The 57,671-nt window shown below is 44.1% G+C and carries 49 protein-coding genes (2 of these 49 cut by a window edge); 43 read left to right on the top strand and 6 right to left on the bottom strand.

Translation table 11 applies throughout. From position 1 onward, the window contains the following. From DWX43_RS03240 to DWX43_RS03260, 5 genes are all read left to right on the top strand, one after another. Window positions 1-672, top strand: the 3' portion of a protein-coding gene (locus DWX43_RS03240) for a M56 family metallopeptidase (protein ID WP_118618732.1). The gene continues 924 nt to the left of window position 1, outside the view; the window shows 672 of its 1,596 coding nt (coding positions 925-1,596); its start codon lies beyond the left edge, outside the window; it ends in the stop codon at window positions 670-672. Between the two features lie 18 nt (window positions 673-690). Beyond that, complete coding sequence (locus DWX43_RS03245) at window positions 691-2,085, top strand: hypothetical protein (RefSeq protein ID WP_118618734.1); 1,395 nt, start codon at window positions 691-693, stop codon at window positions 2,083-2,085. A 54-nt stretch (window positions 2,086-2,139) separates the two neighbouring features. Then, on the top strand, window positions 2,140-2,625 hold the full coding sequence (locus tag DWX43_RS03250) for a GNAT family N-acetyltransferase (RefSeq protein ID WP_118618736.1): 486 nt from the start codon (window positions 2,140-2,142) through the stop codon (window positions 2,623-2,625). A 177-nt stretch (window positions 2,626-2,802) separates the two neighbouring features. Beyond that, on the top strand, window positions 2,803-4,641 hold the full coding sequence (locus DWX43_RS03255) for a glycerophosphodiester phosphodiesterase family protein (RefSeq protein WP_118618738.1): 1,839 nt from the start codon (window positions 2,803-2,805) through the stop codon (window positions 4,639-4,641). A gap of 235 nt (window positions 4,642-4,876) precedes the next feature. Then, window positions 4,877-6,016 carry a GGDEF domain-containing protein gene (locus DWX43_RS03260; protein WP_118618740.1) on the top strand — a complete coding sequence of 380 codons (1,140 nt, stop codon included), beginning with the start codon at window positions 4,877-4,879 and terminating at the stop codon, window positions 6,014-6,016. Between the two features lie 295 nt (window positions 6,017-6,311). Here DWX43_RS03260 and DWX43_RS03265 read toward each other — a convergent pair whose 3' ends face one another. Both DWX43_RS03265 and DWX43_RS03270 read right to left on the bottom strand, forming a co-directional pair. Next, complete coding sequence (locus DWX43_RS03265) at window positions 6,312-7,700, bottom strand: MATE family efflux transporter (protein ID WP_118618743.1); 1,389 nt, start codon at window positions 7,698-7,700, stop codon at window positions 6,312-6,314. A 58-nt stretch (window positions 7,701-7,758) separates the two neighbouring features. Further along, window positions 7,759-8,382 (bottom strand): TetR/AcrR family transcriptional regulator, encoded by a 624-nt coding sequence (locus DWX43_RS03270; RefSeq protein WP_118618745.1) that lies wholly within the window; start codon window positions 8,380-8,382, stop codon window positions 7,759-7,761. Window positions 8,383-8,821: 439 nt separating this feature from the next. Here DWX43_RS03270 and DWX43_RS27245 point away from each other — a divergent pair, with 439 nt between their 5' ends. From DWX43_RS27245 to DWX43_RS03325, 11 genes are all read left to right on the top strand, one after another. Beyond that, window positions 8,822-8,935: a hypothetical protein gene (locus DWX43_RS27245; RefSeq protein ID WP_243099243.1), complete on the top strand. Its 114-nt coding sequence runs from the start codon at window positions 8,822-8,824 to the stop codon at window positions 8,933-8,935. 37 nt (window positions 8,936-8,972) lie between these two features. Further along, window positions 8,973-9,947, top strand: coding sequence for an AraC family transcriptional regulator (locus tag DWX43_RS03280; protein WP_118618747.1), 975 nt, complete (start codon window positions 8,973-8,975; stop codon window positions 9,945-9,947). 129 nt (window positions 9,948-10,076) lie between these two features. Then, the gene (locus tag DWX43_RS03285) at window positions 10,077-10,679 is read left to right on the top strand and encodes an MptD family putative ECF transporter S component (protein WP_118618749.1); all 603 of its coding nucleotides are present in this window, start codon (window positions 10,077-10,079) and stop codon (window positions 10,677-10,679) included. Window positions 10,680-10,785: 106 nt separating this feature from the next. Then, window positions 10,786-11,559, top strand: a complete 774-nt coding sequence (locus DWX43_RS03290) for an energy-coupling factor transporter transmembrane component T (RefSeq protein ID WP_118618751.1) — start codon at window positions 10,786-10,788, stop codon at window positions 11,557-11,559. A 3-nt stretch (window positions 11,560-11,562) separates the two neighbouring features. Continuing rightward, complete coding sequence (locus DWX43_RS03295) at window positions 11,563-13,029, top strand: energy-coupling factor ABC transporter ATP-binding protein (protein WP_118618753.1); 1,467 nt, start codon at window positions 11,563-11,565, stop codon at window positions 13,027-13,029. Window positions 13,030-13,038: 9 nt separating this feature from the next. Then, on the top strand, window positions 13,039-14,823 hold the full coding sequence (locus DWX43_RS03300; protein WP_118618755.1) for an ABC transporter ATP-binding protein: 1,785 nt from the start codon (window positions 13,039-13,041) through the stop codon (window positions 14,821-14,823). Then, window positions 14,824-16,581, top strand: coding sequence for an ABC transporter ATP-binding protein (locus DWX43_RS03305; RefSeq protein ID WP_118618757.1), 1,758 nt, complete (start codon window positions 14,824-14,826; stop codon window positions 16,579-16,581). A gap of 90 nt (window positions 16,582-16,671) precedes the next feature. After that, the gene (locus DWX43_RS03310) at window positions 16,672-17,298 is read left to right on the top strand and encodes a TetR/AcrR family transcriptional regulator (protein WP_118618759.1); all 627 of its coding nucleotides are present in this window, start codon (window positions 16,672-16,674) and stop codon (window positions 17,296-17,298) included. A 95-nt stretch (window positions 17,299-17,393) separates the two neighbouring features. Then, entirely contained in the window at window positions 17,394-19,136 is a 1,743-nt protein-coding gene (locus DWX43_RS03315) for an ABC transporter ATP-binding protein (protein WP_118618761.1), read from the top strand. Continuing rightward, window positions 19,133-20,869 carry an ABC transporter ATP-binding protein gene (locus tag DWX43_RS03320; protein WP_118618763.1) on the top strand — a complete coding sequence of 579 codons (1,737 nt, stop codon included), beginning with the start codon at window positions 19,133-19,135 and terminating at the stop codon, window positions 20,867-20,869. The genes DWX43_RS03315 and DWX43_RS03320 overlap by 4 nt, the downstream gene beginning before the upstream one ends. A 471-nt stretch (window positions 20,870-21,340) precedes the next feature. After that, window positions 21,341-25,180 carry a bifunctional diguanylate cyclase/phosphodiesterase gene (locus DWX43_RS03325; RefSeq protein ID WP_243099238.1) on the top strand — a complete coding sequence of 1,280 codons (3,840 nt, stop codon included), beginning with the start codon at window positions 21,341-21,343 and terminating at the stop codon, window positions 25,178-25,180. A gap of 110 nt (window positions 25,181-25,290) precedes the next feature. On the opposite strand, the gene DWX43_RS03330 is transcribed toward DWX43_RS03325, so the two are convergent. Next, window positions 25,291-28,245, bottom strand: a complete 2,955-nt coding sequence (locus DWX43_RS03330; RefSeq protein ID WP_118618767.1) for an MBG domain-containing protein — start codon at window positions 28,243-28,245, stop codon at window positions 25,291-25,293. 201 nt (window positions 28,246-28,446) lie between these two features. Here DWX43_RS03330 and DWX43_RS03335 point away from each other — a divergent pair, with 201 nt between their 5' ends. The 7 genes from DWX43_RS03335 (at window position 28,447) to DWX43_RS03365 (ending at window position 35,891) form a co-directional block, all read left to right on the top strand. After that, complete coding sequence (locus DWX43_RS03335; protein WP_118618769.1) at window positions 28,447-29,058, top strand: recombinase family protein; 612 nt, start codon at window positions 28,447-28,449, stop codon at window positions 29,056-29,058. 170 nt (window positions 29,059-29,228) lie between these two features. Then, complete coding sequence (locus DWX43_RS03340; protein ID WP_118618771.1) at window positions 29,229-30,404, top strand: PucR family transcriptional regulator; 1,176 nt, start codon at window positions 29,229-29,231, stop codon at window positions 30,402-30,404. 73 nt (window positions 30,405-30,477) lie between these two features. Beyond that, window positions 30,478-31,188 carry a sulfite exporter TauE/SafE family protein gene (locus DWX43_RS03345; protein WP_118618773.1) on the top strand — a complete coding sequence of 237 codons (711 nt, stop codon included), beginning with the start codon at window positions 30,478-30,480 and terminating at the stop codon, window positions 31,186-31,188. A 201-nt stretch (window positions 31,189-31,389) separates the two neighbouring features. Further along, on the top strand, window positions 31,390-32,739 hold the full coding sequence (locus tag DWX43_RS03350; protein ID WP_118618775.1) for an aminotransferase class III-fold pyridoxal phosphate-dependent enzyme: 1,350 nt from the start codon (window positions 31,390-31,392) through the stop codon (window positions 32,737-32,739). Between the two features lie 16 nt (window positions 32,740-32,755). Further along, window positions 32,756-33,883: an iron-containing alcohol dehydrogenase family protein gene (locus DWX43_RS03355; protein ID WP_118618777.1), complete on the top strand. Its 1,128-nt coding sequence runs from the start codon at window positions 32,756-32,758 to the stop codon at window positions 33,881-33,883. Window positions 33,884-34,016: 133 nt separating this feature from the next. Continuing rightward, on the top strand, window positions 34,017-34,346 hold the full coding sequence (locus DWX43_RS03360; RefSeq protein WP_118618779.1) for a P-II family nitrogen regulator: 330 nt from the start codon (window positions 34,017-34,019) through the stop codon (window positions 34,344-34,346). Between the two features lie 24 nt (window positions 34,347-34,370). Then, complete coding sequence (locus tag DWX43_RS03365) at window positions 34,371-35,891, top strand: APC family permease (protein ID WP_118618781.1); 1,521 nt, start codon at window positions 34,371-34,373, stop codon at window positions 35,889-35,891. 500 nt (window positions 35,892-36,391) lie between these two features. Here the strand turns inward: DWX43_RS03365 and DWX43_RS03375 are convergent, their stop codons facing one another. Next, window positions 36,392-37,180, bottom strand: a complete 789-nt coding sequence (locus tag DWX43_RS03375; protein WP_118618785.1) for a DNA alkylation repair protein — start codon at window positions 37,178-37,180, stop codon at window positions 36,392-36,394. Between the two features lie 447 nt (window positions 37,181-37,627). Here DWX43_RS03375 and DWX43_RS03380 point away from each other — a divergent pair, with 447 nt between their 5' ends. The 18 genes from DWX43_RS03380 (at window position 37,628) to DWX43_RS03465 (ending at window position 54,839) form a co-directional block, all read left to right on the top strand. Beyond that, window positions 37,628-39,493, top strand: a complete 1,866-nt coding sequence (locus DWX43_RS03380) for a TIGR03960 family B12-binding radical SAM protein (protein ID WP_118618787.1) — start codon at window positions 37,628-37,630, stop codon at window positions 39,491-39,493. After that, entirely contained in the window at window positions 39,477-40,235 is a 759-nt protein-coding gene (locus tag DWX43_RS03385; protein ID WP_109730348.1) for a TIGR03936 family radical SAM-associated protein, read from the top strand. Before DWX43_RS03380 ends, DWX43_RS03385 begins: the two co-directional genes overlap by 17 nt. Beyond that, on the top strand, window positions 40,195-41,391 hold the full coding sequence (locus DWX43_RS03390) for a ribonuclease E/G (RefSeq protein WP_330582215.1): 1,197 nt from the start codon (window positions 40,195-40,197) through the stop codon (window positions 41,389-41,391). Before DWX43_RS03385 ends, DWX43_RS03390 begins: the two co-directional genes overlap by 41 nt. A gap of 236 nt (window positions 41,392-41,627) precedes the next feature. Further along, window positions 41,628-42,524, top strand: a complete 897-nt coding sequence (locus DWX43_RS03395; RefSeq protein WP_109730349.1) for a radical SAM protein — start codon at window positions 41,628-41,630, stop codon at window positions 42,522-42,524. A 37-nt stretch (window positions 42,525-42,561) separates the two neighbouring features. Further along, window positions 42,562-43,041, top strand: coding sequence for a Cys-tRNA(Pro) deacylase (ybaK, locus tag DWX43_RS03400; RefSeq protein ID WP_118618789.1), 480 nt, complete (start codon window positions 42,562-42,564; stop codon window positions 43,039-43,041). 224 nt (window positions 43,042-43,265) lie between these two features. After that, window positions 43,266-44,585, top strand: coding sequence for an aspartate kinase (locus DWX43_RS03405; protein WP_109730351.1), 1,320 nt, complete (start codon window positions 43,266-43,268; stop codon window positions 44,583-44,585). Window positions 44,586-44,605: 20 nt separating this feature from the next. Continuing rightward, window positions 44,606-45,019: a CBS domain-containing protein gene (locus tag DWX43_RS03410; RefSeq protein WP_109730352.1), complete on the top strand. Its 414-nt coding sequence runs from the start codon at window positions 44,606-44,608 to the stop codon at window positions 45,017-45,019. Window positions 45,020-45,031: 12 nt separating this feature from the next. After that, window positions 45,032-45,817, top strand: a complete 786-nt coding sequence (locus DWX43_RS03415) for an amidohydrolase family protein (protein WP_118618791.1) — start codon at window positions 45,032-45,034, stop codon at window positions 45,815-45,817. A gap of 102 nt (window positions 45,818-45,919) precedes the next feature. Then, the gene (gene rplU, locus DWX43_RS03420) at window positions 45,920-46,228 is read left to right on the top strand and encodes a 50S ribosomal protein L21 (RefSeq protein ID WP_109730354.1); all 309 of its coding nucleotides are present in this window, start codon (window positions 45,920-45,922) and stop codon (window positions 46,226-46,228) included. A 12-nt stretch (window positions 46,229-46,240) separates the two neighbouring features. Then, window positions 46,241-46,582 carry a ribosomal-processing cysteine protease Prp gene (locus tag DWX43_RS03425; RefSeq protein WP_109730355.1) on the top strand — a complete coding sequence of 114 codons (342 nt, stop codon included), beginning with the start codon at window positions 46,241-46,243 and terminating at the stop codon, window positions 46,580-46,582. Window positions 46,583-46,587: 5 nt separating this feature from the next. Beyond that, window positions 46,588-46,872 (top strand): 50S ribosomal protein L27, encoded by a 285-nt coding sequence (gene rpmA / locus DWX43_RS03430; RefSeq protein ID WP_109730356.1) that lies wholly within the window; start codon window positions 46,588-46,590, stop codon window positions 46,870-46,872. Window positions 46,873-47,113: 241 nt separating this feature from the next. Beyond that, window positions 47,114-48,397: a GTPase ObgE gene (obgE, locus tag DWX43_RS03435; protein ID WP_109730357.1), complete on the top strand. Its 1,284-nt coding sequence runs from the start codon at window positions 47,114-47,116 to the stop codon at window positions 48,395-48,397. A 16-nt stretch (window positions 48,398-48,413) separates the two neighbouring features. Beyond that, window positions 48,414-48,704, top strand: a complete 291-nt coding sequence (gene yhbY, locus DWX43_RS03440; RefSeq protein WP_109730358.1) for a ribosome assembly RNA-binding protein YhbY — start codon at window positions 48,414-48,416, stop codon at window positions 48,702-48,704. 9 nt (window positions 48,705-48,713) lie between these two features. Further along, window positions 48,714-49,319, top strand: a complete 606-nt coding sequence (gene nadD / locus DWX43_RS03445; protein ID WP_118618793.1) for a nicotinate-nucleotide adenylyltransferase — start codon at window positions 48,714-48,716, stop codon at window positions 49,317-49,319. A gap of 3 nt (window positions 49,320-49,322) precedes the next feature. Continuing rightward, window positions 49,323-49,892, top strand: a complete 570-nt coding sequence (yqeK, locus tag DWX43_RS03450; RefSeq protein WP_109730360.1) for a bis(5'-nucleosyl)-tetraphosphatase (symmetrical) YqeK — start codon at window positions 49,323-49,325, stop codon at window positions 49,890-49,892. Between the two features lie 22 nt (window positions 49,893-49,914). Continuing rightward, window positions 49,915-50,262 carry a ribosome silencing factor gene (gene rsfS, locus DWX43_RS03455; protein WP_109730361.1) on the top strand — a complete coding sequence of 116 codons (348 nt, stop codon included), beginning with the start codon at window positions 49,915-49,917 and terminating at the stop codon, window positions 50,260-50,262. A gap of 21 nt (window positions 50,263-50,283) precedes the next feature. Further along, window positions 50,284-51,759: an extracellular solute-binding protein gene (locus DWX43_RS03460; protein WP_182440606.1), complete on the top strand. Its 1,476-nt coding sequence runs from the start codon at window positions 50,284-50,286 to the stop codon at window positions 51,757-51,759. A gap of 89 nt (window positions 51,760-51,848) precedes the next feature. Next, window positions 51,849-54,839, top strand: coding sequence for an EAL domain-containing protein (locus DWX43_RS03465; RefSeq protein WP_118618794.1), 2,991 nt, complete (start codon window positions 51,849-51,851; stop codon window positions 54,837-54,839). Between the two features lie 118 nt (window positions 54,840-54,957). On the opposite strand, the gene lexA is transcribed toward DWX43_RS03465, so the two are convergent. Next, window positions 54,958-55,572 (bottom strand): transcriptional repressor LexA, encoded by a 615-nt coding sequence (gene lexA, locus DWX43_RS03470; protein ID WP_109730363.1) that lies wholly within the window; start codon window positions 55,570-55,572, stop codon window positions 54,958-54,960. Between the two features lie 225 nt (window positions 55,573-55,797). Here lexA and DWX43_RS03475 point away from each other — a divergent pair, with 225 nt between their 5' ends. Continuing rightward, window positions 55,798-56,163 (top strand): LysM peptidoglycan-binding domain-containing protein, encoded by a 366-nt coding sequence (locus DWX43_RS03475; protein ID WP_109730364.1) that lies wholly within the window; start codon window positions 55,798-55,800, stop codon window positions 56,161-56,163. Between the two features lie 222 nt (window positions 56,164-56,385). Then, window positions 56,386-57,453 carry a tyrosine-type recombinase/integrase gene (locus DWX43_RS03480; RefSeq protein ID WP_118618796.1) on the top strand — a complete coding sequence of 356 codons (1,068 nt, stop codon included), beginning with the start codon at window positions 56,386-56,388 and terminating at the stop codon, window positions 57,451-57,453. A gap of 8 nt (window positions 57,454-57,461) precedes the next feature. Here DWX43_RS03480 and DWX43_RS03485 read toward each other — a convergent pair whose 3' ends face one another. Then, window positions 57,462-57,671, bottom strand: the final stretch of a protein-coding gene (locus tag DWX43_RS03485) for a DUF4317 family protein (RefSeq protein WP_330582216.1). Its footprint extends 441 nt past the window's final position; the window shows 210 of its 651 coding nt (coding positions 442-651); the start codon falls outside the window, past its right edge — the gene reads right to left on this strand; its stop codon occupies window positions 57,462-57,464.

Below are 57,671 nucleotides of genomic sequence, written 5' to 3' on the forward strand. Positions count from 1 at the left end.
GCCCCTGCCGGGCGTGCTTCCGCAAGTGGGATGCAAACCATATCCAGAGAAACGGTGCAGGAAAGTGTTTTTGATGCGGAATATCCGCAGGAACCCTCCTATACAAAGACGCAGTATCAGAAGCTGCTAAAGAGGATCAAACTGAAAGGTTATGAAGAGATGTCCATCGCTGAATTTAACCGCAGGATAAATGCACTGCTGTCTGAGGAGAATGACGGGCAGCGAGAATTGTATGAACAGATTCTGGCTTTTCTGCCTGCTGACGATCCGGAAGCAGATTATCTCTGCAATACTGTTCAGGCATCCCTCGGAGAGTATTCGGCACGTATGGATGAGGTGTTTTCAGGGGAGCAGAACGACCCTGTGTTCTATGGTTCTGTCGAACTTGAACTGGAAGAAGATGTATTCGGTGACAGGGTCGTAACAGGCGGCAGACATGCAGACTATGAGTTTAGTTACCGCATCCTGCATCAGGATAAACTGACTGTAAAGGAAAGAGATGATTTCCTGCAGAACATCATGCATAGTATGCAGGATTACGCAGATGAAAATTACGAAGATCCCTTTACAGAAGAAGGCCTTCGGAAAATTTTGACTACAGCAGGTAAAAAATATGCCACAGATAAGATCTCTTTTACCGGTGGAAAAATAACGAATATTGAAAGCTATTAAAGCGGGGAGGATAACAATATGTTCCATAAGAAAAAGCAGACAACCGTTTTGTTATTGATTAGTGCGGCCATCGCTGCAATGTCAGGGTGTGCATCCTCACCTGCCAGGCCGGCACAGCCTGAGGCTGTTTCGGGTACAAGGTATCAGGCATACAGATGGGGAAAACCTGTAGAAAAGTATACGAAGGCCGATTATGATTTTCTCCTTTCCTTCCAGACGGAAGGATATGGGAAACTGCCGGTGGAAGAGTTCAACCATAAAGTGCTGAACTGGGAAGATGAGGAAGAGTACCACAAAACAGAAGATATATTAGCCCGTGTTTCTGCCACGCTTTCAGAAGAAGATGAAAATGCGGACTTTATATTGGTTACACTGGGAAATACATGGAATGAATGTGAAAAAAAGCACTTCAATACATGTGAAAGAGAGAAGGCTCCCTGGCACAGCAGTCAGGCTTTATATGAGACCTACGGAGATGTCTTTGGGGATAAAGTGCTGCTGACGGGTGCATATGCAGACTTCAGCTTTGACTACAATCTGGACACGGACCAGAAGCTGACCGTCAGAGAGCGCGATGATTTACTGGACAGTATCGGCAATAAGCTGGAAGAATATATGATGAAGCAGCAGGCGGGTGAACTGAAAGAGGAAGAGAAGATGGAAAAAACTCTTTCTTCACATTTAACAGAACTGCTGAAATCTCTGGACGGGGGAATCACATGGGGCGGAAATGCTGATCTCGACTATTACTGGGATACCCCTTATGATTTCAGGCAGGATAACGGCAGTGAGGCTACAGATGTCTCCTCAGAAGATAGTTTTTCTTATACAAAGAAGCAGTACAATCTGGTGATGGAAAGATTCAAACCGCAGAATTATGAACAAATGTCTGTTTCCGAATATAACCGAACTATATACAATGCTTTTATTGATGATACTGGCGATGAGGAGGGGACAGGGTATGCCTATGAGATGGTTATGGCTTCGCTGTCTGAGAATGACAAAAACTGGACATACCTTCACGATACGGTACAGAGGGCTTTGGATGAATACCATACGAGGATGACCGAAGTTTATACCGGTGAAAAGACAGACTTTTGCTGCACAGGGGATATCTACGTTCCACTGATAGAAGATGTTTACGGGGACAAAGTAGAGGTCGGCAGTGTCGATGGACAATATGAATTCACATACCGCATCACAGATGCCGCTAAACTTACCGTGCAGGAAAGGGAGGAGTTCATAAATAAGGTGAACCAGAAGGTGAAAGAATTAGCAGAAAAAGAGGCCGGAAAAGGTACTTTGGATGAAGCAGGATTTAAAAAACTGCTGGAGTCGGCTGGGGAAGAAGCAAGTACTCGATATATCGAATTCACGGGATGCAGTCTGGGGTACTTTGAAGTGTATCGGTAATCATTTATTAGAGAACGATGGTAGTAAAGGAAGGATAGAACTGACGGAGGTAATATGTTTATAAGAAAAGCGGCATTAAGCGACTTAGATGCAATAGCAGCGGTTGAAGCAGCGTGCTTTCCGAAAGCTGAAGCGGCTGACAGGGAGGCATTCAAAAACAGGCTGATGACATATCCAGATCATTTCTGGTTATTGGAGGATGATGGGAGAATCATCGCTTTTGTGAACGGAATGGTATCGGACAAACCGGTTTTGCGTGATGAGATGTATGAAAATGCATCTATGCATAATGAGTATGGGGACTGGCAGATGATTTTCGGTGTGGATACGATTCCAGAATACCAGAGGCAGGGATGTGCAGAAAAATTAATCAGAGAGGTAATAGAAGACGCTAAGAAACAGGGACGGCTGGGGGTAGTACTAACTTGTAAGGAGAAACTGCTTCATTATTATGAAAAGTTTGGATTTGTGAATGAAGGAGTGTCTGATTCAGTACACGGTGGTGCCGTATGGTATGATATGCGGCTGGAATTAAAATAATAGATATAAAAGGAAACTGGCAGGGCGAAGTGATTTATCCTGCCAGTTTCCTTTTGTAAGCTTATAAAATCTTTAGAAAATATTAAATATATATATAATTGACTCATAGATAGGCAAAGATTATAATGAGTCATACTAATTAACGATAAAGAACAGATCAGGAAAGGAGATGATAAAGTGGACAGAAGAAAAGCATTTACTTTGGGGAAGAGCTGTCTTGCAGTATTGAAGGTAGAAGCGTTTTTTAAGCCTGCCTCTGTTTTGGTAATAGGGCCGCTTTTAAATTGGATTTTTAATGTCTGGGTCTTGGGGGATACGCCGGTATTTAATGAGGAGATGTTCCTCAGCGTCCTCTCACCTGTCAGACTGATACTTACTATTGTACTTTTTCTGGCGGCCGCGCTGTGGTGCTGTTATGAGATCAGCTGCCTCCTCCATACACTGTATTGGTGCAGGAAAGGGGAACGGCCCGGTCTTATAGACATTTTAAGGAGTTCCGCAGAGACACTGAAGGGGCTGAAGCATATTTCCATCCTTTTGGCAGGAGTCTATTTTGTATTATTCCTTCCGCTGGTACATGCGGGATACCTGAATTCTCTGGTCAGCCGGATTGATATCCCGAGATTTGTGGTGAATGAACTTAAGAAGACCACTCTGGGCAGTATGGGTATTCTGGCTGGACGGGCCGGATATATTATACTCTTTCTTGCATTGGCCCTGGTACCACCGGCCATGTTTTTAAAGCGTACGAATTTCCTGAAAGCGGTACAACAGAATTTTTACTGGTTCCGCCTCATGCAGTGGAAGGATAAGATAAAGCTTTGGGGAGCCTTTTTCCTGTGGATTGCCGTAGAAGGTGGTATTGTGTACCTGCTGCAGGGAAGACTGATTCAAAGTCAGGATTTCAATATATCGGTGCTGAAATATTTGGTTCATTCAGGGTCATTTCGTACAGGATTCTTGTATTGGATACTTCTTGTACTGATTCAGTGTGTGGCAATGGCACTGATTTATCAATTTATGTTTGACATTCTGGATAAATACGAGGAGCTCCCTGAACTTCCGGGAATCAAGAATACGAAGGCCTTGGGGCGTACTGTTGCAGCCGCTGCGGGCGGCAGGAGAGCTCTTATCAGAACAGGGAAAAAGTTCTGGAATTCCAGAAAGCACAAAAAAGTCTGGGCAGGTTTTGCCATCCTGTTAATTGCGGCAGTTATTAACGGATATTTTAATGAAGCACCTCTGGTTCATAAGCCTCTGGCAATCGGCCACAGAGGGTGTATCTACGAACCGGAAAATACCATTGCCGCAGTGGAAAAAGCTGTCAGTCTTGGGGCCGACTACGCAGAAATAGATGTAAAGCTTTCAAAAGACGGGGTTCCTGTTGTTGTTCATGATGAAAGCCTAAAGAGGCTTGCAGGCATTTCGGGTAAGGTAGAAAGCATGACGGCTGCCGAGCTGAAGGAACTGACAATCACTTCCAATGGAAAACAGGGGAAAATCCCTACGTTTGAGGAGATGATTCAGGCAGTTCAGGGAATGAAGAACAGGGCAGGACTGCTGGTGGAGTTAAAGCCAACTTCAGACACGAAAGAGGAGCTTGTCAGAAAAGTGATTGAAGTAGTAGAAAAAAACAGCGCACAAAAGCAGTGTATATTTATGTCGATTGATTACAAAAGTGTTTCCCTGTTGAAAGAACAGCGCCCGGACTGGTGGGTAGGTTATTGCATTTTCGGTAGTGCAGGGAAGATTGAGGATGCTGTCTGGGATTATAATATTGATTTCCTCGCAGTGGAGGAGGGCGTTGCGAGCAACAGGTTTATGGAACGTGCTCGAAACAGCCTGATTCCTGTGTATATCTGGACATCCAATAATTATGATGATATGGCAAATTACCTTCAGATGGGCGCATCCGGAATCACCACGGATATGCCCGACCTGGCCAGGGCGGAGATTGATAAATATCTGGAAAAAGGAAGGAAATATTATGTGTATGAGGGGGAACCCGTCAGGTGATTACCGTCCTAAATAAAAGATAAGCTGGTCACGCAGAAAAATTAATATAGATATGATTCAATGCCCTGGTCATTTATGGCCGGGGCTTTTAGGTATTTATTTTGGGTGAAAAACAACGTTGTTATGGACGCTCAGGCTGAAATATAGTAAACTGGATTTATCAAAATTTTTAAATATAAAATAAAAAGCCGGTATAAAGGCCGCCCAGTATGAAAACATAAAGGAATCGAATCGTATGAATATAGAATTTTTGAAAAAATTGAGTTTTAATAATCAATTTGAACATGAATCCGAGAGGGAAATCGTGTTAAAGCGTGCAGCTGCTGACAGTTTGGCCAGTGGAAAAAGAGCAGTTCCAACGATCATGTTTTTTGAAATCATGATGCTGGGGATGTGGTTCCTGCGGGGAGGCTTTTTTAGCAGTATGGAGTATATTGCATATTTCATAGCATATACCTCCCTATTATTATGTAGTATAGCAGCATATATCATCTTAATAGCCGTAAGCAGGGACATTGATCATAAATATCATATCGTGGAAGCCCTAAGTGTAGTGTATGATGGCTTTTTGATTGTGTGGTCCGTCTATATTACGGCTGTTGATACATATTACAATGGAAGCTTTTCCGGAATTATTTTTATTACAATTCTGGTAATTGTGCCGATTGTTTCGTTTGTGAAACCAGTTTTCTATATGATTTTTCATGTGGCCGGCTGCGGGCTGATTCTTATTATCATAAGTCTATATACAAAAGAAGACGTTCTGGCAAATATTATTAATTTTTCAGTTTTTGCTATTATTTCCTTAATTTCGAGCCTTACATATTATGGAGTCAGGATTAACTCTTATAAAAGACAGGTTTTGCTTGAAGAAGCGGCCGAAAGAGACGCTCTGTCCGGACTCTATAACAGACAAAAGCTGGGGCAGATGTCGCCTATGATATGGCAGTGCTGTATTGAAAAGAAGATACCGCTGACTTGTGTTTTGTGTGATATTGACGATTTTAAACAGATAAATGATAACTATGGACACCTTGTGGGCGATGAATGGATTCAAACTGTGGCGAATGTCATGAAGCAGTCTTTCCAAAACGATTTGTGCTTTCGGTATGGGGGTGAGGAATTCATTGTGATTCTCCCAGGGAGAGAACTGGAGGCCGCCGTTCATTTAGTGGAGACGATACAGACAGGACTTAAGACGATTCAGGAAAAACCGGGCGGCATAGATGTTACATTAAGTTTCGGGATTTATGAGGGGCAGCCTTCGGTGGAAGGTGACAACATTGAGAAATTCTTTTCAAAAGCGGATGCCCTCATGTATCAGGCAAAACGAAATGGTAAGAACCAGTATTGTTCAGAGTGTGAAAAGGATTGAGGCCTGTGTCGTTATAACCACTGTTATATATAAAAGATGGCTGCATTATGCATGAATTTACGCAGGCTGAAATCAGACAGTTGGCTACAGATGAAATATTTTATTGGGAGTCTGTTTATAAAAGTACGCCAAAAAATCGGAAGTCATCTACAAGCAACAGGATTTCTTCCGATTTTTTTCACATATAGTGTGCGGGGATTGCTTAATTATTTATTTTAATAATTTCGCGACACCCTCTTTTGCTGTTAATATAGTTATGTTCAGAGAAACGGATTAAGAAAACTGCTTGCAGGGCTTAATTACGCCGTATAGCCTGCATTTTTCTATTTTGCGTACTGGTTCCTATTTTCCGGAAAGTTGAAATTATCAGACAAAGAGAAAGGATCAGAACCAGTAGATCCGTAATCACAGGCGCAAAGAATACGCCGTTTATCGCCGCCTTTGCCGGATACAGTTTGGGCAGCAGGAAGATGAGGGGGATAAAGAAGGCAATCTGGCGGAGTATCGTCAGTAAAGCAGCTTTGCCGCCCTGTCCCAGTGACTGGAATAAGGTTATGGTCATGATCATGAGGCCCAGTGTGATGTAGCTGGAGAAAAAAATCCGGAGGTTGCTTACACCAGTATTTACAAGGGCAGGGTTATCTGCTATCAGCATGGATAACATAGCTTTTGGTGCCAACATGACAGGCAGGTAAAAGATAAGGGATAAGGCTGTCGCACCGGTAACGAACACCCGCATCAGAGTTTTTACACGGCTGTAGTCCTTTGCTCCATAATTTGTGCCGGCTGCCGGCTGGAAGCCCTGGCTCATGCCCCATAGTGGTATAAAAGCAAATGCCTGAAGGCTCAGTGCCGCACTTAGGACTGTCTGCCATTCGCTGCCGCCATATTTTTGTGCTGCACTGTACATAACGGTCTGCTGGACGAGCTGCATTACCTGCATCAGCATTGCTGATACACCAACACCCAACACCTCCGGCAGAAGTTCCCAGTCAAGGTTTAGGCGGTTAATCCGGACATTCTTACTTTTTTTGGTAAAGTACCATAATGTGACACATGCCTGAGTGAACTGAGAAAGGATTGTGGCATATGCAGCACCTTCCACTGATTTCAGGAGCCACAGGAACAAAGGATCGAGAATAATATTTAAGGCAGCGCCAAGTCCCATAATCAACATAGCCTTTTTAAGCAGTCCTTCTCCCCGCATGACCATATTGGCTGATTGGGCGAAGTTAACGAAGAGTGAACCGATAAAGATAATGCGCAGATAGCGCACGCCAAGCTCCATGATTTCATTTTTTGCACCAGCCAGTGTCAGAAGCTGCCTGGTAAAAATCATACCTAATACGGTTACTGCCAGTGACAGGACAATAATGCATACGGATAGGTTCCCCATGATACGGTCAACGGTATCCTGGTCATTTTTACCGACTGCCCGGGATAGAACAGATGCAGATCCGACACCGATCAAAGTGGATATTCCGCTGTTAATCAGTGTAAAAGGATAAGAAACCTTCACAGCTGTCATAGCTGCCGATCCAATCATATTCCCGACGTAGACGGCATCCATAAAATTATATAGGCCAATGACCACCATTCCTATGATGGCGGGCAGGCTTAGAGACACCATCAATCGCCACGGATTTTCTGTCAGTAACTGTGTTCTTGTGTCTTGGGCACTCATACAATAATCCTCCTTCTTGAGTTAGTGAAAACTAACTTTGCGTTAAAAAAATACAGTCTTAAGGTAACGGTGAAAAAAGATCCTTCCAGCCGCAGCAGAAAAAGCGTTTGAGCTGAAGAAAATATGTTTTTGCTTCTTCCCGGTCCATGTCACGGACTACAATTTCAAACACACCCATCCAGTAAGCACTGGAGAGTGTCTGTAAAAGGCTTAACGACAGACGGCCAGACTCAAGAGCATCGTTGTGGATTGCCTGTATATAGTGCTGTGTCTGTGCTGCTTCGAGTTCTGCAATGCGGTGTATGAAATTGCTGAAGGCTGAACTTTCTGCCTTACTGGATAAAAGCTTGAAGGCTTCAAAATGGTCAAAAATATTGTCAAGAATCCGGTCCATCATACCCATTTTGTAGCTGATCATATCATCAAAGGGCATTTCACTGTTATTTTGGTTGAATATTTCAATTTCTTCTTCACACATTTTCAAAAAGTCATCGCAGGCGCCATCGACAATGGCGGAAAAAAGACCGGCCTTGTCTCCAAACCGCACATAGATTGAGCTGGTGCTTGTATTTGCAGCTTCGGAAATTCTACGCAGAGAAGCGTCTGCGTAACCTTTTTTTAAAAATTCCTTTGCAGCACAACACAGAAGCTGCTCGGTTACACCTTCAATTTGATTTGCCATTTTTATAAGCCTCCAATCTGTAACGATGTTATATAACACTGTTACAGATTATAAAACTACTAATTTGGATTGTCAAGAGTTTTTGGAATTTTCTAATGAAAATTATTCTCAGTTGGTTTGAAAATCTTCAGTAGATACTGTGATTAAAATTCTTTATAATTACATAGAAGATTTGAGGAAGTCAGTAATACAGACACATAATCCGATAGATATGATATACTGTAATTTTCTTATCCAGATTGCCAATATTCTGGAACACAACGATTTTCTGACCTCCCAATTGCAGCGCCTCAGGGAATTTCTGGAGGAAAGGGGATTTAGCGCAATCGTCGCTGGAATTTCGGAAGAAAACGCAGTTACTTATCTCTAAGAGTCCGTAAGGCCTTATTATAAAGACTATATTGCAAATGCAAGAGAGTCCGGCTACCGCTCACTTTACATCACATTTTATGACAATAGCGCCCGCTGTTGTTTTGAGGTGCAAGTGCGCATAAAAGGAATGGATGATTATGCTGAAATTGGACCGGCGAACCTGCTTGCAAGCAAAATCTGATGATGCTAAATGTTTAGATGAAAAAAGAGGTGGAAAAATGACACAAAGGGATAACATGCTGAATGAACTTTATTCTGAATTAATAATGAACTCTCCACAGACATTTACAATGGAGATGCCTGCAGATGTTGGAAATGGGCGTATTTTTCAAACAACTACGAAACGTGGGGTCATCTTATCGGATTGGCAGATGAATTATTTTTCTGATATAAATGTTCAAGGGATTAACAGTGACGAATACGTCCAGATCATGTTCTGTTTAAATGAAGGTGTATCGTGGGGTGTTATGAATGAATGCAATTCAGTGAATATTCAAAAGGGGGAGTCTTGTATTTATAAAGGACACGGAAAAACAGAATGTGTTTGTTATATAAAAGACCGGGATTTTTCGTTTAAATGTATGAAAATCCCAATGTCATATTTTTCTATGCTGTTAACAGAATACTTTGAGGTTCAGGAAATACAAGCGTATAAAGAAAAACTTTTAGGGGGAATTTCGAAAGTCAATATTACCCCGTCAATGGAAAGAATTTTGGCGGAAACAAAAGAATTTATGCACTTTAGAGGCGGATTGGGGTATCTATATCTTGAGGCAAAGGTATTAGAGCTTTTGGCTGTATATTTAAGTGAAATATTGGAATTGGATATTTTAATAAGAAATGATATTCCGATATCCAAAACTGAAAGAATCTCTGTCATGGAAGCTAAACGTATTATAGATTCCCAACTGGCATATGCTCCTTCGTGCGAAGATTTAGCGAAACAAGTGCAATTAAGTATAAGTAAATTAACAAAAGGATTCTCTAATATAGTCGGTATGCCGATTCATACCTATATCATTGACCAGAGGCTAACTCGCGGTGCGCAGCTTCTGATTGAGAGTAACTTAAATATCAGTGAGATTGCAGCCATGATAGGCTATTCTAAACCAAGTAATTTTTCAGCTGCTTTTAAAAAGAAATACGGCGTGGTACCAAAATTATACAAAGAAATGCAACGTTTCAATCTATAAAATACTGATTTTGGGTTTAGAAATATTGATTTTGGGTTGAAATTAGAAATTGCTATCTGTTATTATAATCACGAGTTAGTGAGAGCTAACTCAATGCGACTTCAGAATAACATAAGGAGGAAGATTTTTATGTCAAAGAAATTAACTGCAAAAGATTTTATTCTAACTGGAGCTTTGACGGCACTTATGTGGATCATTTGTATGATTATTAGTACAATCATGAGTGTGGCCGGCCCTGTAACAAATGTATTTTACCCGGCAGTAGTGGCCATTCCTAATGGAATTGTAATGATGTTATTGCTTGCCAAAGTTCCAAAAAAAGGAGTGTTCACAATATGCGGAGCTATTCAGGCGATTCTTTTCCTGTTGGTGGGTGCTTTCTGGTTTATTCCGATTGCATTGGTCGTGGGAGGTATTATCTGTGATTTCCTGGTTATGGGAAGAAAAAATATCACTATTAAGTCTATGGTTACATCATATGTGATTTTCAGCGGTGTTTTTGCATTTGGAGCTATTTGTCCGATTAAATTTTTGCAAAGTGCTTTTGTTGGAGCAATGGAGAAAAACAATATTGCTCAGGAATACATAGATGGTATGTTAACAATCACTTCTGTACCAATGCTGGTTGTGATTGTCGCAGCAGGCTTGGTGGGTGGCTTACTGGGTGGCTATATCGGACAGAAAATGTTGAAGAAGCATTTTATTAAGGCTGGACTTGTTTTGGTAAAATAAGATTAAAAAGACACAAATATGTAATATGAATAAGGTTCCAATATGAGTACCTAAATATAAGGACGGGGCTACGTTGGCGTAGTCCCGTTCATTTTCGGAGGAATACATGAAGGAAGATAATATTAAGCAAATAATTAAAACACAACAATATCATGGAACGGCAAGGCTTGATCCGCGATGTAAGGCTTTGTTATTGATTCTTCTTGGATTTACAAGCTATTTCTTGGGAGGTGATATTGTAAGTTTGGCTTTACTTGTTGTCTTTGCATTGTTTATTAGCCTTGGAAATGGGTCTATGTGGGCATTAAAAATGCTGTTGATTTATGTGATTATTGCATATCTTAACGCTCTGCTTCGATATGTACAGGTTCCTGTGTTAAGCGTAATTATGAGTGTTTTTGGTGTTACATTATTGAAACTTATTCCAATTGTTATGTTAGGGTTATGGATTTTGAGAACGACATATATGGATGACCTTATGGTTTCCCTGCAAAGAATTCATCTTCCACAAGCAGTAACAATTCCCCTTGTGGTAATGTTCCGTTATATTCCAACTCTTCGGATAGAGTATGGAATGATCCGTGATACTATGAAAATCAGAGGAATCTGTGATACGGCGTGGAAAAAGATAACACATCCAATCGCCACAATAGAATATATTTTGATTCCATTATTGATGCGATGCTTAAAAGTAACGGATGAGCTGGCAGCATCAGGAACTACGCGTGGATTGGAACTGGAGGCAAAAAGATATGCCCTGAACCGTATCTATTTCTCGTGGCAGGAATATGCAGTAATAATTTTATGTACTGCCTTTTTAGGTTTTCTTCTGTTTCTGGATCATACGTCCATTGGTGAGATTATTTTATGGAGGGTATAGTTGATGATAGAATTTCAGGATTTTTCATTCAGATATGAAGAAAGTTCAGAATATATATTGAAGAATATCAAGATGACCGTTCAGAATGGGGAATTCATTCTTCTGACTGGCAGGAGCGGTTGCGGGAAAACGACATTAATTCGGTCGTTGAATGGTTTAATACCACATTTTTATCCAGGAAAAATCAAAGGAAACCTTCTGTTGGATGGAGAATCTGTTTTAAAAATGGAACCTGCCCAACTGGCAGGAAAAGTAGGAACAGTATTTCAAGACCCACGCTCACAGTTTTTTATGACCGATACTACAAGGGAGTTGGCTTTCGGTTGTGAGAATATGGGGTATCCAAGAGAGGAAACTATATCCCGGATAACAAGAGCTGTGAGGGATTTGGTGTTGGAGAAATTTCTAAATAGAAGTATTTTTACATTATCCAGTGGCGAAAAACAGCAGGTTGCAATCGGTTCCGTTTATGCACTTGCGCCTAAAGTCTATATATTTGATGAACCTTCTGCAAATTTAGATTATGAATCTACAAAGAGGTTAGCTCAGATCATGAAAAAGCTGAAGCAGCAAGGTTTTACAATTTTTGTAGTAGAGCATCGGTTTTATTATCTGCGTGATTTATATGACCGGATCTTTTTGATTGAGAATGGCGGTATAAAAGAAAAATTCAGCAGAAACGAATTTTGTGAGCTTTCAGATGAACGACGAGTTGCTTATGGGTTGCGAACAGTATTTCCGGAAAGAGATGCGGAAAATTATTGTGCAAAAAGACGGAAGACTAAAGAGCAACATATATTGCGCGCCAAAAAGTTAGGATTCGCTTATAAAAAAGAGGAACAAGTATTAAGTAATATCAGTTTCGAAACACATTCAGGGGATGTTATTGGTATTTTGGGACATAATGGTGCCGGAAAAACAACTCTGCTATCTATTCTGACAGGGTTATTAAAAGAAACTGATGGTGAAATTCAATATGATGGAAAAAAGTTATCACCTAGGCAGCGCAGAGCACTATCTTATTTGGTTATGCAGGATACAGATTATCAATTATTTGGAAGCAGCGTAGAAGAAGAACTGTCACTTGGCATTGAGTCGGATTGTGCAAAAAAGGTCGAGGAAACATTAGAGGCGTTGGAACTTTCGGAATATCGAAAAAGGCATCCGGCATCTCTCTCGGGAGGTCAGAAGCAACGGGTCACTATTGGTGCTTCCCTGCTAAAAGACAGCCCTGTTATTTATTTTGACGAACCGACAAGTGGATTGGATTACGAATCAATGATAAGGGTAAGTCACTTAATAGAAAGGCTTGCAGATTCGGGAGTCATCATTTTTGTGGTATCACATGATTTTGAATTTATTGTTCGTACCTGTACTGAGGTATTACAGCTTGATCAAACAGGATATATTCACAATCAAGAGTTAACTCCGTCAATTCTAAAGATGCTGTCAATAAAATATTTTCGTTAGGAGAGTTTTATGTTCAAAAAAGTATTTGAGTATGCGGGACCGCATAAAAAAGAAATGTACAGAGCAACCTTCGTTATGCTGCTAAGCGTTTTGATGGGGATTTTACCATTTGTATCAGCCTATGAGATAATCACGCCGCTGGTCATGGGAGAATCCATTGAGGGTACATATATTTTACCGAGGGTATGTGGTGTGTTGGCCTGCCTTGTATTACAGGCGGTCTTATATGGTGTAGGGCTGAACATATCGCATAGAGCGGCTTATAATACGCTATTACGTCTGCGAATTGCACTGCAGAAGCGTTTTGAGAGAATGCCTCTTGGATTTATCCAAGATAAGGGAACCGGTACAGTAAAGAAATTATTTGTAGATGATGTAGACAGCCTGGAAGTATTATTGGCTCATTCTTTGCCAGAGGGAATTGCCAATCTTATGATTCCACTGGCTATCTACATGGCAATGTTTTTTGTGGACTGGAAGCTGGCTTTAATGTCACTTGTATCCATACCATTCAGTTTTATAGCTATGATGATCATGTACTCTGTTGGCATGAAAAAAATGGGACCGTATTATATGGCGGGACAGAGGATGAATAATACTATTATAGAATATATAAATGGTATGGAAGTCGTAAAGGTGTTTAATAAAGATGCAGAATCCTATGAGCGGTTTCAGAAGGATGTAAGAGATTATAGGGATTATACACTGGCTTGGTATAAAGCAGCATGGCCCTGGATGGCAATTTATAGCAGTCTCTTGCCGTGTACGATTATCCTCACACTTCCGTTGGGAGCGTGGTGTGTTCTCTGTGGCTGGTCTTCACTTCCAGATTTGATTCTTGTATTGTGTTTATCACTGAGCATTGGTATGCCATTATTAAAATCCATGGGATTTTTACCGACCATGCCGCAGTTAAACTGTAAGATATCGGCGTTGGAACAGGTTCTTGATAGCGCACCACTGCAGCAGACAGAGGATGATTTTGTTGGAGGGGATCATACAATTTCATATAGAAATGTTACCTTTGGATATTCTCAGAGTAAGCCAGGTCTGGATGGACAGCCAATTGAAACAGTAAATAATGTAATTAATAATGTGAGTTTTATTGCAAAGGCAGGACAAAAGGTGGCATTGGTCGGGGAATCTGGATCTGGAAAAAGTACGCTGGCAAAGCTTTTGATTCATTATTATGATCCGCAGCAGGGCAGCATATCGATTGGCGGTCAGAAGATCTCGGAAATGAGTTTGGAGGCCCTGAATAATCAGATATCCTATGTGGCTCAGGATCAATATTTATTTAATGCCTCGCTTTTGGAAAATATTAGAATGGGACGTTTAGACGCAACGGACGAAGAGGTTATGGAAGCCGCGAGGAAAGCGCAATGTTCAGAGTTTTTAGAAAAATTGCCCAATGGTATTCATTCTATGGCCGGAGATGCCGGAAAAATGTTATCTGGAGGACAACGTCAAAGAATTGCGCTTGCACGCGCTATCTTAAAAAATGCGCCAATTGTCGTGTTGGATGAAGCAACTGCCTATGCAGATCCGGAGAATGAAGAGAAGATGGAAGAGGCTATCGCAGAACTGGTAAAAGGCAAAACACTTTTGGTTATTGCCCATAAACTTCCTGCGATAATGAATGCAGACCAAATCTGCGTCATGGCACAGGGTTCGTTGGTAGCAACGGGAACTCATGAAGAATTGTTAAAGAGCTGTAAGGAATATCAGAAATTATGGCATGCAGTTTTAGATAGTGAAGAGTGGAAGATCAATACGTCAAAGGAGGGGAGATAAATGTTCACATTATTCTCAAGAATTTTAAAACTTTCCGGACAATATAAAGGCCGAATACAGGCAGCCTTAGTATGCGCCTTTTTGGAATCTATTCTTTCCAAAATGCCGATTTTTTTTGCATTTGTTGTTTTGACTGGGTTTTATCAAAAAACATTGACAGGTAAGCAATGCCTCTATGTGGGATTTGGTTTGGCAGGTGCCGTGGTCGTCCAGATGTTGGTCCACTTTTTAAGTGACCGTTTACAAAGTGCTGCCGGATTTATGATGTTTGCAGACAAAAGAATGGAACTGGGAGCACATCTTGGAAAAATGCCGATGGGATATTTCACGGAAGGTAACATTGGAAAAGTCAGTTCTGTTTTGAGTACAGATATGGTATTTATTGAAGAAGTATCAATGAGCACCTTGGCGAATATGCTGAGTTATGTCCTTTCTACATTTGTGCTGCTTGTGTTTATGTTCGTGCTTGACGGGCGCTTAGGTCTGGCAGCGGTGGCTGTTACGATGATTGCTACTTTAGTAGCACATAATATGAACAATCAAGTTTCGTTAAATGAGGCAGTAAAAAGACAGGATCAAAGCGAACATTTGACAGATGCGGTACTATCTTTTGCAGAAGGTATTAGCGTAATTAAGAGCTACAATCTGCTTGGAAAAAAATCAGAAGAGCTGGCAGATAATTTTAGACGCTCCAGAGATACCTCTACTGCGTTTGAAGCAAAGATGACGCCATGGACAAGTGGCTTAAATGTTATTTATGGGATAGGAATCACTGCTATTTTCGCATTGTCCATTCTGCTACAACTGAATGGAAGTTTATCCCTGCCTTATTTATTAGGCGTACTGCTATTTGTATTTGACCTGTTTGGGCCTCTAAAGGCGCTGTATGGAGAAGCCTCCAGACTTACAGTAATGAACGCTGCTCTTGATCGGATTGAAACCGTTTTGTATGAAGAAAAATTGCCGGATGAGGGTAAAAAGCATATTCCCGCTCAGAGTGGCACGGATCAGCCAGAAATTGTTTTTGATAATGTAGCTTTTGCTTATACAGATAAGGAAGTTCTGCATGATATTAGCTTTACCATGAAGAAAAATACAATGACTGCATTAGTAGGTCCGTCTGGAGGGGGTAAGTCTACCATTGCAAATTTGCTCGCACGCCTATGGGATATAAAATCCGGAACGATAACCATTCGTGGGACAGATATTCGAGAGGTGCCTCTAGCTGAACTGATGGGACAGATCAGTGTGGTCTTCCAGAGAGTGTACCTTTTCCATGATACTATTTATAACAATATAAGTATGGGAAAACCAGACGCATCTGAGGAAGAGATTTATGAAGCAGCCAAGAAAGCAAGGTGTTATAATTTTATTATGGCATTGCCTGATGGATTCCAAACAGTTGTTGGCGAAGGCGGTGCTACACTATCAGGCGGGGAGAAGCAGCGTATCTCGATTGCCCGCTGTATCTTGAAGGATGCCCCCATTATAATTCTGGATGAAGCAACAGCAAGTGTGGATATCGACAATGAAAGCTATATTCAGGAGGCCATATCTGAACTTGTAAAGGGAAAGACGCTGCTGATAATTGCCCATCGTCTAAATACGATTCAACTTGCTGATCAGATTTTGGTGATTGTTGATGGTGAAATCAAACAGCGGGGAACAAACGAAGAACTTTTATCACAGGCGGGGATTTATCAAGATTTTGTGAATATACGTGAACGATCCGCAGGCTGGAATCTAACAATATATTAATTATGTACTTTTGAGTCTTGACAAATTATCTTTAAGCTGTTAGAATGATAACAGTGTTATGAAACGGTGTTATTGTTGGGAGGTGATTCTGTGGCAAAACAGATTGAAGGAGTTTATGAACGCCTGCTGGAATGTGCGAAACAGGAGTTTTTAGAAAATGGCTATAAGGATGCATCCCTTCGGACGATTGCAGTAAATGCAGGTACCAGCACCAATTCCATCTATGTCCGTTTCCGGGATAAGGAGGGATTATTTGAAGCACTTGTGGAACCTGCGGTAACCGGGGTACTTCAGTTATTCAGTGAAATTCAGGAGACGTTTCACAGGTTCGAGCCGGAAGTGCAGAAGGAACGCGTCAATGAATACAGTTTTAGGGAAATGGACCATTTTTTAGATTATGTTTATGAGAATCTGGATGAATTCCGCCTGCTGCTGGATGCTTCCCACGGTACCAAATTCCAGAACTTTGTAGATGAACTGACCCAGATTGAAGTGGAGTATACCTATAAATACATGGAAGTGGCCGGGTATAAAGTCGCGGGAGACATGGAAGTGACTCAGGATTTTTTACATATAGTCACTACTGCATATTTTGAAGGCGTGTTCGAGGTTGTCCGGCACAGGATGAGCCGTGAGACTGCCGGCAAATATGTTTGTATGCTGGAAAAATACCATGCGGCAGGATTTGATACTTTTTTTGGCCAGGAGGATTCATAAAATTATTTGTTTGGCTGCAGATTCCATTTGATGGAACAGGCAGCCTAAAAATAAAATCATGAGTTAGTTAAAACTAACTAAAAGGAGGAAAAACTATGAAACAGCAAAGCCCTTTGCTCCGGATATGGGAGCTGGGAGAATCACAGCATGGAAGGCTTCTTAAGTCCATTGTGCTGGCAGTCATTGGCGTTTTGGGAGGCCTTGTGCCTTTCTTTGCAGCGGCGCAGGTCATCATTGCCTTGATACAGGGGGAAACACAAAGGGGAATCTACCTGTTTTGGTGTGCGTTGGCACTGGCAGGTTCTCTTGTGAAGACGTTTTTTTACAATGTGGCGCTGGCAGTGTCACATAAAGCTGCCTTTTCCATTTTAAAGGAAATCCGCCAAAAGATCCTTGCCAAGTTGCCCAGGATGCCCCTTGGAACCATTGTGGATACTTCCGGCGGCAGGATGAAACAGATCATCGTGGATCAGGTGGACAGTATGGAGACAACGCTTGCCCACCTTGTTCCGGAGATGACATCCAACCTGTTGGTCCCGGTCAGCATTATCATCTACCTGTTTGTTCTGGACTGGCGCATTGCGCTTCTGTCTCTGGTATCCATCCCGGTAGGGATGCTGTTTATGATGCTGGTCATGGGCGGTTATGGAAAGGATTATGAGGGTGCCGTTCAGACAACCAGGGAAATGAACGAGAGCATTGTGGAATATATCAGCGGCATTGAAGTCATCAAGGCATTCAACCAGGGGCAGAGATCCTACGGGAAATTTGCAGACCGGATAAAAGCTAATGCGGCTTATTATTATCACTGGATGAAAAAATGCCAGTTTAAAATGTCCCTTGCTTATGCCATTGCACCGGCCACGCTGGTCACTGTGCTCCCGGCAGGATGGCTCATGTACCGTGGCGGCAGTCTTCCTATGGAAACCTTCGTAATCGCCATTGTACTGTCATTGTGCATTGTAGGCCCGCTGATCAAGGCCATGAGCTTTACGGACAGCCTGGCAAAAATCGGAACCATTACCGGCTCTGTTGACGAGATATTGAAAGGAGAAGAGCAGGAGCATGCCAAAGCACCCGCATCCATAGGGAAAATGGACATCGAACTCCGTCATGTATCCTTTGGCTATCATTCTGAGAAAGAGATCCTGCATGATATTAACCTGTCGATCCCGGCAGGTACAATGACAGCGCTTGTAGGCCCATCTGGAAGCGGGAAATCCACCATTGCCAAGCTGATCGGCGGCTTCTGGGATGTGGACAGTGGGAAGGTTCTGCTCGGGGGAACAGATGAGAAGGAAATTCCGCTTTGGCAGCTTTACGGGCAGATTGCCTTTGTATCCCAGGACAATTATCTGTTTAATGATACCATACGGGAAAATATCCGGATGGGCAGGACTTCCGCATCGGATGCAGAGGTTGAAAAGGCGGCAAAAGCCGCAGGCTGTGATACGTTCATCCTCGGACTGGAAAAGAAATATGACACAAAAGCAGGAGGCGGCGGCGCCCATCTTTCCGGTGGGGAACGGCAGCGGATTGCCATCGCAAGAGCGATGCTGAAAAACGCCCCTGTCATCATCCTGGATGAGGCCACGGCCTATATTGACCCCGAAAATGAGGCCGTGGTGCAGAATGCAGTGGCGAAGCTTATCCAGGGAAAGACCGTCATCGTAATTGCTCACCGGCTGTCTACGATTACAGATGTAGACCAGATCGTGGTGGTGAAGGATGGCCGGATCGATGCTGTGGGTACCCATGAAGAACTTAGGAAAGACAGTACGCTGTATGAAACCATGTGGAAGGCGCATATAGGGGGAAAGGATGGTGATGCAGCATGATAAATGCTTTAAAGAAGATCTGGCAGTTCGCCGGGAAAGAACGGAAAAACATCAATAAATCTGTTATAGTCTGCTTTTTGGAAGCAGTTTTCAAGATGTTCCAGATTGGGGCGATCTACTTTGTCCTTCTGGCACTGACAGGAGGGGAGGGCGGAACCGGCCCTGCATGGACGGCGGTTGCTCTGATGCTGGCCAGTATTCTGGGAAATGCAGTTACGCGGTATTTCTCACAGCTTCAGCAGACACATGCCGGATACTTTATGGTGTCAGATAAGCGTATCCAGATCGGCAGTCAGCTGAAAAGCGTGCCTATGGGTTATTTTAACGATAACAGCCTTGGGGAGATAACCGGAGTTACCACAACGGTCCTTGAAAATGTAGAGACCATTGCTCCTATGGTGCTGGTAGGGATGTTGGGCGGTTTCGTCAATTCACTGGTGTTCACGGTCATGGTCCTGGTTTTTGACTGGCGGATTGGTTTGATTGTTGTGGCGGGAACCGTGATATATCTGCTGATAACCTCTTTAATGGAAAGGAAATCCGCCCACATTGCACCGAAGCGCCAGAAGTCTGAGGCAGTATTGGTGGAGGCGGTTCTGGAGTATGTGCAGGGAATGAGCATCATTAAGTCCTTTAATCTGACTGGAAGGGGGGATAAGAAGGTACAGGATGCACTGGAATCCAACCGGAAAAGCAATCTGGATATGGAGCAGCTGTTCACACCCTATGTGATCGCCCAGGGACTGACACTGCAGATCTCCGGCATCGGCATGATACTGGGGGCAGTACAGCTGTTTTTATCTGGAAATATGCTCCTTGCCGATGCACTGATGGTGGTGATTATGTCCTTTCTGGTCTTTGCACAGATTGAAACAGCCGGTAGCGGGATGTCACTGCTAAGGCTGGTTAGCAGCTCCATAGAGCATGCCAACCAGATGGATGATATACCGCAGATGGATGTGAGAGGGAAGGAGATGGCCCCGGTCTCCCATGATATCGTCTTTGACCATGTCAGGTTCTCTTATGAAAAAAAGGAAATCCTGCATGATGTGTCCTTCACGGTCCCTGACAGGACAACGACTGCAGTTATAGGACTCAGTGGTTCAGGAAAGACCACACTCTGTAATCTGGCTGCACGGTTCTGGGATGTGGATGGCGGCTCGGTGAGGCTCGGAGGACATGATGTGCGCGACTATACATTGGAATCTCTGATGGACCAGATCAGCATAGTATTCCAGAATGTCTACCTGTTTGCAGATACCATTGAGAATAATATTAAATTCGGAAAACCAAAAGCCACGCATGCCCAGGTGGTGGTGGCTGCAAAACAGGCATGCTGCGATGACTTTATTGAGGCACTCCCGGATGGATACCATACGGTGATCGGTGAGGGCGGCGCTTCTTTATCCGGCGGGGAAAAACAAAGGATCTCCATAGCAAGAGCCATGCTGAAGGACGCGCCTGTGGTGATCCTTGATGAAGCTACGGCCAATGTGGACCCGGAGAATGAGGACCGGCTGCAGAAGGCTATCGAGGCACTCACAAGGGATAAGACCATCATCATGATCGCACACCGGTTAAAGACCGTGCGCAACGCAGACCAGATCCTGGTGGTGGATGATGGGCGGATCGTGCAGAGAGGAAACCACGAGGAGCTGATCAGGCAGAAAGGAATCTATGCGGACTTCGTGCTGGAGCGTAAAGAAGCAACCAGTTGGAAGCTGAATGCTTAAGAGATTATAACCAGATGATGGACAGATATAAAAAACAATAGATATGAGGAAGCACTGTATAACATTAACAGAATAAATATACAGTGCTTCTTTTTTGCTTTTTACTCCGATATATAAATCGGAAAAAAGCGATAACTTCAAAACAAGCAACAGAATGGGGCAAAAGGAATAAAAAATTAAATGAGGGGTATCCATCTTGTTCTCTGGATGCTGATGTACACTTGCTCTATTAGAAATTACTGGTTTTATCCTTTCAAAAAAAGGGATTTTATTGTAAAATGATAACAGGTTTCCTGTCCATTTTTACAGGGAAGCATCTCTTGTTTTGTAAAAACGTTCCAGACAATGCCCTCGATATGCTTTATAATTGCTGTATTTCATAAAAGCATTTGAACTGGTATCCATGACGTATAAATAGAGGGTTAAAGCTGCTGAACGCAGATTGTGGAGTTAGGTGAAGGAGAGATTATTATGAATGATTTTGATGCGATTTTATCGGATGGACATATGGAACAGCTAAAAGATATAGTAGAAAATTTTCCTCTGGCCTGTTATTTTTTAAAAAAGGATAAGGAGCTTACAATTTTGTATGGAAATGCAGCTTTTTATTCGATGCTGCAGCAGAGCAGGGATGATGTCAGGTATAAATATAAAAACTGTCTTTCATCCTTACTCTCTACAGAAAAGTTTTTCGAGGGATACCAGGAGGATATCCAGAGCAGGGAATTCCTTCATGATGCGGAAGTACATAATAGAAAGCGCCGTTTTTATACCCGGATGAAGCTGATCGAAGCAGGTGGGATTTATTGCTGCATGTCATTGGATGTAAGTGATTTTGTACTTGGTAAAACAAAAAACGAGGATATGCTTCAGCTTCTGCACGTTTTATTTACACAGCTCCGGCAGGAAGCTTTTGTTGTAGACGTCAAAAACCAGATCGTCTATATGGCCAGCCAGAAAAAAATCCTTTCAGGCCTTCCTAAAGTGTTTACTTTTTCTGCATACTCTTCTGAGTATGCAAAAAGGGACCGGCCATTGAGCAAGACAGATGATGACAAACTGCAGCATGCATTTCATAAAACGCTGAAGCAGCATGTCCGTACTATAAACGAAGTGAGGCTGACCAGTGGGGAATGGGTCCGTTTCCAGTTCAGCTCCTATGAAAAAAAGAAGGACAAGGAGCCTGTTATCCTGGGGTTTATTGAAGACATATCCAAGGAAAAGCAGGAGTATTTAACCTATCTGAAGGAAACGCAGTTTTATCATATGCTGCTGTCAGAGAAGAAAGCATACGGACATTTTAATATATCACAGGACCAGTTTTATGGAATGGGCGGCATCTGGAACCTTTATAATGAACTGATTGAGGAGATGACCTACACACAGCTGTACACACGTTTCATTTATAAGGTTGTACATCCGGATGACCGCAGGGGTTATATGGAGCTGATGGACCGTGATAACCTCAAGCAGTCTTATCAAAACGGTCTTACCAGATTAAAATATGAATTCCGCAGGATCATAGAACAGAATAAGATGATGTGGATGGAGATAGAAATCCTGCTGTTTAAGGAGCCGCTGCAGAATGAACTGATGGCGCTGATGTATCTGACGGATATTGACGAACGGAAGAAAAGCAGCTTTCAGCTGCGCTATGAGTCAGAATTTGATCAGCTGACGGATGTGTATAATAAAAAGAGTACAGAAACAAAAATCATTCAATGTCTCCGTGAACCGGCAGAACTGCGTGCCTTTCTGATCCTGGATCTGGATAATTTTAAAGAGATCAATGACAGCTATGGACATAAAGCCGGAGATGATACGCTGATACTGTTTGCAGATTATCTGAAGGCAGTCTTTCACGAACACTGTGTTGTAGGACGTTTCGGTGGTGATGAATTCATTGTCCTTATGGAACAGATCTCGTCCTATAAAGAGGTTGATGAAGCATTGATGGATCTGTATCAGAAGATGCAGGAGGATAAAAGGTACGATATTAAATTCAGTGCCGGTATTACCCTGATAAAAGGCAGCAGTGATTATGAAACTGTGTTTGAACAGGCTGATAAGACTCTGTATGAGGTGAAAAATTCACAGAAAGGTTTATATCAGTATTATAACAGGGAGGTAAAACCCAGGCTGGATCTAAAAGAACTGCAGTCCTTGACGGCAGCGGAATGTGCAGAGGCAGGATATGAAAATCTGGAACTTTTGGAAAAAAAGGATTTTGATACCTATCTGGGAGAATTTGGAGATATTGCCTATCTTGTTGATCCGGACAGCTATGCTCTTATTTTAGGAAACCAGGCATTTTATGACCGTGTCGGGCTTACAAAAAGCCAGTGCCGTCAAAAAAAGTGCTATGAGATCATGCATAGGAGGAAGAGCCCCTGTCCGTTTTGTGCAAAGGCAAACTGGTCAAAAGATAAATTCTATTTATGGAAGGATATGAATACCGCACTGGAACAGGAATTTCTTATCAAAAATAAACTGATCACATGGAAGCAGCAGGTTGTTTTACTGGCGATCGCTGTTGATATTTCTAATGATAAGAGTATTGTGGATTCCATGGAAAGTAATGCAACAGAAAGCCATTTTCTGCTCAGTGGTATCCAGCATATGCAGGAAAGAGTGAGTTTTGATGAGGCAATGCAGAGTATTCTGGAAACGATCTGTCATTTTTTCAAAGCAGATCATGCAGGGATCTGGATGATGGATGAACAGAGCGGTCTTTATGCACTGAACAGCGAATGGTTTGTCGGGGAATCAGGGGACCAATGGACATTAGGCGAAGAGGAGGTGGCGGTGCTCAGCGGATGGCTGAGTGCGCAGAAGTGGAATAAGCCGGTGAAGCTGGAGAATCCGCAGGCAATGATCGGAGAGTCTTTCGATATGTACCAGCTGATGCAGGGGCACCATGTGGAAAATCAGCACTGGATCCATCTGGAAGAGCATGGGGAGGAGTACGGCTGTTTAGTCATAAATAATACCAATGCCAACTTTCAGAATGTTTCATTTCTGGAATCCCTGTCCGGTTTTATCGTCAATGAGATCAAACGGGACCGTCTGTTCCAGGCGACGCTTCATGCCAATCACTACGATCTGCTGACAGATGTACTGAACAGAAACAGTTATGAAAATAATCTGCCGCATTACCAGTCAGAAGCGGTACGCTCACTTGGTGTGATCGTTGCCAATATAGATAATCTGAAAAAGATCAATGAGGATCATGGCACTGTTACCGGAGATCAATATATCCGCCATCTGGCAAATCTGATGAAAATGGTCTTTGCTCAGACGGATATTTACCGTTTCAATGGTGACGAATTCCTGATCATTGCCGTGAATAGTGAAAAAGCCGTGCTGGAGGGCCAGGTTCAAGAGCTGAGGGAGAAAATCGAGAAAAATGAAAATTTCAGTGTGTCTCTCGGATTTTCATGGGATAATGTGGAGCATGATCTTACGGCATTGATCCATGCCGCAGATGATGTGATGAAGCTGAACAAAAAACGTCATTATGATGAAATGCATGGGAGTGGTGATATGCAACACCGCCAGCTGCTTAGAAATCTGGTTAGGCAGATCCAAAGAGGTGAGTATGTCATTTATCTGCAGCCCAAATACCATCTGGAAAACCACAAGGGGATCGGTGCGGAAGCTCTGATCCGTCAGCAGCACCCGGAATTCGGAATCCTGCCTCCATCTGAGTTTATACCAGTTTTGGAATCAAACGGGATCATCCGCTATATTGACCTTTTTGTCTTGGAAGAGGTATGCAAACTGCTGCAGAAGTGGGATCGGGATGATCTGGTCATATCTCTGAACTTTTCAAGGGTTACGCTGATGGAAGATGATCTTATCAGCAGCATGAAGAAGATCCTGGATAAGTATGATTTCCCAAGGCAATGTCTTGAGATCGAGATGACGGAGAGTACAGTGGAACACTGTCCGGCCATGCTCTATAAGACGGTACAGGAGATCCGTAGCCTTGGTCTGCGCATATCCCTGGATGATTTCGGCATCCGCTATAGTAATCTGTCTGTACTGAATGATATCCATTTTGATACACTGAAGCTGGACAAGAGCCTGATCCAGACGCTGGTCAGCCAACAGCGGAGCCGTATTATCCTGCGAAATATCATACAGATGTGCAGGGACCTGGATATAGAAATGATCGCAGAGGGTGTGGAAACAAGCCGTCAGGAGGAAATCCTGAGATCACTTGACTGCCCGAACGGACAGGGGTATCTATTTGCACGTCCGGTTCCTGTAAAAGATTTTGAAGCCGATTATATCCTGGACAGATCATAGTAGAATATTTGATGAGGAAGGAGATTTTATAGATATACATAGAATTATAAGAAATATTTCGGAGGCAGCTCTTAACGGGCTGCCTTTTTTAGACAGCCCATGACTTGTAATTATTCTTCTGTTTCTTCCTTGCGTTTCCTGCTTTTTAGGAGTGCGACCGTTCCAGCGGATAACGCCATTAACATTGCCCATAGTCCGGTAGTTGTGGTGTCACCTGTTTGTACAGCACCGTTCTTATCATTTTTTGTGCTATTGGATGGTTTCTTCGTATCTGTGCTGCCAGACGGCTTTTTATTATCTACTGTATAAGTCCTTGTAACGCTTCCTGTATAATTGCCTTTAAATGTGATCGTGACAGTGACTTTGCTGCCGTCCTGCTTCTTACTAACATCATAGTCAGTGCCCTTTTTCAACTCCTTGTCGCCGTCCTTAATGACAAGGTTCTCTACATCCTTGTCACTTTTCATGTCAGGTACGACAATCTGGCTGTTATTGTCAATACTCTTTGGGGCAATCGTAAAGGCGAGGGTAGTTTCTAACCCTGTATAGTTGTCTGTGCCTGCAACTGCTGCTTTCACGTACCATGTGCCTGCGTCAATCGGAACGGTATCTGTGTAGGTTCCATCCTCAGAATCACTGTAGGTAAAAATGACATTGCCGAACGTTGCCTTGGCGGTTGGAGATACTGCCTTTTCGCCATACGTCCAGCCCGTCATAGCAAGGCTCTCTCTCCAGCCGTTTGCTGCCTGCACCACAGTGACGGTAACATCAATATCAGGAACGGTTACATAATTTTCTGTATCTTTCGGTGTATAAGCAACCTTGAATGTATTTGTTCCTGCGCTGCCGACAGCCTGTGTATCATCCGCCCATGTAAAGCCCTCTGGGAGTATGATATCCTTTAAAAATTGCCCGTAAGCCGCCGCCAGGTTCGTTGGTGGAGTGTAAACAGGCGTGGCTTTTTCAATCGTAAATTCCTTATAATCAGATTCAGCGTCACTATACAGGGCATTTTCCTCTAAGGCTGCCTTTACCCGGTATGTACCCGCATTGACGGGAGCGGAGCCTAGTTTTGTCCATGAACCATTATCATTCTTCTCATAAGTAAACTTGACCTCACCATCACTTCCGTAAATCGCACAATTATCTTTCGTTAGGGTAATTGGTTTCCCTGTGTATGTCAGGTGCAGGTCATTGACAGCAATCGTGCTTTTTCCTTTCAAGTTTACGGTAACTGTTAATGTTTCATTTCCGGCTGTTGATTTACCGCAGTCATATTCATAGACCAGTGGCGTTCCCGCTGCAACTCCGGTGACCGTTGAGCCTGATAAGGCAGGGTCACCGCCGCTGATAATGGTAACTTTGCTGACATCCATTCCCTTCTCTAATTCCTTCAGGTCAAAAGTAGAGCCTGTAAATATCATGTTATTGATAGCCGTATCTGTTTTCGTAAGGCTGGATAGGTTTCCGTTGTCTCCGAGATTTAACCATGCCAACTTACAGTTGTCACAGTTTAAATTCCACAAGCCAGTACAACGGCTGATATCAAGGCTTGTTAAGCTGGTATTGGAACATTCCAATGACTGCAAGCCAGTACACCCGCTGACATCAAGGCTTGTTAAGCTGGTATTGGAACATTCCAATGACTGCAAGCCAGTACACCCGCTGACATCAAGGCTTGTTATGCTGGTACGGAAACAGGCCAATTCCTGCAAGCCAGTACACCCGCTGACATTAAGGCTTGCTAAACTGCTGGTATTGGTACAGCCCAATTCCTGCAAGCCAGTACACCCGCTGACATCAAGGCTTGTTAAGCTGGTATTGGAACAGTACAATGACTGCAAGCCAGTACACCTGCTGACTTTAAGGCTTGTTAAGCTGGTATTGTAGTTACAGTTCAATTTCTGCAATTCAGTGAACCCGCTGACATCAAGGCTTGTTAAGCCGGTAGAGCCACAGGTCAATGTCTGCAAGCCAGTACACCCGCTGACATCAAGGCTTGTTAAGCTGGTAGAGCCACAGGCCAATGACTGCAAGCCAGTACACCCGCTGACATCAAGGCTTGTTAAGCTGGTAGAGCCACAGGCCAATGACTGCAAGCCAGTACACCCGCTGACATCAAGGCTTGCTAAACTGTTGGTACTGTAACAGTCCAATCTCTTCAAGCCAGCGAACCCGCTGACATCAAGGCTTGTTAAGCCGGTAGAGCCACAGTACAATGTCTGCAAGCCAGTACACCCGCTGACATCAAGGCTTGCTAAACTGCTGATACTGGAACAGTACAATTTCTGCAAGCCAGTGAACCCGCTGACATCAAGGCTTGTTAAACTGGTGTTGTTACAGGACAAAGACTGTAAGCCAGTAAGTTCGCTGACATCAAGGCTCGTTAAGCTGGTGTTGTTATCACATTTCAGATACCACAAGCTTGTAAAGTATCCAATTCCGGTTAAATCTGAAATTCCCTGAAAGCCGACATCAATCCGCTCTACCGCATTGATTTCTTCCTGTGATAAAGTGCCGCTGTCATCTGTATCAAATTTCTTTACATAATCCCTAAACGCACTGTCTGGGAAGTTTGTATCATTGATTGTGACATCTCCCGCATTTGGAACTGAAAGTACACCCTTATCTAAACTAAGGGTATCAGCCTTTGGCGCACTCTCTGTAACTGGCTTCTGTTCTATGGCCGTTACGGCTAGATTGCATTCCACATAATGCCCATCCGCATTATAGCCCTCAACTGCGCTGTAATCATACGTCTTATCGTCCACTGCGATTCTGGCAGGGTATTCCGGTTTCTCCTTGCTGATGATGGTGTTTCCGTCCGTCCAGCTCCATCCATCCGGTAAGGCAATGTCCTGCAAAGCCTGTCCTGCATTTCCTGACAGTTCCTGCGGCAGTGTGATCGGTGGGGCATTTTCCTTGATTTCTGTTGCTTCTGCCTGCTGTACGACCGTTGTCTCTGCGTCTGCTGCGTAAACCGTGGCAACAGGTGAAAGCACGGACGTGATACCCATGACCGTGGCCACCACGACAACGGCGCTTTGTTTTTTCTTATCTGCCATTTCTATTCCTCTCCTTTTCCATAGTCGTTCACTAGGTGGAAAACATAGCCTTAATGTAATGATTAGACTGACACCCGGCGGGTGAGAATTCCTTTTCACAGGTTTATGATTGTATTAAGGTATGCCTTTGCACAATTCAACATATGCTGCTGGACGAATGGCGCATCCTCCTGTAAATACTAGAACAGGAGGTGTTTTCATTTGAAGAAGAATTATTATGGCTACATGCGGGTTTCCAGCATAGACCAGAATATCGAGCGTCAGCGTCAGGAACTGCTCCGCTGGGGAATCGTGGAAAAGCATATCTATGCTGACAGGCTGTCCGGCAAGGATTTTAAACGGCCAAGCTATCAGAAACTGCGAAAAAGGCTCAAAGAAGGGGATGTCCTTGTGGTGAAGTCCATTGACAGGCTGGGGCGCAATTATGAGGAAATACAGAGCGAGTGGCGTTATATCGTCAAGGAGGTGAAGGCGGATATCGTCATCATTGATATGCCGATACTGGACACCCGAACCAATAAGGACTTGATCGGTACGCTCATTTCCGATATCGTGTTGCAGCTTCTCTCTTATGTGGCGCAGACAGAGCGTGAATATAACCGCCAGCGGCAGGCGGAAGGGATTGCCATTGCCAAGGCGCAGGGCAAGCACTTAGGCAGACCACGCAAGCCCTATCCAAAGGGCTTTGATACCTGTTTTGAATCATGGCATGATGGGCGCATGGACTTTTCGGAAATGGCAGTGCAGCTCCATTTGAGCAGGGAAGAACTGCGCTGGCTCATACGGCGAAAAAACAGGGATAAAAAAGGATGAAGAACAGGCTGCTTATATCAGGCAGCAATCCGATTGTGCAGATGGGAAACCATAAAGAAGGATTATCATCTTGCAATATTAAACAGAATCCATTATAATGTGCGCAGGACAACGAAGTTCAAATTAGGCTTCGTTGTCCTTTTTGCATTGCTAAGGAGGCGGGATATAAGATGGCAGTTACGTTGCGGCAGTTATATGAGGATGTAAAAACAAAAGAGGATATCACGCTTGTTGCCGGGGAGCAGGGACTCGACCACACAGTCCGCTGGGTACATATGGTAGAAGGGACCGAGATATCTTCTTTTTTGGAAGGGGATGAGGTAGCGTTTACAACCGGGATTGCACTAAAAGATATGGAGGGCCTGCTGGAACTGGCTGTCCTCAACCAGAAGCGGCAGGCGGCCGGAATGGTCGTCAATCTGGGGCCTTATATTAAGGAAATCCCGGCAGAAGTCCTTGCTTTTGGAAATGAAAACGGTTTTCCTATCTTTTCCGCACCCTGGCGGGTCCATATGGCAAATATCATGCGTGAATTTACCAGGCAGATCCTTCTGGATGATATGAGAGGCCTGGAAGTGGAAGCTGCTCTAAAGAATGCTTTCTTTTTGCCGGACCATACAGAGCTGTATCTGCCGGTATTAAAGAAGCATGGATATAAACCGGAATGGCTGTACTGCGTGACGGTCATTGAAATCTGGGATAGGGAAGGGCTTCGCCCTAAACCGGAGCTGCTAAAAAAACTGGTGCATTTCAGTTCGGATTTTTTTCGGGTCCGCCAGAGATATACTGCTGTCATAGAGAATGAAGGGGATATCATTGTCCTTTTCTGCAATATGACAGAAGAACAGGCGGAAGGACGGATGTCAGACTTCACCAAAAAGCTGCATGGCAGGCCGTTTTCAGACTTTGGACTCTCATGCTATATGGGGAGCGGAAGCACAGTGGGCGGCGCTTACAGGCTGGGGGAATCTTTTGAACAGGCAGAACGTGTAAAAAGCCTCCAGAAAAAGAGGGGGCAGAAAAATACCCCTTTGTCTTATTCTAGGATGGGGGCATACAAATTGTTCCTTTCTTTGAAGGAAGAAGTGCGGGAGGAATACTATACCGAAACACTGGGCTGCCTGGAAAAGTATGACCATATAAATGAGACGGATTATCTTTATTTCCTGAAAAAATTCTTTGAACTGGGCTGCAGCACGCAGGAGGCCGCCGCCCGGCTTCACCTGCACCGAAACTCTGTGGCTTACAAACTGCGTAAGATTGAAGAGATTATTCAGATGCCTGTAAATGAGCCATACAGCCGAACAAAGATTATGATAGCCCTTATGCTGCAGGAAATTCAATGACGTGATCCCTGATCCTGACGTATAGCCTCTGCCTTTTGTAGATTCTTGCACAAAAAAAGACAGGAGGCTGGCCATGTTACATGAAATAATGTTCCAAATCATTTTATTTTTGTCCAACACCATCCAGACGATTACCGGGTTTGCAGGCACGCTGCTGGCTATGCCCTTTTCCATAGGGCTTGTGGGAGTGGAAGAGGCAAAGGCGGTTCTGAACCTCTTTACGTTAGCAACATGCCTCGTCATCACGCTCCAGAACCGACACCAGATTCAGTATGGGATCCTTCTGCGGATTGTTTGTGGCATGGCGGCCGGAATGCTGGCCGGGATCTGGCTTTTTGACAGGCTGCCCCTGCAGATGCTGCTGAAGCTTTATGCTGTACTGGTGATCCTGGTGGCGCTAAAAAAATTGCTGTTTAAAAAAGAAATACCCCTTCCGTCCTGGATGATGCTTTTTGTAGTGTTTGCTTCCGGCATCATACATGGTATGTTTTTGTCCGGCGGTGCGCTCCTGGTAGTCTATGCGGTCACAGTCCTGAAGGATAAACAGGAATTTCGCGCTACTATGGCTCCGGTGTGGGTGATTTTAAACGCCCTTCTGATGCCGGCCCATTATCAGGCAGGATACTATACTGTACACAACTTGTCTGCCGCGGCAGTCAGCACCCTGCCGCTGGTCTTGTCAATCGCCCTGGGCAATTACCTTTACCGCAAGATCAGTCAGAAACATTTTTTGACGATCACATATATTCTGCTGATCATCTCCGGTGCCTCTTTACTGCTTTGAGTCTTATACCGTATGCTGTGGTTCCTGTGCACATGCACAAAAATCTTTGTCATTGTGAACCTTGTATCCATTTTCTGAAAAGGTTAAGATAAGCTCAGCAAGAAAATACAAAAGGCAGAGACAAAGGTGTCAGTTACGGATATGCAGTCCGGAACCGGCGCCTTTCTTTGTTGTTTGGCGCATGCGAAAGGAGAATAGATCATGAGTTTAACAGGAAAAGAAGTAGCAGATATGCATCAGCAGTACATTATGCAGTCATGGAATAAAGCAGGGGGCGAGGCAGTACCGGTAAAAGAGGCAAAAGGGATTTATTTTTGGGATTATGACGGCAAAAAATATGCAGATATGTCCTCTCTGCTAGTATGTTCCAATCTGGGGCACAGCCTGCCGGAAATCACAACGGCCATCCAGAAACAGGCAGAGCTGATGTGCTTCATGTCTCCTGCCTATGCATCAGAACCCAAGAGCCTGCTTGCGAAAATGCTGGTAGAGGCGGCAGGGGAAGAGACCTTTAAGAGGGTGTTCTTTACCAATGGCGGGGCAGAATCCAATGAGAATGCGATTAAAATGGCACGGATTGTGACCGGCAGGACGAAAATCTTCTCCTGCTACAGGAGCTATCACGGGGCAACCCTGGCCGCTTCCAACGCCTCAGGTGACTGGCGCAGGTTTGCCGCTGAGATAGGAGGGGCGAATGGGTTTGTGAAATTCATGAACCCGCAGATGTACCGGGATGGATATACTTATGGCGTGGATGACGAGAAAGTGACGAAGAAAGCGTTGGCGGAGCTGGACCTGCAGTTAAGATATGAAGGAACGCAGAACGTAGCGGCAGTCCTGATGGAGTCGGTCGTGGGAGCCAACGGGGTCATCCTTCCGCCAAAAGGATACATGGAAGGGATCCGGAAACTGTGTGACCAATACGGCATCCTGATGATCTGTGATGAAGTAATGGCAGGCTTTTTCCGTACCGGGAAATGGTTTGGATGGCAGAATTTTGATTTCAAACCGGATATGATCACCTTTGCCAAGGGTGTGACCTGCGGCTATGTACAGCTGGGAGGGGTAATTGTGAATGAACGGGTGGCCACTTATTTTGAAGAGAACGTCCTCCCCTGTGGGCTGACCTACTCCGGACATACTCTTGCCTGTGCGGCCGGTGTGGCAGCCATGAACTACTACAAAGACCATGAAATTGAGAAGCATGTATCTGATATGCACACCATTGTGGCTCCTTTCATGGATGAGATGGCAAAGAAGCATGCCTGCATCGGGGAAGCAAGGTGCATCGGGCTGTTTGGCGCACTGGAGGTTGTCAAGAATAAAGAAACCAGAGAGCCTATGCAGGAATACGGAGTACCCGGCCCGTGGATGCCGTGGATTTTTGCTGAATTAAAAAAACGAGGCTTCGCAACGTTCGGAAGGGAAAACTTCATTGAAATCTGCCCGCCCCTTATCATTACAAGACAGGAGCTGGAGGAGTATCTTCCAATTTTGGATGAAGTGCTGACTATGGTGGATGAAAAGATTGCATCTGGAGAGATCCAGTGATGAGGGGAGGTATTTTATGAATTGGGAATATCTACAGCCAGTTAAGATCTGGTTTGGTGACGGCAGCAGAAAAAGGATCAGAGAGGCAGCCAAGGCTATAGGATGCAAAAATGGGCTTTTGGTCAGTGACCCGTTTTTCCTTTCCAGCGGCCTTGCAGAGCAGCTGTTATCTGAAAGCGGCGGAGTGCTGACCGGGATATATGGGGAGGTATCACCAAACCCGGATGTGAAAGAGGTGGATACCTGTGCAGCGATTATCCGCAAAAATAAACATGGATTTGTAGTGGCACTGGGCGGCGGAAGTGCACTTGACTGTGCGAAGGCGGCTGCCAGCATCTGTATGACAGAGGATTCCATACGAAAATACCATGGGACAGGAGTGGCAATGCCTCAGGAGCATCTCCCGCTCATTGCAATTCCCACCACAGCCGGGACCGGCAGCGAAGTGACCTGCGTGTCTGTACTTACCAACCACGCAGAGGGAGAAAAATCACCTATCGTGTCGGATGGTTTTTATCCCACTCTGGCACTCATAGATCCGGAACTGACTTATTCTATGCCGCCGGGTGTGACAGCCAGTACAGGAATTGATGTACTCTGTCATGCACTGGAGGGCTTTTGGAGCAAAGGGCATCAGCCAGTATGCGATGCTCTGGCCAGACATGCGTGCAGGCTGGTTTTTACATATTTAGAGAGAGCCTGCATGAATGGCAGCGATAAAGAAGCCCGTGAAAAGATGGCTGAAGCGTCTTTGATCGCTGGAATGGCATTTACGCTGCCAAAAACAACGGCATCCCATGCGTGTTCTTTTCCACTGACCAACCTGTATCATATCCCGCACGGGGAAGCCTGTGGGCTTACCATTGATTATTTTGCGAAAATAAATGCGGAAGCGGAGAGCAGGAGACTGGAAAGTTTTGCGGATGATTTGGGTTTTGACGGTGTAGAGGGGATGGCAGAAAAAATACGCAGCCTGAAAATGAAACTTGGGCTTCGGACAGATTTAAAGGATCTAAACTTGACGCAGGAGCAGATTGAGGAATTGATAAGAATCAGCAGACATCCCAATCTTTATAACAACCCTGTGGAGATTACGGATGATATGCTCAGGGAAATGTATTACCGCATGGCATGTGGCAGCTGATCCGGAAATTCTGCCAATAGGGAGAGTCTCTTGTATAAACATGGTAGTTGTGATATAGTATAGACGAAAAAGACAAAGGAGTCTGGGTTTATGCCCAGGCTCCTTTTGTCGTAGAAGGAAAGGAGTTTTTTAGATGAAATTGATTACGGCAATCGTCCGGCCGGAAAAGGTCATGGATGTTATCAAAGCACTGGAAGAGGAAGGATATTATGCATTCTCGAAATGGTCTATATCCGGAAGAGGCAGAGAGAAAGGGATACAGGTGGGGGATGTGCTTTATCAGGAGATGGCAAAAACCATGCTGTATGTCACAGTCACAGATAAAGAAAAGGATGAGGCAGTGGACATCATAATCCACAGTGCCAAGAGCGGCCAGCATGGTCATTTTGGTGATGGAAAGATTTTTGTTTCCAACATAGAGGAAGAGTATACGATCAGCGAAGAATCCAGAGATGAGGATTGAGTGTGACAAGAAAGAAGGGATGGTATGGAAAGAAAGAAGAGAGCAAAGTTAAAGAAATCTATGGGGCCGGGAGCCATCTGGGCGGTTGCAGTCGGATCCATCATTGGCTGGGGCTGCTTTATACAGGGTGGTCTGTGGACGGAGCGGGCCGGGGGCACGCTGCCGCTGTTGCTGGGATTTTTGGCAGGCGCCCTTCTGATGATCGTGGTGGGATACAGTTATTCCTACATGATCGCAAAATTCCCGGTTGCCGGCGGGGAATTTGCCTATGCTTATAAGGGATTTGGACGGACGGCATCTTATGTCTGTGGCTGGATGCTTTCTCTGGGCTACCTGTCTATTGTCGCGTTAAACGCTACAGCCCTTCCGGTGCTGGCATCTTACATTTTTCCGGGTGTATTCACCAGAGGCTATCTGTATACCATCGCGGGATATGATGTATATGCGGGAGAAGTGGTCCTTGCCGTATTTTTCATTGTCCTGTTTGGGGTCATGAATTACCGGGGAGCAAAATCAGTTGGCAATCTACAGCTGGTCATGGTGCTTGTCATGTGTGCGGCTGTCCTGGTTTCAGTAGCCGGAACCGTATTGACAGGCCACTTTGATGCATCCAATCTGCAGCCGGCTTATGGGGCAGGGAAATCTTTGAAAGACGGGTTCATATCCATTCTGGCGCTGGCACCGTTTTTATATGTCGGATTCGACTGCATTCCACAGGCGGCAGAGGAATATGATTTTCCACCTCAGAAATGTAAACTGCTGATCATCACAGCATTGATCGTAGGGGCTGTGATCTATGGAGCTATGGCGCTGGTCACCGACTGTGTGATCCCGTGGCAGGATGTACTGTCTTTAACAGATGCAGATGGGATACCTGTGAAGTGGCATACTGGTGCAATCTTGGAAATGACAATGGGAAGGCTGGGTGTAGGCTTTGTAGTGATCGCAGTATGCATGGGAATATTCACAGGAATGAACGGCTTTTTTATGACGTCCAGCCGTCTGCTCTTTGGAATGGCGAGGGCTAAAATGCTGCCTTCTGCATTTGAGAAGATCCATCCCAAACATAAAACTCCGTCTGCTTGTGTGGTGTTCACGATGATTGTCTGCTGTGTATGCCCATTTTTCGGGAGAGAGGTCATCGGATGGGTGGTTGACATGTGTTCGGTAGGTACTGCCTTCGGGTATTTCTTTACCTGTGCAGGCGCCTTTATCTTATTAAAAAAATATGGCGACCCCACAGATACAAACCGTATCCATCCGGCGGTTGCCATGACAGGATGTGTCTTCTCTGTAGCAATCCTTCTGCTTCTGGTGATCCCGGGATCGCCGGCTTTCATGGCAGCACAGTCCTTCGCTGCACTGATAGTATGGATCCTGATGGGAACTGTTTTTTACCTGTGCTCCAGAAGAAGTTTTGTAAACATCACGAAACGGGAGATGGACTATCTGATCCTTGGAAATGTGCAGGTCGTAAGGGGGATGAGAAAAGGAAAGGGCAGGGAACATGCCGTGCAGGGGAATTTGGTGAATCCTAAAATATAAAACGACGGACCTTTCTCAGCCTTTGCTGTAACTTTAAGCCTCGGGGATACTTCCGTCAACGAAAGCTGTTTTCTAGTAATGGAGGGCAGACAGGATATAAAAATAATATTTAGAAGCATTGCATTTTAAGAATAAAAATGCAGTGCTTCTTTTTTGTTTTTCATTCTGTTATAATGATATAAATTAGAAACTGCAGGGAGATAAGGTGCGAAACAAGATATAATAATTACTTTTTATGTTGAGGCAATCAATAAACAAAATTTTCCACTTATAATTAATTTGAATTTAGGAGAATCCTATGGAAAAGTATTTTGAATTTTTAAAATCAGGTGGGGCAGATATTGCCATTAAAATTTGTGCTAATAGTATTCAAACAGCGGCATGGACAGTATACCGTTGCAAGTTTGGGTGTGATACGTATGGAAGGTCGCATTGCTGTCCGCCAAATTCACCTACTTGGGAGGAAACACAGCGTATTATTGAATGTTTCCAATATGCAATTAAACATCCACACAACTGGCATCTGCAACCCCAAAGATAGCCAGCACATCCCTGTTACCCCTTTTCAGAAGTGTTCTGCATCCATGTTTTATGATCCAATCGGTATATTCATTTTTCCCATACCAATCCCTTGCAGTTTGTACCACAAGGTCAGGATGGGTTTTGGAGATATCGTTCAGATTATTGGCCACGCTTTTGCGGACATAAAGTGATGGGTCTTCTTTCAGTTGTTCTAAAATACCGAGCACTAATGTGGGGGCTTTTTTAAAGCTGGTCAGTGCTTGTCCCCACGGCAGCGCAGGACGGCAGCCCTCACTGGCAAGCCGTCTAACATGTTCATTGTCATGCTCCGCCCATATGGACATCTGCGCCATCATACGCTTTTCATGGTTTATAATAAATGACCTTACGGCAAACTCTGCGGTTGAGTATTGGGTGTATCTCTCTAATGCAGCAATTGACAAATCCCAATGGCGCTCATCCTGCCCATAGACTTCAACAAAATCCGGGAAATAAATGAGTGCATTGTCATGAAAGCCTGCAGGATACCCTGCAGCAACCTGATCAAGGATAGCAAGCGCCTGTTCATAATCAGAAGGCAAATATTTCCCCAAATTTGTAGTGATTTGCCGCATACGGCCTTTCAGCGCTAATGCATCCCAGGTTTTATCTATAATGTCACTTACAAAATCACTGGCCTGAAACGAAGGATATACAGCCTTAATTCGTAAAGACAATTCATGAATTGAATTGGCATTATAATATTTGTCTTTCATTAATTCGGGCATTTGCTTTCTCCTTTTATCTGATACATCTTTTTCGATGAAATTGGACATATAATATCTTTTATTTTAATATCCGCGTGTGGATATGTCAAATAACGCAATCCGAAAATGTATTAAGGGTGGCTTATGGTGTCATTGATCTTACATATCTACTTGAAGTTCTTCCTCAAAATGTATATAATATCTAAGATTGCATCAATACAGGATTTACAGAAAATCATCCTTCTGTATCGAGCAGTGTTGCATAATGCGGAATAATTATGCATAGTAGTGTAGATTTGAAAAAAAGTGCTATTTGTGACCTACCCCCTGTTTTTGACTCATTATACATCGAAATGTATAAATGTACAGTGCGAATAAGGATATAAATATCATTTGAAAAGAGAGAAATTTTATCTTTACAAGGCAACTTCAAATTTGTGGAATAGCAACAAAAGTGAGAGGAAAAATATGAGAAAACTAGCTTTAAGTGATGAGATATTACTAAAAATTGAAAAACCGGCCCGCTATATTGGGAATGAGGTGAATTCGGTAAATAAGGACGTAAGTAAGGTGGACGTGCGGTTTGCCATGTGTTTCCCGGATGTCTATGAAATCGGGATGTCCCATCTGGGTATCCAGATCCTGTATGATATGTTCAACAGGCGGGAGGATGTATGGTGTGAACGCGTGTATTCCCCCTGGCTTGATCTGGACAAGGTGATGAGAGAAGAAAAGATTCCTCTGTTTGCGCTGGAATCACAGGATCCGGTTAAGGATTTTGACTTTTTAGGTATTACCATCCAATATGAGATGTGCTATACAAATATCCTGCAGATTCTGGAACTGAGCCAGATTCCGATGCATGCAAAGGACAGGACATGGGAGCATCCGGTTGTAATTGGCGGCGGCCCGTGTACTTATAATCCGGAACCACTGGCAGAATTTTTTGACATCTTTTATATTGGGGAAGGCGAAACTGTTTACGATGAGCTTCTTGATCTGTATAAGGCAAGCCGCGCCAGAGGTGACAGCCGCGAGGAGTTTCTTGTAAAGGCGGCAAATATCGAAGGGCTCTATGTTCCAATGTTCTACGAGGCAAAATATCATGAAGATGGGACTTTGAAATCATTTGGCCCTGTCAGGGAAGGTATTCCTTCTATAATAAAGAAACAGGTCGTAATGGATATGACAAAAGCCGTGTATCCGGAAGCACCGATCGTTCCCTTCATAAAAGCAACGCAGGACAGAGTTGTTCTGGAGATCCAGAGGGGTTGTATACGTGGATGCAGGTTCTGCCAGGCCGGAATGCTGTACCGCCCTACCCGTGAGAGGGGCGTCGATACCCTGAAAGAATATGCCAAAGTTATGCTGAAGAATACAGGTCATGAAGAGATTTCACTCAGTTCTTTGAGTTCCAGCGATTACTCTCAGTTGAAGGAACTGGTTGACTTTTTAATCGAAGAGTTTAAGGGGGAGGGCGTAAATATTTCATTGCCTTCACTGCGTATCGATGCCTTTTCACTTGACGTTATGAGCCAGGTGCAGGACATCCGGAGGAGCAGCCTTACGTTTGCTCCAGAGGCAGGTTCCCAGCGCCTGCGCGATGTTATTAATAAGGGCCTTACGGAGGAAATCATTTTGGATGGCGCGGGACAGGCTTTTGAAGGCGGGTGGTCTAAAGTAAAGCTGTATTTTATGCTTGGACTCCCGACAGAGACAGAGGAAGACATGAAGGAGATTGCCCGCCTTGCAGATAAGATTGCCCGCCGGTATTATGAGATTCCGAAAGAAGAAAGGCATGGAAAGTGCCAGATCACGGCAAGTTCGTCATTCTTCGTACCGAAACCGTTCACACCTTTCCAGTGGGCATCCATGTGTACAAGTGAAGAATATATTCACAGGGCTTACGTTGTGAAGCATGAATTTCAGGAACAGCTGAACCGGAAGAGTCTGAAGTATAACTGGCATGAAGCGGATGTAACGGTGCTGGAAGGTGTATTCGCCCGCGGGGACAGGAAGGTCGGGAAAGTGATCGAGGAGGCATACCGGCTGGGCTGCCTTTATGATTCGTGGACGGAATCCTTTCACAATGAACCCTGGATGGAGGCGTTCGGCAATATGGGGGTAGATATTGAATTCTATACAACCCGGAAAAGAGAGCTGGACGAACTGCTGCCCTGGGACTTCATTGATATTGGAGTCAGCAAGCAGTTTTTGAAAAAGGAGTGGGAGCGAGCTGAATCAGGAACTGTTACACCGAACTGCCGGATGCAGTGTTCTGGCTGCGGGGCCGTACAATTTGGAGGGGGTGTCTGCTATGAAGGCAAGAATTAAATTTAAAAAATATGGGGCTTTGAGATTCATTGGACACCTTGATGTAATGAGGTTCTTTCAGAAGGCGATGAGGCGGGCCGGGATTCCGATTGCGTTCACAGGCGGATACAGCCCGCATATGATCATGTCGTTTGCAAGCCCGTTGGGAATCGGACTTTCCAGTGACGGAGAATATTTTGATATTGAATTAAAAGAGCCCATATCCAGCCATGATGCTGTCAGACAGCTGAATCAAGTGATGGTAGATGGAATGGAAGTGGTCAGTTTCCGGCAGATTGCCGAAGAAAAGAAGATGACCGGTATGGCAATCGTAGCAGCAGCCGATTACCGGACAAGACTCACCAAGGGGACACTTCCGGATGACTGGAGGGAAAAGATAGCAGCATTCATGGAACAGCCGGAAATCTGTATCATGAAACAGACGAAGCGCAGTGAGAAGGAAGTGGATATCAAACCGTTGATCTACCGGCTGGAAGCGGAGGGCGATTCTGTTTATATGCAGGTCGCATCGGGCAGTGTGGAAAACCTGAAACCGGGACTTGTAATGGAAGCTTTCTGTGGCTTCCTGGGAATAGATCCGGCTGAGACAGACTTTGCACACCACAGGCTGGAAATGTATGCGGATATGGGAACAAACGGCGATCGCAGGCTTGTAACACTGGAAGATATGGGGACAGAAATTTACGGAGAGGAAAATAAAAATGATTTCACGGAAAATCCTCATGATGAAAGAGGAAGATAAGATCTGGATGTTTCTTTTGGAAGATGACGAGATAGTGGAAATACATTGTGAACCGGCCGGAGACGGGGCTGTGAAGCAGCATGTCATCGGAAACATATACGTTGGAAAAGTGAAGAATATTGTAGCGAATATCGGGGCCGCTTTCATTGAAATTGAAAGCGGCGTTGAGTGTTATTATGATATCAGTCAGGCACCGAATGCCATTTTTACAAAGAAAATAGGCAAAAAGCCCCTCTGCATCGGAGATGAACTGATTGTACAGATCAGCAAAGAGGCAGTCAAGACGAAAGCGCCTACGGTGAGCAGTAATTTGAGCTTTACAGGCAGGTATGCAATCCTGACGACCGGAAATACAAGGATCGGAACATCCTCAAAACTGCCGAAGTCTCTCAGGGAAGAACTGAAGGAACAGCTGCGGCCCCTGAAAAACGAAGAATATGGGCTGATTATCCGGACGAATGCAAAAGATGCCGATTTTTCTGCTGTTTTGAGAGAGATAAAGGAACTAGAAAGCAGTTTTCAAACCCTTAGAAAGACAGCGGGGTCCAGAACCTGCTTTTCCTGCCTGCAGCATGCGCCTAATACTTATATCACAGACCTGAAAAACGTTTATACAGAAGGCCTCACGGAAATCGTAATTGAGGGTGCAAAGCTCTACGAAGAAGTTAAGGAATATTATGAAAAAGAACAGCCGGAGGATCTCACAAAACTGAGACTCTATGATGACAGCAGCCTGCCGCTTGCAAAGCTGTATAATACGGAAACGACTTTAAGCCGCGCACTTGGGGAAAGAGTATGGCTGAAAAACGGGGCCTATCTGATCATCCAGTATACAGAGGCACTGACGGTGATTGACGTGAATTCCGGAAAATGTGTTGCGAAAAAGAATCCGACAGACACTTATCTGAAGATTAACATGGAAGCGGCAAAAGAAGTGGCGAAGCAGATGAGAATCAGGAATCTTTCAGGCATTATTATTGTTGATTTTATTAATCTGGATGATGAAGATGCTACGAAAGAACTGCTCAGGGCATTCCGGCAGTATCTGGTAAAAGACCCGATTCAGTCAACGCTGGTTGATGTGACGGGGCTGCAGCTTGTCGAGGTGACGCGGAAAAAAGTTCGAAAACCTTTACATGAAAGCATTGGAAGGTGATTTTTTTATATCATTTTTATTGATTGTATCCTTGTATACAATCAATAAGGAGAAAATTTGAACTAGCATATATTCTTTCGAAAGATAGCTTTTAAAATGTATACAATAATACAATTTAAATTCTTGATAAAGTATATACTTTGAAATGAGGATTTGAAATTAAAATGGATTGTATACATTCATACAATTGCCAAACAACTTAGGAAACTGCCTGCACAAAAAAGGAGAAACAGGTGATGGAATATATTCCTGCAAAGACAATCATTACCCGTTCAAAAAAGCCTGAAGCCTGGTTTGGAACGGAGTATAATATGAATATATATAAAGGCTGCTGTCATGGCTGTATATATTGTGACAGCCGTTCAGAATGTTATGGTGTATCTTCATTTGATACAGTACGGGCAAAGGAGAATGCACTCCAGATTATCAGGGACGAGCTGCGCAGAAAAACAATGCGTGGAGTGATCTCTACCGGGGCCATGAGTGATCCTTACAATCCTTTTGAAAAGAAGCTCGAACTGACAAGGCATGCGTTGGAACTATGCAATGCATTTGAGTTTGGAATCGCAATAGCGACGAAGAGCGTACTGCTTGAACGGGATATTGATGTATTAAGTGATATCAGGGAACATTCACCGGTTCTGTGCAAGATCACGATCACAACATCGGACGATGCGCTTTCTAAGAAGCTGGAACCGGGTGTACCGGTGTCTTCCGAGAGGTTTCGGCTGATCCGTAAACTCTCGGATCAGGGAATATATACAGGTATACTTCTGATGCCGGTGCTTCCTTTTATTGAAGACACAGATGAGAATATTTGTGAAATCGTGCGCATGGCAGGAGAAGCCGGGGCCAGATTCATTTATCCGGCATTCGGGATGACACTGCGTGATAACCAGAGAGAATGGTATTATGAAAAGCTGAACTGCCTGTTTCCGGATAAAGACCTGGTAACGCGGTATCAAAAGCGTTTCGGGAATTCTTATGAATGCAGGAGTCCCAGGGCCCGGCAGCTCTGGAGAGTGTTTGAAGAAGAGTGTAAAAAGGCGGGGGTCCTGTATAGAATGAAGGATATTATATCAAGCTACAGGCGGCCTTATAAGGTTGAACAACTCAGCTTGTTTGACCTGTAGAAAAACGGTGGGGCCGGAATTACATTTAGGAGGAATCATGGGCAGGAAAGAATTGAAAACAAATGCGATGCGTATACTTGACAGACTTAAGATCCCTTATTCATATGAGACATATGAATGTGAACAGTTTGTAGACGGGGTCAGTGTTGCTGATAAGGCAGGGCTGGCACATGAATTAGTATACAAGACGCTGGTCACAACCGGAAAGAGTAAAGAACACTATGTATTTGTCATTCCGGTAGAGGCAGAACTGGATCTGAAAAAAGCGGCAAAGGCAGTGGGGGAGAAATCTCTGGAGATGCTGCCCGTTAAGGAGATTACCGCGGTCACTGGGTATGTCAGGGGAGGCTGCACGGCAATCGGGATGAAAAAATCTTTTCCTACTATAATAAATGAGACAGCAGAGCAACTCGGACAGATCTATGTCAGCGGCGGCAAACTCGGCATGCAGCTGAGACTTTCACCGGAAGATTTAAGAAAGGCATCGAATGCAAAGTATGCAAATGTAATCTTCTGATTTTGCATAAAAGTATCTAAAAATGAGGAATTGGTGCATAAAATGCAGGATGTCCTGTAAAAAAATGCAAAAAAATCAAGAATAAGAGATTTACAAGCGGGTTCAGGTGGGGTATAATAATGTACCGAGAACGCGAAAAAAGTAAGGTATTCGTTACTGCGAACGCCCGCAGGGTGTGAACAGTAACATGGATTCCCTTTATAGGATATTGGAGGAAAAGAGGAATGAAAAAAGTAGTCAAATTTGGAGGAAGTTCTTTGGCAAGTGCCGAGCAGTTTAAGAAGGTAGGAGAAATCATCCGTTCCGACGGGTCCAGAAGATATGTCGTACCATCTGCACCGGGAAAACGCTTTTCGAATGATACAAAAGTAACCGACATGCTTTATACCTGTTACGGCGCCGCAATGAAAGAAAAGAATTTCACTGATTTACTTTCTGCAATCCAGAACAGATATAATGAAATTATAGAAGGATTGAATCTGACTCTTTCCCTGGATAAGGACTTTGAAATCATCCGCGAAAATTTCGGCAAAAAGGCAGGCAGGGATTATGCAGCATCCAGAGGAGAGTATCTGAACAGTAAGATCATGGCAGCATACCTTGGATTCGAATTCATTGATGCTGCTGAAGTGGTCCGCTTTAATGAGGATGGTTCTTTTAATGACGATGTGACGAATACACTATTATCCGGGCGCCTTGATAAGACGGAATATGCTGTCATACCCGGATTCTACGGGGCAAAAGAAGACGGGACCGTAGTTACCTTTTCAAGAGGGGGATCTGATGTAACGGGCTCTCTCGTTGCTCTTGCAGCATCAGCGGACCTGTATGAAAACTGGACCGACGTATCAGGATTTTTGATTGCCGATCCGAGAATCGTTAAGAATCCGAAGTCTATCGAGACAATTACCTATAAAGAACTAAGGGAGCTGTCTTACATGGGGGCGAGTGTGCTCCATGAAGACGCCATTTTCCCGGTAAGGAAAGCAGGAATCCCGATCAATATCCGCAATACAAATGCCCCTCAGGATAAGGGTACACTGATCGTGGAGGGTACATGCAGACAGCCGAAGTATACGATTACAGGTATAGCGGGCACAGATGGATTTGCCTCCATTACAGTTGAGAAAGCAATGATGAACTCGGAGATTGGTTTCTGCCGCAAGGTGCTTCAGGTGTTCGAGGAGAATGAAGTTTCCATCGAGCATATGCCTTCCGGAATTGATACAATGACTATCTTTGTACACAAAGATGAGTTCGAGGAGAAGGAACAGCAGGTACTTGCAGGCATTCACAAGGCTGTCGATCCGGATCATATTGAGCTGGAATCTGATCTGGCACTGATTGCCATTGTGGGACGCGGCATGCGCGCGACACGCGGAACTGCGGGAAGGATTTTTTCGGCGCTGGCACACGCGCACATCAATGTCAAGATGATCGACCAGGGGTCCAGCGAGCTGAACATCATCGTAGGTGTCAGACACGATGATTTCAAAAATGCAATCCGTGCTTTATACGAGATTTTTGTATTGACACAAATTTAAAGGAAGGTATTTAACTTATTATGAACATTTTGTTCTTCTTAAAACCGAAAATTGAAGTTGCATACATATATGATGACTGTACACTGCGTCAGGTACTGGAAACGATGGAGTATCACAAATATGCATCCATCCCCATGCTGAACAGGCAGGGGGAATTTGTAGGTACGATCACGGAAGGCGACCTGCTCTGGGGGATCAAGGACTATAAGAATCTGAGCATCAAGGATGCCGAGACGGTCTTTATCCGCGATTTCCCGCGCAAAGCGAGATTCGACGTGGTAGCTGCTGATGCAGACATGGAGGATCTGGTCAAAAAAGCGATGAACCAGAATTTTGTGCCTGTTGTGGATGACCAGAATAAGTTTATCGGGATCATTACACGCAGAAGCATCATAGAGTATTGTTATGATAAGCTGAATGACTGTGACAAATAACAGAGGTACAACATGATAGACTTTCATACACACATTTTTCCTGATAAAATTGCAGGTAAGACATTAGAATTTTTAAGCTCCAGATGTAAGACGATACCATTTACAGACGGGACTGCCAATGGCCTTAAGCAGTCTGCCGAAGAGTCCGGAATGGATATTTCCGTTGCCCTTCCTGTAGTGACGAATCCGGCACAGTTTAAAAGTATCAACCGGTTTGCAGCACAATTTCTGGAGGGGCGGATTCTGTCTTTTGGCGGAATCCACCCGGAAAGCGCAGATTATAAGGCCGAGCTGAGAGAATTAAAGAATATTGGTTTCAAAGGGATTAAGCTGCATCCAGCCTATCAGGAGACGATGTTTAATGATATCCGTTACAAGCGTATTGTGTCTTACGCATCAGAGCTGGGACTTATCATTACCGTTCATGGCGGGTATGATCCGGGATACCCGGATTGTATTTACTGTACCCCGCAGATGGCGGCAGAGGTGATTGATGAGGTATGCCCTGAGAAAATGGTGGCTGCCCATATGGGAGGCTTCAAATGCTGGGATGACGTAGAACGATTTCTTGTTGGAAAGCAGGTATATCTGGATACAGCGGTTGTCTTCGGTGTAATCAATGATATGCAGTTCGTACGTATTGTAAGAGAGCATGGTGTGGATAAGATCTTGTTTGCCACAGATTCCCCCTGGTCGGGCCAGGCGGAGTCAGTGGCATATTTGAAAAGCCTGCCGTTAAGCGAGGACGAAAAACAGAAGATTCTTGACGAAAATGCAAGAAAACTCTTGACTTTGTAAAAATGGATATGCTATACTACAACGGTATGCCGCACAATGAGGTTTTGAAGTTCTGCCCTGCAGACACCGTAATTGGCGAGTAATGATAATAGGAGGTGCCATATGTACGCAATTATAGCAACAGGTGGTAAACAGTACAAAGTAGCCGAAGGCGATATCATTAAAGTAGAGAAACTTGGGGTAGAAGCTGGGGAAACTTATACATTTGACCAGGTACTTGCAGTGAACAATGACAAGCTTGTCGTTGGGAACCCGACAGTAGAAGGTGCAACAGTTACAGCTTCTGTAGTTGGCGACGGCAAAGGCAAAAAAGTTGTCGTTTATAAGTATAAGAGAAAATCTGGATACCATAAAAAGAATGGTCACAGACAGCAGTATACGGCAGTAAAGATCGACAAGATCAATGCATAATCTGGTGACAGAATGATTAAGGTAACCATTTATAAAACCGACAGGCACGAATATGTGGGATTCGATGCGCAGGGACATGCCGGGTTCGCAGATGAGGGCATGGATGTCGTATGCGCAGCAGCATCTGCACTGATTATCAACACGATTAATGCAATCGAAAGATACACGGATGATGAGACGTCCGTTGTAACAGATGACTCAGAAGATGCAGATGGACTGATTCAGTTTCGGTTTGTGAATCATCCTGCACATGACGCTGAACTGCTGTTAAAGACTATGATTCTTGGATTAGAAGAGATAGAAGACGACAGCGACTATGAACCATATATTGATATTATCTTCAAGGAGGTGTAATAACCATGATGAAATTGAACCTTCAGTATTTCGCTCATAAAAAGGGAGTTGGTTCTACAAGGAACGGACGTGATTCCGAGTCTAAGAGATTAGGCGCAAAGAGAGCTGACGGACAGTTTGTAAAAGCTGGAAACATCCTTTACAGACAGCGTGGAACTAAGATTCATCCAGGCGTGAACGTAGGACGCGGCGGAGATGATACACTGTTCGCATTAGCAGACGGTGTTGTTAGATACGAGAGAAAAGGCAGAGACAAGAAACAGGTTTCTATCTATCCGGTAGCTGAATAAGCGTAGCGTATGTGGCCTCAGACCTAACAGTCTGGGGCTTTTTATTATTTCACAGGAAGTACATCTTTTTATTTCCTGCAGGCAACGGGCCATTAACGGATATTTTTATGAAAAAGTTGTATACTGGTTATTATCAAAAGTGAATTATTCATAGTAAAAATACATGCGTTATGATATAATAAAAAAGATTATGAATTGGAAAATTCAGTAAATATAGCAAGAAGAAAAGGAAATAGATATTATGTTTGCAGACAGAGCTAAAATTTTTATCAGATCCGGAAAAGGCGGAGACGGGCACTGCAGTTTCCGCAGGGAGCTGTATGTTCCAAACGGCGGGCCGGACGGCGGCGACGGCGGAAAAGGCGGGGATCTGATATTTGAAGTAGACAAGGGGCTGAACACACTTGTAGACTTCAGGCATAAAAGGAAGTATGCGGCCGAAGACGGGGAACAGGGCGGTAAGCGCCGCTGCCACGGGAAAGACGGGAAAGACCTGATTTTAAAGGTTCCGGAAGGAACCGTTATTAAAGAATCCCGATCCGGTAAGGTTATCGCGGACATGTCCGGTGAGAACAGCCGCCAGATCGTCTTAAAAGGCGGAAAAGGCGGACTGGGGAACCAGCATTTTGCCACGGCAACCATGCAGGTGCCGAAGTATGCCCAGCCGGGACAGCCGGCGATGGAATTAGAAGTGAATATGGAATTGAAAGTAATCGCGGACGTGGGACTGATCGGATTCCCGAATGTCGGAAAGTCAACGCTGCTGTCCAGAGTGACAAATGCTGATCCCAAGATTGCCAACTATCACTTCACAACCCTGAATCCGAATCTCGGGGTTGTGGATCTGGACGGTGCCAAGGGATTCGTTATGGCGGACATCCCGGGACTGATCGAGGGCGCTTCGGAGGGAGTCGGACTCGGACATGAGTTCCTGCGCCATATAGAGCGGACCAAGATGATGATCCATGTTGTCGATGCGGCCGGAACGGAGGGCCGTGACCCGATAGATGATATTTATAAGATCAATGCAGAATTAGAAGCATATAATCCGGAGATTGCCAAACGTCCCCAGGTAATCGCGGCAAATAAGACAGATCTGATCTATAGTGAGGATGAAGATCCTGTAGAAAAGCTGAAAGCGGAATTTGAGCCAAAAGGAATGAAGGTATTTGCAATTTCCGGTGTTTCAGGAAAGGGAATCTCTGAACTGCTTTACTATGTCAGTGAACAGCTTCAGAACATGGACAGTGAACCTGTCATGTTTGAACAGGAATTCTTCCCGGAAGACGAACTCATCTACGACGACCTTCCGTACACGGTCACAAAAGAGGAAGATGCTTATGTAATAGAGGGACCGAAGATCGATAAGATGCTTGGTTATACGAATCTGGACTCAGAAAAAGGATTTGCTTTCTTCCAGAAGTTCCTCAAAGATGCAGGGATTCTGGATGAACTGGAGCAGGCAGGCATACAGGAAGGCGATACAGTAAGAATGTATGGATTACAATTTGATTATTACAAGTAACAGGAGATAAGAGAGAATGACGACAAAACAAAGAGCATATTTAAAGAGCCTTGCAATGACAATGGACCCGATTTTCCAGATAGGAAAGTCCAGTATGACACCCGGCCTGACGGCCGCAATCGCGGAGGCACTGGAGGCCAGAGAGCTGATTAAGATCAGTGTGCTGCAGAATTGTGCAGACGATCCAAGGGAGCTGGCTGAGATGGTTGCAGAGCGTACACGTTCACAGGTAGTACAGGTGATCGGCAAGAAGATTGTATTATACAAAGAAGGAAAAGACGACAAGAAAAAAATTGTTCTTCCATAGGGGGATAGTATGAAGATTGGAATTATGGGGGGGACCTTTGACCCGATCCACATCGGGCATCTGCTTTTAGGGGAATTTGCGTTCGAGCAGTTTGAACTGGATGAGATCTGGTTTCTGCCAAACGGAAATCCGCCCCACAAAGATACTGACGAGATGGATACTTCACTGGTACACAGAGTATCAATGGTCAAAGCAGCGATCAAGGGTGCTCGGCACTTTAAAGTTTCGCTTCATGAGGCAAAAGAGGGAGTTCATTATACCTATAAGACTATGCTGGAGTTTCATGAATTGTATCCCGGCAATGAGTTTTACTTTATACTGGGGGCAGATTCTCTGTTTTCTATTGAACAGTGGAAGTTTTTTAAAGAAATTTTTCCTACATGTACAATACTGGCTGCGATGCGGGATGACAAAGATGTAGGGGATATGCAGAAACAGATTGCTTATTTAAAAGAGAAATATGCGGCCGACATCGAACTGCTGCGCGCACCGCTTCTTGAGATTTCTTCAACTACGATCAGGGAACGGGCTGCAAAAGGGCTTACAGTCCACTATATGGTACCTGATGCTGTGGCTGCTTATATTAAAGAACATCATTTATATAAGGAAGGTTAAAGCATGACAGATATAACAGGAATTCGCAGAAAGTTAGAGAGAAAGCTGAAACCGGACCGGTATGAGCATACGCTGGGCGTCATGTATACGGCATCTTCACTTGCCATGCGTTATGGTGAAGACATCCGTAATGCACTGCTGGCCGGACTGCTCCATGACTGTGCAAAGTTCTGTTCGGGCAAAGAGCAGATGAAGCTCTGTGACGAGTACGGCATCCGGCTGACGGAATCGGAAGTAAAGATGCCGGCCCTGATACACGCACGTCTGGGCGCATATCTGGCGGAACATGAGTATGGGATCAATGAACAGGAAATCCTCGGGGCAGTCAACTATCACACAACCGGGAGGCCTGACATGACGCTTCTTGAGAAGATTGTGTATATAGCAGATTATATTGAACCGGGACGAATGGAGATTCCGGGGCTTACAAGGGTGAGAAAGGCTGCTTTTACAGATATTGATAAGGCTGTTGCATTAAGTGCGGGATCAACTATATCTTATCTGAAAGGGGCCAGAAGAGAGATCGACCCGATGACTGTTAAGACTTATGAATTTTATTATAAAGAATCATAAAAAGTAAAGGAGATATTGTTTTATGGATCAGGCAAGAGAAATGGCACAGATCGCCTACAGGGCACTGGATGAGAAAAAGGGAGAGGATATCAAGGTCATTGATATATCAGGAGTATCTGTTCTGGCAGATTATTTTATTATTGCGAACGGAAATAATGAAAGTCAGGTTAAGGCACTGGTTGACAATGTGGAGGAATGCCTGCATAAGGCAGGATATTCACTGAAACAGCGTGAAGGATATGGAAGCAGCTGGGTACTGCTTGATTTTGCCGACATTATTGTGCATATATTTGACAAAGAAAACAGGCTGTTCTATAACCTGGAGAGAATCTGGAGAGACGGAAAAGTTGTGGATATTGACACACTATAACAGAAAATGAATCAGGGGGAAATGCTGGTGAAAAGTATATATAGAACGGGAATCAGCCTGCTGACAGCGGCGGCTCTGATGCTGACGGCAGGATGTTCTGCAGCAGATAAAAAGGAGAGCAAAAAAGACAGCCTTCTGAATGCAGAAAAACCGGTATCAATTGAGGTATGGCATTATTATAATGGTGCCCAGCAGGATGCATTCAACAAGCTTGTGACAGAGTTTAATGAAGGGAAAGGAAAAGAGCTAGGAATCAAAGTGAAAGCCTCCAGCCTCGGCAATGTTGCTGATCTGGAAGAAAATGTGATAGCCTCCATAGACGGGAAAGTAGGGGCGAAGGAGATTCCGAATATCTTCGCTGCATATGCAGATACTGCCTATGCCGTAGACCAGAAGGGAATGGCAGTTGACCTGAAGGAATACATGACCGATGAGGAAATCAGTGAATACATGGACAGTTACATCGATGAAGGAAAGTTTTCTTCTGAAGATACCCTGAAAATATTCCCGGTAGCGAAAGCGACTGAAATATTCATGCTCAATGAGACTGACTGGGAGAAATTTGCCGATGCAACGGGGGCATCTCAGGAAGATATTTCTACAATCGAAGGGATCACAGCTACGGCACAGGAGTATTATGAATGGACGGACGGCCTTACCGATACGCCGGATGACGGGAAAGCATTTTTCGGAAGGGACGCGATGGCAAATTACTTTATTATTGGTGCAAGAGAACTGGGGGTTGAAATTTTCTCTGTAAAAGACGGCAAACCAGAATTGAATTTTGATAAAGATGTCGTCCGCAAGCTCTGGGATAACTATTATGTACCATATGTAAACGGTTACTTTGCTTCTTCAGGTAAATTCAGAAGCGATGACATCAAAACAGGAAACATCCTTGCATTTGTTGGATCTTCTGCAGGAGCTACATTTTTTCCGGATCAGGTAACTCTGGATGATGAGCATACATATCCTATTGAAATGAAGGCATTAACCTGTCCGAAGTTTGAAGACGGAGAGGACTATGCGGTTCAGCAGGGAGCCGGAATGGTGGTAATGAACAAAGAAGATAAGGCGGAAATAGAAGCATCCGTCGAATTTTTGAAGTGGTTTACAGACACGGAGCGTAATATTGACTTTGCGGTTTCATCCGGTTATCTTCCTGTAAAGAAGGAAGCAAATACAAAGGAAATGATTAACCAGAAAGTGGAAAGTACGGACAGCAGTGTGCTGCAGGTTCTGGATGCATCTCTGGACCAGATTGAAAATAATACGTTATACACTACCCGTGCTTTTAAGAACGGTACGAATGCACGCAATGTCCTGGAATATTCTCTTTCAGATAAAGCCGCTGCGGACAGGGAAGAGATACTTGAACTGATTCAGGGCGGCCAGTCCAGAGCAGAGGCGGTCAGCCGATTCGATACGGATGAGAACTTTGAAACATGGTATCAGGAAACGCTTACATCTCTGTCAGCACTTGTTGAGGCTGATTAAGCAGTATCATATCTATACATCTGATTTTATTCATGGTCTGAAATGATGTTTATCATAAGTGAATACGGAAAATAAAAGGAAGGAGATGAATGAGAATGAGTATGAAGCACCGGAAGGCAAAGCCTATCTTAAAGAGAATACTGATTCCCATGATTCTCCTTACTTTATTGGAAGTATTTCTGCTCTCGGGAACATTTATTTTCGGCGGAACGATAAAGGAACTGAATCAGAACGCGCGTGGTATCGTGCAGGGGAAAGTTCAAAACAGAAGCAGTTATTTACAGAATGAGATGCTGAATAACTGGTCAAATGTATCCTACACAGCACAGCTGATCAGTGCAAAAGCAGAGGAGCTGGAGTCAGACGGTATGCTGGACCTTTCAGCAGTAGGAGATAACTCTGAAGCCTGCTATCCCCTGGTGTCACAGATTTCAGGTTACCTGATCGACATGCTCCGCTCTAATAAAGTGACGGGGGCATTTGTTGTATTTAATACAGACAATCCGGACACACTGCGCGGGGCAGACCAAATCACAAAACCTGGTATTTATTTCAGAGACCTGGACCCGGAAACGAGCCCTTCTATCCGCAACAGTGACCTGCTCATAGAAAGAGGTTCTGTAGAGCTTGTACATAGCCTTGATATTGCAACAGACAGCGCATGGAAGCCACAGTTTGTATTCAGTGCCCAGAATCCGGAAACGATGAATTTGTTCCTGAATCCCTATGAACAGGGAGTCCTGAATCCAAAGGCGGATTCTCTGACGGAACTTGGATACTGGTCAAAACCTCATACGCTGACTGACGATGATAAGGAGATGATCTCCTACACTGTTCCGCTCATAACATCAGACGGACAGGTATACGGCGTGCTTGGGATGGAGATTACACTGGATTATCTTTCTACAATGCTTCCATATGAAGAGCTGATGAATGACAGAAATGATGCCTCATATCTGTTGCTTGTCAAAAATGACGCTGACGGAACGTACCAGACTATTTTTTCATCTGACAGCAGTTGTATACCACAAGGGGAGGAACTGCATATCAGGACCACAGAAGATGGCCTTCAGTATATTGATATGGAAGAGGAAAAGTTGTTCATTGATATTGATTATCTCCAGCTGTATGATTCCAATGGCCCGTTTGAATCAGACCACTGGGGTATTGCAGGTGTAGTCAGGGAACGGGACATTACGGAATTTTCCAGACATATCCTGAATTATATTGGTGTCGCAATTTTAGTTACGATCAGTATTGGTATTGGCGGAAGTATTCTGGTCAGTTTTATGATTTCCAGACCGATCCATATTGTTTCAAGAAATATGCAGCGCATGAATACCCAGAAAAAGATTCGTCTCCCGCGGACAAATATTTTAGAGTTTGACCAGATGGAGCGCTCGATTGAGAAGCTCAGCAGTGACGTGATAGATTCTGCCACTAAGTTCGCACAGATTCTGAATAAAGCAAGTATCCGCATTGCAGGCTTTGAACTGAATATGGAGTATAATACGCTGTTTATAACGGATGGCTTCTTCCACATTTTCGGTGAAAATGATGTCCCATCCCAGACGCTGGACATTAATTTATTCATTCAGGAAATGAGTTCATTTGATATATATAAGGAAGAAGAGAATGAAAGTTACGTTCTCTACAAGATCCCTTATGGGGAAAGAGACACATACATCAGGCTGAGCTATTCAAGGCTGGAAGGCCGCAGGATCATAGGCGTGGCAGAAGACATTACGAAGACAATCCAGGAAAAGCAGCTTCTCGAACATGAACGCGACCATGACCTTCTGACCGGACTGAAAAACAGACGGGCATTCCAGCGTATCATGCAGCAGTTGTTTGCGGGAGGTGAAATGCTCCTCAAGAAAGCAGCGCTTGTTATGATTGACCTGGATAACTTAAAGCAGATTAATGATAAATACGGGCATGATTATGGAGATAAATATATACAGGCCGCGGCCGACTCTTTCCGGAAGTATACGCCTCCTGACACTGTTATTGCACGAATTTCCGGGGATGAGTTCTATATGTTCTTCTATGGATACCAGACAGAGGAGGAGATCAGCCAGAAGATAAAACTATTCAGAGAAGGAATTGCCAAGGAGTATATTATGCTTCCCCCGATGCAGCGGGTGAGACTGAAGATGTCCGGCGGTATATCCTGGTATCCGAGAGATTCAAGACATTACGAGCAGCTGCTGCAGTATTCTGATTTCGCAATGTACCAGGTGAAGCATTCGACGAAAGGCGAGATCGGCGATTTTGATATCGGAGCCTACCACAGTGAAGAATATATTTCCCAGAACCGCCGTGAACTGACTGAACTGCTGGAAAGAGAAGAAGTTGAATATTTCTTCCAGCCGATCGTGGATGCGCGTACAGGCAGAATCTTTGCATATGAAGCACTGATGCGCGGGAAAATGCCAACACTGCGTAGTCCGGCAGAGATCCTCTCACTTGCACGGGAAGAACATAAGCTCGATAAGGTAGAAGATCTTACATGGAGAATGGCCACAAGGACATACATGCAGCATATCAGGGAACATAAAATAGATGATGACTGCAAAGTATTTATCAACTCTCTGGCTGACTATAGATTGAGTAATCAGGCACTCGAACGGATTGAATCAGAATGCAGGGGCTATTTAGACCACTTTGTACTGGAAATCACAGAAGACTCAGAGACAAATAAAGAGGCGATGGATGTGAAGCGGGTGATTGTAAACAGATGGAACTCTGATTTTGCCCTGGATGATTATGGCAGCGGCTACAATGGCGAGCGGATATTGCTAGAGCTTGCACCAAAATATATTAAGATAGACAGGGAGATCATCTTCGGGATCCATCTTAATACTGACAAGCAGAAGATTGTGGAGAATACAATTTCCTATGCGAAAGAGCGAAACATCAAAGTAATTGCGGAAGGAATTGAGACAGAGCAGGAGATGAAAAAGGTGATTGAACTGGGAGCCGACTATCTTCAGGGATATTATCTGGCCCGTCCGGATGCTGAACCACCGAAGATCAATGACTATGTCCTAAATCAGATCAGAGAATTTCAAAACTAATAAGTACTGTCAGTTAAAAACATCCTGTCTGAAGAGGAATTCCGATACTGGAATTACCAATTCAGACAGGATGTTTTTTATTTCATAAGAAAGTACTCCTATTATCATGGATCATTAATTAAAAGAAACGGAAGACACCGATTACTTTGCCCAGAATGGAAACATCCTTTACAATGATCGGATCCATATAATCATTCTCTGGCTGGAGGCGGCAGACGCCTTCTTCTCTGTAAAATGTCTTGACAGTGGCTCCATCCTCTATAAGGGCCACGACCATATCCCCGTTATCTGCAGTCTGCGCCTGCTCCACAAGGACCATATCACCATCCAGAATGCCCGCATTGATCATGCTTTCACCCTTTACGGTCAGCAGGAAGGTCTGTTTGTTTGGCATGAATTCCATTGGGATTGGAAAGTAGTTCTCGATGTTCTCCTGGGCGAGCAGCGGCTCTCCGGCGGCTACACGGCCGATAAGCGGTACGTTCACAACTTCACGTCTGGTCAGATTAAAAGTATCGTCCAGAATCTCGATTGCCCTTGGCTTCGTTGGATCTCGTCTGATATACCCGTTCTTCTCCAGCGTCTCCAGATGAGAGTGGACAGATGAGGTGGACTTCAGGCTGACAGCCTCGCAAATCTCCCTGACTGCAGGCGGGAATCCCCTTTCAAGAATCTGTGACTTTATGTATTCTAATATTTCCAGCTGCTTCTTGCTGATCTTCCCCTGTGACATACACGGAACCTCCTCATATTGTTAAAGTATATCTGATATGCTGTATAAATATAGTACCATAGGTCCTGTTAAAAAGCAAACACTTGTTACGAAAATACGTTCGAAAATACTGTTTAAACTATTGACAAACATGTGTTCGTGTACTATAATCTTAACTATGAAGAACAAATGTTCGACACGGAACGAGGGATCCAAATATGCAGTATGAATCAGGGGGAGATACAGATGAGAAGCCAGAAGTGTACAAAGGTAAAAGCAGTGAGACAGGACGATGGATTAAAAAAGAGAATCCTAATATGTATTGCCACAATATTTATCATATTTGCTGCATGTGCAGTGTTTGGCAATATACGGAGTTCTGCACATGGAAGCCGTTCAGAGAATCCTGTCAATTTTAAGTACTATACAAGCATAGAGATTCAGCCAGGAGATACTTTATGGGACATTGCCAAAGCATATATAACTGAGGATTACGATTCCGTACAGGAATACGTCCAGACACTGAAAGAAATAAATTCACTGAACTCAGACAAGATTAAAGCTGGTCAGAATCTGATCGTTGCTTATAATAATACAGAATTTGTAAATTAGATACGGTATCAATATACATCCCTATGTATTGATATATAAACTCACCCAGAGGCAGCCTGCCGGAGTCATCCGCATGGCTGCCTCATCCTATGTACAAAAAGAAGTATAGTAATAGCAATATATCTATACGACAAATACCGATTTTTCCAATAGATATGGACAGAAATCCGTATATATGGTATAATTATTCTTACATTCATTCATTAAGGGGGAATTATTCAGATGTCCACACAGGATTCTAAGACATACCATGAACAGACTTACATAGATAACACATTGCGCCTCAGGGAGATCCTTAAGACGATGCCGCCTTTTGCGAAGGATTATTTTCGTGCCATTGAGCCGAAAAGCTCTGCAAAGACACGGATTTCTTATGCCTATGATATCCGTATTTTCTTTCATTTCCTGATGGAGAATAATCCGGTTTATAAGAACTATAAGATGGACAAGTTCACAGTCAAAGATCTGGAACGCATTGAGCCGGTCGATATTGAAGAATATCAGGAATATCTGAAGGTCTATAAAGGGGACGGGAACAAACAGATCACAAATACGGAAAAAGGTCTGGCACGTAAAATGTCAGCGCTTCGAAGCTTCTACGCATATTTCTTTAAGCATCAGATTATCGATAAGAACCCCACCCTGCTTGTCGATATGCCGAAGCTGCATGATAAGGCGATTATACGTCTGGATACCGATGAAGTTGCCACCCTTCTGGAATACGTGGAACACGGGGGCGATGACCTGACCGGCCAGCGCAAGGTATATTTTGAAAAAACTAAGAATCGTGACCTGGCGATCTTAACTTTACTTTTAGGCACAGGGATCCGCGTTTCTGAATGCGTGGGACTTGATATCCAGGATGTGGATTTTAAGAATAATGGTGTGAAGGTTACCCGGAAAGGCGGGAACGAAATGGTTGTATACTTTGGCGAGGAGGTCGAGAATGCACTGAAGATGTATCTCTATACAACGAGGAAGTCCACTACTGCCCTGCCCGGCCATGAAAATGCACTGTTCCTTTCTACCCAGCGCAGACGGATCGGGGTACAGGCAGTTGAGAATATGGTTAAGAAGTATGCACGCCAGATCACGCCGAATAAAAAAATTACGCCGCATAAGCTCCGCAGTACCTATGGCACCGCACTGTACAAGGAAACAGGTGATATATACCTTGTAGCGGATGTTTTAGGGCACAAAGATGTGAATACTACGAAAAAGCATTATGCGGCTATCGATGAGAACCGCCGCAGGCAGGCGGCAGGGGCTGTTAAGCTGCGGGAACCGTAAAACGCAGGCTAAAGTCCTAATATTTTCAGTATTTCCGGGTGTGGATGCTTTTCATCTGCCTGAAAGACATCCACAAAATTCTGTGCCGCGCCCCCGTCATAGAAGGCGGGAAACAGAAAACCGCATTCCGGCTTATCCGGCTCATAGTCCCCTGCCAGAGGACATACCGCACAGATAATATACTCGAAGACCTCTTCAGATTCCCCCAGCCGCTCATG

It is taken from the genome of Clostridium sp. AF19-22AC (assembly GCF_003479085.1).
GTDB classification, from domain to species: domain Bacteria; phylum Bacillota; class Clostridia; order Lachnospirales; family Lachnospiraceae; genus Faecalicatena_A; species Faecalicatena_A orotica.

Bases quoted from the DNA above. Each gene is read 5' to 3' on its own strand.
- obgE (WP_109730357.1), top strand. From the start codon at position 47,114: ATGTTTGCAGACAGAGCTAAAATTTTTATCAGATCCGGAAAAGGCGGA.
- DWX43_RS03260 (WP_118618740.1), top strand. From the start codon at position 4,877: ATGAATATAGAATTTTTGAAAAAATTGAGTTTTAATAATCAATTTGAA.
- DWX43_RS03315 (WP_118618761.1), top strand. From the start codon at position 17,394: ATGAAACAGCAAAGCCCTTTGCTCCGGATATGGGAGCTGGGAGAATCA.
- DWX43_RS03385 (WP_109730348.1), top strand. From the start codon at position 39,477: ATGAAGGCAAGAATTAAATTTAAAAAATATGGGGCTTTGAGATTCATT.
- DWX43_RS03250 (WP_118618736.1), top strand. From the start codon at position 2,140: ATGTTTATAAGAAAAGCGGCATTAAGCGACTTAGATGCAATAGCAGCG.
- lexA (WP_109730363.1), bottom strand. From the start codon at position 55,572: ATGTCACAGGGGAAGATCAGCAAGAAGCAGCTGGAAATATTAGAATAC.
- yhbY (WP_109730358.1), top strand. From the start codon at position 48,414: ATGACGACAAAACAAAGAGCATATTTAAAGAGCCTTGCAATGACAATG.
- DWX43_RS03405 (WP_109730351.1), top strand. From the start codon at position 43,266: ATGAAAAAAGTAGTCAAATTTGGAGGAAGTTCTTTGGCAAGTGCCGAG.
- DWX43_RS03480 (WP_118618796.1), top strand. From the start codon at position 56,386: ATGTCCACACAGGATTCTAAGACATACCATGAACAGACTTACATAGAT.
- DWX43_RS03410 (WP_109730352.1), top strand. From the start codon at position 44,606: ATGAACATTTTGTTCTTCTTAAAACCGAAAATTGAAGTTGCATACATA.
- DWX43_RS03355 (WP_118618777.1), top strand. From the start codon at position 32,756: ATGAATTGGGAATATCTACAGCCAGTTAAGATCTGGTTTGGTGACGGC.
- DWX43_RS03350 (WP_118618775.1), top strand. From the start codon at position 31,390: ATGAGTTTAACAGGAAAAGAAGTAGCAGATATGCATCAGCAGTACATT.
- DWX43_RS03425 (WP_109730355.1), top strand. From the start codon at position 46,241: ATGATTAAGGTAACCATTTATAAAACCGACAGGCACGAATATGTGGGA.
- DWX43_RS03245 (WP_118618734.1), top strand. From the start codon at position 691: ATGTTCCATAAGAAAAAGCAGACAACCGTTTTGTTATTGATTAGTGCG.
- DWX43_RS03390 (WP_330582215.1), top strand. From the start codon at position 40,195: ATGATTTCACGGAAAATCCTCATGATGAAAGAGGAAGATAAGATCTGG.
- DWX43_RS03380 (WP_118618787.1), top strand. From the start codon at position 37,628: ATGAGAAAACTAGCTTTAAGTGATGAGATATTACTAAAAATTGAAAAA.
- DWX43_RS03295 (WP_118618753.1), top strand. From the start codon at position 11,563: ATGATAGAATTTCAGGATTTTTCATTCAGATATGAAGAAAGTTCAGAA.
- DWX43_RS03270 (WP_118618745.1), bottom strand. From the start codon at position 8,382: ATGGCAAATCAAATTGAAGGTGTAACCGAGCAGCTTCTGTGTTGTGCT.
- DWX43_RS03300 (WP_118618755.1), top strand. From the start codon at position 13,039: ATGTTCAAAAAAGTATTTGAGTATGCGGGACCGCATAAAAAAGAAATG.
- rsfS (WP_109730361.1), top strand. From the start codon at position 49,915: ATGGATCAGGCAAGAGAAATGGCACAGATCGCCTACAGGGCACTGGAT.
- DWX43_RS03365 (WP_118618781.1), top strand. From the start codon at position 34,371: ATGGAAAGAAAGAAGAGAGCAAAGTTAAAGAAATCTATGGGGCCGGGA.
- DWX43_RS03395 (WP_109730349.1), top strand. From the start codon at position 41,628: ATGGAATATATTCCTGCAAAGACAATCATTACCCGTTCAAAAAAGCCT.
- DWX43_RS03265 (WP_118618743.1), bottom strand. From the start codon at position 7,700: ATGAGTGCCCAAGACACAAGAACACAGTTACTGACAGAAAATCCGTGG.
- DWX43_RS03280 (WP_118618747.1), top strand. From the start codon at position 8,973: ATGACACAAAGGGATAACATGCTGAATGAACTTTATTCTGAATTAATA.
- DWX43_RS03285 (WP_118618749.1), top strand. From the start codon at position 10,077: ATGTCAAAGAAATTAACTGCAAAAGATTTTATTCTAACTGGAGCTTTG.
- DWX43_RS03330 (WP_118618767.1), bottom strand. From the start codon at position 28,245: ATGGCAGATAAGAAAAAACAAAGCGCCGTTGTCGTGGTGGCCACGGTC.
- DWX43_RS03375 (WP_118618785.1), bottom strand. From the start codon at position 37,180: ATGCCCGAATTAATGAAAGACAAATATTATAATGCCAATTCAATTCAT.
- DWX43_RS03290 (WP_118618751.1), top strand. From the start codon at position 10,786: ATGAAGGAAGATAATATTAAGCAAATAATTAAAACACAACAATATCAT.
- DWX43_RS03460 (WP_182440606.1), top strand. From the start codon at position 50,284: ATGCTGGTGAAAAGTATATATAGAACGGGAATCAGCCTGCTGACAGCG.
- DWX43_RS03320 (WP_118618763.1), top strand. From the start codon at position 19,133: ATGATAAATGCTTTAAAGAAGATCTGGCAGTTCGCCGGGAAAGAACGG.
- DWX43_RS03325 (WP_243099238.1), top strand. From the start codon at position 21,341: ATGAATGATTTTGATGCGATTTTATCGGATGGACATATGGAACAGCTA.
- DWX43_RS03305 (WP_118618757.1), top strand. From the start codon at position 14,824: ATGTTCACATTATTCTCAAGAATTTTAAAACTTTCCGGACAATATAAA.
- DWX43_RS03360 (WP_118618779.1), top strand. From the start codon at position 34,017: ATGAAATTGATTACGGCAATCGTCCGGCCGGAAAAGGTCATGGATGTT.
- DWX43_RS03340 (WP_118618771.1), top strand. From the start codon at position 29,229: ATGGCAGTTACGTTGCGGCAGTTATATGAGGATGTAAAAACAAAAGAG.
- DWX43_RS03475 (WP_109730364.1), top strand. From the start codon at position 55,798: ATGAGAAGCCAGAAGTGTACAAAGGTAAAAGCAGTGAGACAGGACGAT.
- rplU (WP_109730354.1), top strand. From the start codon at position 45,920: ATGTACGCAATTATAGCAACAGGTGGTAAACAGTACAAAGTAGCCGAA.
- DWX43_RS03415 (WP_118618791.1), top strand. From the start codon at position 45,032: ATGATAGACTTTCATACACACATTTTTCCTGATAAAATTGCAGGTAAG.
- yqeK (WP_109730360.1), top strand. From the start codon at position 49,323: ATGACAGATATAACAGGAATTCGCAGAAAGTTAGAGAGAAAGCTGAAA.
- ybaK (WP_118618789.1), top strand. From the start codon at position 42,562: ATGGGCAGGAAAGAATTGAAAACAAATGCGATGCGTATACTTGACAGA.
- nadD (WP_118618793.1), top strand. From the start codon at position 48,714: ATGAAGATTGGAATTATGGGGGGGACCTTTGACCCGATCCACATCGGG.
- DWX43_RS03345 (WP_118618773.1), top strand. From the start codon at position 30,478: ATGTTACATGAAATAATGTTCCAAATCATTTTATTTTTGTCCAACACC.
- DWX43_RS03465 (WP_118618794.1), top strand. From the start codon at position 51,849: ATGAGAATGAGTATGAAGCACCGGAAGGCAAAGCCTATCTTAAAGAGA.
- rpmA (WP_109730356.1), top strand. From the start codon at position 46,588: ATGATGAAATTGAACCTTCAGTATTTCGCTCATAAAAAGGGAGTTGGT.